Source organism: Bradyrhizobium sp. 1 (assembly GCF_023073315.1).
Lineage (GTDB): Bacteria > Pseudomonadota > Alphaproteobacteria > Rhizobiales > Xanthobacteraceae > Bradyrhizobium.
Window position 1 is genome coordinate 1 of sequence record NZ_JADPJH010000037.1, and the last position, 54,135, is coordinate 54,135.

Here is a 54,135-nt window from a genome sequence, read left to right on the forward strand (position 1 = left end):
GCGCCTTGCAGGTTCGGATGTCTTACGACTGCTCCTGGCCCTTAGCCGACTCTTTAAGGTGGGCTGACCATGTCTGCTCCCAAGTGTGGAGCGGCTATTCATCCGAATGGAATTTATCCGCTCACGGAGCCGGGCACGCAGCTCCCGTCTTCACCCACGCCTCCACCAGCGCGCCGGCCTGCGCTTGCGTGCCCGGCACGGGCGTGCGGCCGAAGCCGGGCTTCCAGGCCCAGCCGACCAGGGTGTCCTTGCCGATGTGGTCGATCAGATCTTCCACCTTGCGCCCGCCATTGCGGGCGGGATCCCTGATCTGCTCGCAGATTTCGCCGACGGTCTTGCCTTCCCAGGCCATCTCGCGCGGGGCCAGATGCCAGTCGGGATGGCCGGGCATGCGACCGGGCTCGAAATTGGCCTTCTGGTGGCAGGTGTTGCAGCGCATCGCCTCCAGGCCATGGCCGTCGGCGCCGCGCGTGACCGGCGGTTGATGCAGGCGGGCATTGTCGCCCTGGTGCGGCCTGTCGCCGGCCGGATGGCAATTGGTGCAGCGGGGATGCGTCAGGACTCTTCCGAGCTCGGTGAAGATCGCCGCCGAGCGCTTCTCGGTGTCGCCGATCGCGGCAAAGCTCTCGGGCGAGGCGAGAGCATGGCTTGCCGTCTCCGACGCCGCATATCCCGCACAAAGACTGCTCGCGAGCGCCGCGATGACGGCAATTGTACGAAACCGCGCGTCGGATCTCATGGTTGGCGTCCTTGCGCGTTTACTTGGTGGCGATGAGATAGCGGTTTGAATCAGCCAGGATCACGTCGCGCACCGCCTCGTGATATTTGATGTAGCCGGTGCAGCGGCAGAGATGGCCGTCGAGCGCATCCGCAATGGTCTGCTCCAGCGCCTCGCGGGCGACCGGCTTGCGCGACAAGCGTTCGAGCAGCACCTGGCCCTCGCCAAGGAAGCCGGCGGTGCAATAGCCGCATTGAAAAGCAAAGTGATTGATGAAGGCCTGTTGCAATGCCGAGAGCTGGCCGTCCTTGGCGTGGCCCTCGACGGTGCGGATCGACTTGCCGTCGAAGTTCACGGCGGGGGCGACGCAGGTCGGGCTGGTCGTGCTGGTGCCGTCGGGCGCGTCGACGATGATGGCGCAGCTCAGGCATTGCGCGGCGCCGCAGCCGAACTTGGTGCCGGTCATCCCGAGCATCTCGCGCAGAAAATCGTTCATCGAGAGGTCGTCGCGGACGTCCATCGGGCCGTGCTTCTGGCCGTTGATGGTGAGGCTGAGGGTCGTCACGCGAGCACTCCCTTCAATAGGCTTGCGGTGACCGGCAGCGCGCGGAAGCGATGGCCGGTGGCGTCATGGATGGCGTTGATGAGCGCCGGCACGATCGGGATCATCACGACCTCGGCCATGCCTTTCGGCGCTTCGTCCGGTACTGTCGGCTTCAGCATCTCGATCTCGAGATCGCGGAGCGGCAGGTCGGAGCCGCGTGCGACCAGATAGCGGCCGAGATTCCATTCGCCGTTGCCGGGACCGCCCTCGAACGGCGGCAGCGTCTCCAGCAGCGCATAGCCGACGCCCATGGCGAAACCGCCCTGGGCCTGGCCCATCACCACCTCGGGCACCAGCGCGGTACCACATTCGAACACGCTGTAGGCCTTGGCGATGCGCAAGGCACCCGTCGCGCGCTCGATCTCGACGCGGACCAGCGTGCCGCACATCGAGGTGTAGGCGGTGCCGATGCGGTTGTTGTCGGTTGGCGGAAACTTGACGCTGACACGGTTGATCCGTTCGAACTTGCCGTTGCCCCTGCGGATCGCCAGCGCGTCGATGTCGGCGCGGTATTGCTCGCCGAACAGCGGAAAGCGTGCCCGCGACCACGCCCAGCGGGAGAAGCTGTGCGCAACCGCACCGGTGACGAAGCCGCGCGCATGAGCTGTCGCGGCCAGCACAGGCAGCGCCAGCGGTTCGAGACCGGGCATGATGAGTTGGCCGCTCTGCCAGGTCGCGCTCGCCCATTGCTTTGCGCGCGGATCGGTCTTCGGGATGTGCCACAGCTCCAGCGCCGCGGGCCACAGGCCGAAGCGGAAAATGACGCGGGCGGCTTCCCCGGCGGAATGGGTGCCGACATGTGCGCCGATCGAGGAGCTTGTCGGCGAGCTGATCGCGGGCACCCAGCGCGGATTTTTCTCCGCGGCATCCTGGGTCTTCTGATCCATGGTGGAGGGATCGCCTGATGTCACCAGCCCGAGTACGTCATAGCTGTCGACGCGGGCGACCGAGACCTCGTCGGCGATGACGCCGAGATGGCTTGCGACCCGGTTGGCCAGCGCCGTCCCGATGCCGTTGCCCATCTCGACATGATCGCAGACGATAGCGATCTTGCCGTCGGGTCCAAGCTCCACGCGTCCGAGCGAGCCGTCCGCGCCGGAACCATAGTCTTTCGTCACGCAGGCGACGCCGGTGCCGACCAGCCGATCCGACGATGTCTGCTTGAATTGCGCCCGCTGCTGCCAGATCGGATGCGTCTCGAGCTTGTCGAGGATTTCGGGCGTGCGCACCGAGACGATGTAGGGATTGCCCGTCATGGTCCGGCCGTTCTGGGGCAGCGCATTGCGCCGCCGGAATTCGATCGGATCGCGCTTGAGCTCGGATGCCGCCTCGTCGATCAAGACCTCCAGCGCCGTCTCGGTCTGCAGGATGCCGTAGCCACGCATCGAGCCCGCGCTCACGCCGCGCGAGTGCACCGCGACGGTCCGCACGTCGACCTTCGGAATGTCGTAGATGCCGATCGCGCCGGTGCCGGCGACGACGGCCACGCTAGCCGAGAAATGGGCAAGCCCGCCGCCGTCGAGCACGTGATCGGCGGCGAACGCCTTGATCTTGCCGGTGGCGCGATCGATGCCGATGCGCGAGCGCATCTTGATCGCGTGGCGCTTGATGCCGCCCTGAAACTGCTGGTAGCGGTCATGCGCCAGCCGCACCGGCTTACCGGGAAAGCAGACCGCCGCGAGCGCAACATAGAGAATGAAAGGCGTGTGATCGCGTCCGCCAAAGCCGCCGCCGACATGGGCGAATTGCGCGTTGATGTGCGCCGGCTTGTAGGGCGCACGGGCCTTGGCCAGCAGATGCGCGATCGACTCCGCCGCCTCGTAGGGCGACTGTACGCCGAGCAGCAGTTCGAGATTGCCGCCCTTATTGCCGCCCTTGCCGTCGTACCAGCCGAGCCCGCATTCCGGCTCCAGGAACATCGGGTCGACCGATTGCGTCTCGAACTCGCGGTCGAGCACCAGCAGCGAGGCGTCGTCCGCGGCGAGCTCGGCGCGGATCTGCTCGCCATATTTCGCCGCCTTGGCGTAATCCGCCGGCATGTCCTTCGCGAGCGGCGACCACACGGGCAGCGCCGCGCTCTGCACCGTCTTGGGCGAGACCCAGCCGGCCTGGATCGGCGAATAGACATCCGGCTTGTCAGGCGAGGGGCCTGCCACGCGGGTGAAGCGGAAAGCCCCGTAATCGGGCACGACGACAGGCCCGGTCTCCTCGCCGAATTGGACGAACGTGCCGTCGCGCAAGGCGAGACGCGCCTGGTCGAAGGCGTCGAACTTTTCGAAGATCAGAAGCGCGACGGGCTGTCCCAGATAGAGTGGCGTCTTGCCGACCGGGCAGAAAAGGTCGCCCGCATAGAATTCCGGCACCTGCGTCCCGATCCGGTCGAGATCGGCGGCAGTCACCACCACCGACGGCTTGAGCGCGCCGCCGAGGCGGGCGAGGTCCATGCCCGTATAGACGTGCGTGGCGTCGTTGGCGCGGACCAGGATGGCGTGCGAGGTGGACTGCGGCCAGCCGGCGACATCGTTGGCCCGGAAATCGGAGGCGTAGAGCTTTGCGCCTGTGACTTTTGCGACGCCGTCGACACGGCCCGCACCTGTTGTCGCCGGGTTGAAGTTGCCGCGTCCGGGCAGCGTCTCGTGCGCCGCGAAGGGCGCGCCCGCCGCGGACGCCAGATGTGACAGGCTGACCGAGATGCCTCCCGCCGACACCCACTTCACGAACTCGCGTCGCGAAGGCCTCATGATCTTATCCTTGTACAAGGTTTCGGCGACATCATGATGCTGGCGGCATCGATGCCTGGAGAGTACGCCAATGCTAGCTCAAATCCGGCGTGATTCGTCATGCGACGATAGAAAGGGGCGGGGCGTTTACAACCAGTGAATGTCCTGTGCCTCCCGGATGGGATCGTCGCTTCGCGTTTGCTTTAGACTCGAATCGAACTGAAGACGGATTGGCAACGGGGGCGAAACTCAAATGCAGCACGATCCGAACGATGTCTCTCCAGTCACGGCGGATATGACAAAGCTCTCGCGGCGCCAATTGCTCGATTACAGTCTCAAGGCCGGCGCGTTGTCGCTGTTCGCAGGTGCGGCGAATGCACAGCACGCCGTGCACGACCATGCGGGCATGTCACACACCGCGGACATGTCGCCGATCATGGGGATGGTCGCTGAAACGCCGGTTCCTGCCATGGACCAGCTGCTGGTCGAGCCCGAGGTGCGGCGGTCCGTCAATGGCGTGCTGAGCACGATCTTGCGCGTCGGCTATGCCTATCGCCAGATCGGCGGCGTCAGGCTCTATGTCAGATCCTATGAAGGCGGCAGCCCCGGGCCGACCTTGCGCATGAAGCCCGGCGAAACCCTGCGCATCAAGCTGATCAACGATTTGCCGCCGAACCGCGACGGATTGCCGGCCGACATCAGCCATCCGCACCAGTTCAACAACACCAATTTCCATTTTCACGGTGCGCATACCAGCCCGAGCGGGATTGCCGACAACGTCATGCGCTCGATGGCGCCGGGCCGCAGCTACAACATCGAAATCGCCCTGCCGGCCAATCACACCAGGGGCACCTACTGGTATCACCCGCACCACCACGGCAGCGCCGATATCCAGATGTCCAGCGGCATGGTCGGCGCCATCGTCATCGAGGGCGATTTCGCCGAAATTCCCGAGATCGCCACAGCCCGCGAGCGCCTCATGATCCTGACCCAGGTGGTCTACGACGCCAGCGGCATGGTCGAGAATTTCGAGACCCTGTTTCCGGAGACGGCAACGCGCTTCCTCGCCATCAACGGGCAGCGGCGCCCGGTGATCGAGATGCGCCCCGGCGAAGTGCAGCGGTGGCGCATCCTCAATGCCGCCTATCAGGACGATATGCTGCTCGATCTGGAAAAGCATGATCTGCAGGCGATCGCCTATGACGGCATCCAGCTCGGCGCGGTGCAACAGATGAAGCAGGTCCTGATCGCGCCGGGGCAGCGTGCCGATATTCTGGTGAAGGCCGGCAGCGCCGGGACCTACGCCTTCAACGCGGCGCCCTATGATCAGGGCCACCCGTCGCCGGTCGGTCCGCTGGCGCGGGTCGTGGTGTCAGGGGCGCCGATGGACATGAAGCTGCCGGGCGCCCTGCCACCGGCGCCGCTCGCGAGCATCAAGGACGGTGAGATCACCAACCGCCGCAAGGTGGTGCTGTCGGCCACCGCGCCGGAAGCCGATGCCGCCGGCCATTGGCAGGAATTCGAGTTCTTCGTCGACGGCAAGAAGTTCGACCCCGGACGGATCGACCAGCGGGTCAAGCTGGGCGCGGTCGAGGAGTGGACCATCGTCAACACCCATGAGCACGACGACCACGTCTTCCACATCCACACCAATCCGTTCCAGGTGGTCTCGGTCAACGGCAAGGCGCTGGCGGTGCCGGAATGGCGGGATTCCGTGATCGTGGAGCGCAAGGGCGGCGTGGTGGTGTTCCGCTCCCGTTTCCTCGATTTCACCGGCGTCTACATGCTCCATTGCCACATGATGAACCATGAGGAGATGGGCATGATGCAGACGGTCGAGGTCTACAAGGCGTAAGCCCAAGCAGAATTGCGGGAATTTAAGGTCCCGCGAGGGCAAAATCCGGGTCCGGCCGGGCTTTCCCTTGCGGCCCATATGGCCTATTACGCCGCAACGCAACATTCCCCAAAAAGACCCCATGATCCGCCTCGACAACGTCAGCAAGCAAGCCGGCCACCAGATCCTGTTCATCGAAGCTTCCGCCGCCCTCAACAAGGGCGAGAAGATCGGTCTTGTCGGCCCGAACGGCGCCGGAAAGACGACGCTGTTCCGGATGATCGCCGGTGAGGAACTGCCCGACGAGGGGCAGGTCTCGACCGATCGCGGCATCACCATCGGCTATTTCAACCAGGACGTCGGCGAGATGTCCGGCCGCAGCGCCGTGGCCGAGGTGATGGACGGGGCAGGACCGGTGAGTGCGGTCGCGGCCGAGTTGCGCGAGCTCGAGGCTGCGATGGCCGACCCTGACAAGGCCGACCAGATGGACGAGATCATCGCCCGCTATGGCGAGGTGCAGCACGCCTTCGAGGAGCTCGACGGCTATGCGCTCGACGGCCGGGCGCGCGAAGCGCTGTCCGGCCTCGGCTTCAGCCAGGAGATGATGGACGGCGACGTCGGCAAGCTTTCCGGCGGCTGGAAGATGCGCGTGGCGCTGGCCCGTATTCTCCTGATGCGTCCTGATGTCATGCTGCTCGACGAGCCGAGCAACCATCTCGATCTCGAAAGCCTGATCTGGCTCGAGAAGTTTTTGCACGATTACGAAGGCACGCTGCTGATGACCTCGCATGACCGCGAGTTCATCAACCGTGTGATCTCGAAAGTGGTCGAGATCGATTCCGGCTCGCTCACCACCTACGCCGGCAATTACGAGTTCTACGAGCAGCAGCGTGCGCTGAACGAGAAGCAGCAGCAGGCGCAGTTCGAACGCCAGCAGGCGATGCTCGCCAAGGAGATCAAGTTCATCGAGCGTTTCAAGGCGCGCGCATCTCATGCTGCTCAAGTGCAGAGCCGGGTGAAGAAGCTCGACAAGATCGAGCGGGTCGAGCCGCCGCGCCGCCGCCAGACGATAGCTTTCGACTTCCTGCCGGCACCGCGCTCGGGCGAAGACGTCGTTGCCCTGAAGAAGGTGTTCAAGGGCTATGGCAGCAAGCGGATCTATGACGGGCTGGATTTCATGATCCGCCGTAAGGAGCGCTGGTGCGTGATGGGCGTCAATGGCGCCGGCAAGTCGACGCTGCTCAAGCTGATTGCGGGGGCGAGCGAGCCGGACGAGGGGACGGTCGCGGTCGGCGGCAGCGTCAAGATGGGCTATTTCGCCCAGCACGCGATGGATCTGCTCGACGGCGAGCAGACGGTGTTCGAGTCGCTCGAATACGCGTTTCCCACCGCGGGGCAGGGCTCCCTGCGCGCGCTCGCCGGCTGCTTCGGCTTCTCCGGCGACGACGTCGAGAAGCGCTGCCGCGTGCTCTCGGGCGGCGAGAAGGCGCGGCTCGTGATGGCAAAAATGCTGTTCGATCCGCCGAACTTCCTGGTGCTGGACGAGCCGACCAACCATCTCGACCTTGCCACCAAGGAAATGCTGATCACGGCGCTGTCGGATTTCGAGGGCACCATGCTGTTCGTCTCGCATGACCGCCATTTTTTGGCGACGTTGTCGAACCGCGTGCTCGAGCTGACGCCGGAGGGCATTCACCAGTTCGGTGGTGGGTACACGGAGTATGTTGCGCGGACAGGGCAGGAGGCTCCGGGGTTGCGGAGCTAGTGCTTCGCCGTGCCTGCGATTGCGGCGATCGTCTCGATCTCGTTGGTCCAGATGCCGCCGGAATAGCGGTGCGGAAGTCGTGCAAACAGCTCCGGCGTGTCGATGCCGGTGGAGAACTCGCCGCCGGTGTAGGGACCGAGCACGAAAACCGCGCTATTGGCGTCGGCCATACGATTGAGAAAACGATCGGGCCAGCCCCATAGCCAGGGTGCGACGTTGATCGGGACCAGCACCATCGCGTTCCGGCAGTCCGCGGGCACCAGGCCGGTCCAGCCATAGCCGATATAGCGCATCAGGCAGCTTCGGATCGCCGCCCGCGAGATCGTGCGAACGTCCGGTGCCAGGCGACGGAGCACTTCGATCGGCTCGTCGCCGCCGTAGATCATGATCATCCGCCGCCGTTCGGCCGGCAATGCGTTCAGCACGGCGGCGAGCTTCTCACCTTCGCTCGCGTCGCGGCTCTTCACGTTGATGAGGAGCTTCTTGTCGGGGAAGGTGACGAACACCTGCGAGAGCGTTGGCATCATCCCGATGCCCTTGCCGCGAAACGGGAATGTCTTGCCGCCGTCGGCCGTGTAGCCATAGCCGATGTCGAGCGTTTTCAGCTTTGCCATGGTCTGCTCGCGCGTGATGCCATGACCATCGGTGCGGCAGTCGAGCGTCCAGTCGTGGAATACGGCGAACTCGCCGTCGGTGGTCGGGTGCACGTCGAGCTCGACCACATCGGCGCCGGCCGCGAAGCCTGCTTGCATCGAGCGAACAGTGTTCTCCAGATAATCGTGTGTCGAGGGCAACATCCGCGCTGCGGTGCAGGTGTCGTTCTTCACGTCGCGCTCGTCAAAGCGCTGCGCTATGCCGCGATGGGCGAGCAGCACCGGCTTGCCGTCACGATGCGGCGCGAGAAGGCTGGTGTTGTTGACGTAGATGCCCGCGGCGACGGCGATCACGGCTGCAGTCGCGACTCTCAGTTTCCTGCCCACCCATTCTTCCTTACTCCACTGTCATCATCGGTGGCGTTTGGGGTTGATTTGCGGCAATCGTCACGCAATAGGATGGCTCCGCGCCTTCCGGCTTGAACGGTCCGATGCCGCCGATTACTCTGCTTCAAAAAAGCGGAGTGGAACGCGCATGAAGCAGCTCAGGATCGGCGACATCACCATCGATGCGGTGATCGAGCGCGAGGGGCCGTGGCGACGGCCGCAAGATTTTTTTCCGGCTTATGACGACAGCGTGTTCAGACACCATCTGCCGACCATGGAGCCGGAGGTGTTCGACGCCGCGCGCGGCATGATGGTGATCACCTATCAGACCTTTGTGGTGCGCACGCCGCGCTACACCATTCTGGTCGACACCTGCACCGGCGAGGACAAGGGGCATCCGCCGCCGTTCGACTTTCCCGGCAAGGAGCGCTGGCGCAACGAGCTGTTCGCGCTCGGCATCGGCTTCGAGCAGATCGACTACGTCTTCTGCACCCATCTGCACATCGACCACACCGGCTGGAATACGACCTTGCGCGACGGCCGCTGGGTCCCGACGTTCCCGAATGCGAAATACGTCTTCCACAAGGGCGAATACGCGGCGTGGGAGGCCGAGAACGCCAAAGGCAACAACCCGCCGGGCACTGTCTTCCGAGACAACTGCCTGCCGATCGTCGAGGCAGGCCAGGCGCTGCTGGTGGACGAGGATTACGCGCTCGATGACACCGTGACGCTGACGCCGACGCCGGGGCATTCGCCCTGCCATTGCTGCGTGAACATCTTTTCGAAAGGGCAACGTGCGGTGGTCGCGGGCGACCTCATGCATCACCAGATCCAGTGCCGCGAGCCGGACTGGTCGTCCAAGCCGGATTGGGATGCCAAGCAGTCGGCGGTGTCGCGGCGAAAGTTCTTCGCTTCCGTCGCCGACACCGACACGCTGATCCTGCCGATCCATTTTCCGGCGCCGACGGTCGGTCTGATCAAGCCGCTCGGCGCCGCGTTCGATTACCGCTTCAAGCGGGAGTAGGGCGACCGCGCTTCTGACGCTCTAGTAAGTGTAGAACATCCGCTGGATCTCCTTGCTGTCGGTCGTCTTGGTCAGCGCCAGCATCAGCAAGATACGCGCCTTTTGAGGGTTGAGCGTATCCGAGACGATGAAGTCGTGTTCGTCGTCCTTGGCTTCGCCATTGCGCGCCACGATGCCGTTGCCGACTCGGCTGCTGCGAACGATCGCGACACCCTTCTTGTGGGCCTCGTCGAGAGCCGGCTCGACCGCGGGCCGGGCGAGGCTGCCGTCACCCGCGCCGGCGTGCACGATCCCCTTCGCCCCTGCGGCGACAAACGCGTCGATCGCGACCCGGTTCATGTTGGCGTAGCCGTAGACGATGTCGACCTGCGGCAGGACATCGAGGCTGGAGACGTCAAACTCGGAGTCCGCCGTGTGCCGGCGCGTCGATTGACGATAGAAATACGGCTTGTTGCCCTGCATGTAGCCGAGAAAGCCGAGCTCCGGTGTACGGAATGTGTCCGCCGTCGAGGTGTTGTTCTTGGTCACATCGCGCGCTGCGTTGATCTGATCGTTGAGAGCAACGAGCACGCCCTTGCCGACCGCCTCGTCACTGCCCGCGAGAATCACCGCATTGAAGAGGTTGATCGGCCCATCCGCGCTGATCGCTGTCGACGGCCGCATTGCGCCCACGACGACGACGGGCTTTTTGCTCTTGACGACCAGGTCCAGGAAATAGCTGGTTTCCTCGATCGTATCAGTCCCGTGCGTGATGACGATTCCATCCACGTCGTCTTGCGCGAGGAGCGTGTTGACGCGCTTTGCAAGCTTGAGCCAGTAGTCGTTGTTCATGTTCTCGCTGGCGATCTGGAAAACTTGCTCGCCCTTGACGTTGGCCACCGTTTTCAGTTCGGGGACGGCGTTCAGGAGGGTTTCTATGCCCACCGTAGCTGCCGTGTAACCGACCACTGTGGTGCTGCTCGCGCCGCTGCCGGCGATCGTGCCGCCGGTTGCCAGAACCATGACGTTGGGCAGACCCGGGCCCCTCGCGTTCGCGACGTCAAGACTGATGAGCAGCGCGAACAGCAAGCTCACTGACGCCATGATCTGATTACGCACTCGAAGTTGCCACATCTTGACGTCCCTTTCCTGGAAACCTTGTCGATGCGCCCCAGTTCGCTCAGCCCTGCATGATCCGTCAGCCGAGGCTACCTGTCTAGGGTGGCGATACGATCGGATGATTTGGTTTGGACGCCGGCATGCGGAAACACAGACGCGAATGGCCGGGACATCTGCGCGAAGACGCGCTTCGCGCTTTTGCCCGGCCATGACGCAGTTTTCGGCGATTGCTCGCTAAAGAAGCAGTGATTTCGTGGCGCCTTACGCGCCGACTTCGCACTTCTTCATGAAGCTGTTCTTGGCGGCGCCGGCGAGCGGCTTGCCGTCGGCGCTGACGGCCTTGGGCGCGCAGGCATCCGCCTTGCACTTCTTCATGAACGAGGTCTTGGCGGCGCCAGCGAGCGCCTTGCCGTCCTTGCCGACCGCCTTGCTCTCGCAGGTGTCGTCCGCCAAGGCCGAGCCGGCTGCAAAAGTGGCAACGATCGCAGCCAGGAAAATCCGTTTCATCGTGGGTGTCTCCCTAAACCAAAAGATGGCGTGCGAATTGGAGACTGGAATCGTGGCGCAATCAAGCAGGATCGGCGCATGCCGGGCGCCTGTGCGGATATTTTCCGGCGCGCGATGAATGCATTTCGACTCGACCCGCCCGGCCTCGGTGGGATTTTTCGCATTCGCGCCCGCCACCGATGCTGCACTGCGCGCTGACCTTGCGCCACGAACCTGTTAGGCTCATTCCATTCCAGCAGGAACGGAGCGTTGCCATGAACGCCGTGACGAGCCCGCAGACCGCCGACCGGCATTCTCACCTGGTTCGCCCCTCGACAATGGAATGGCAGAAGACGCGTTTTCTGGGTTGCGAGGCGAAGACCTTGCTGTTCGATCGCAGCACCGGGCTGATGACCGCCCTGATGCGCTTCGCGCCAGGCGCGGTGCTGCCCGATCACGGGCATGTCGGCATCGAGCAGAGTTACGTGATCGACGGCGCGCTGGTCGACAAGGAGGGGCCGGTCGAGGGCATCATTTGCAAGGCCGGCGAATTCATCTGGCGCGAGGCGGGCAGCCGGCATGCAGCCTGGTGCCCGGACGGCGCACTGATCCTGGCGATGTTCCAGGTGCCCAACAAGTTTTTCGAGGCCGATGGCAGCGTGGTCGACGCCGCCGGTCAGGACTGGGATGAGGCTTGGGGGCACACGGCGGCGCGGCAGTCGCGCGGCGTCTAGCGGGGCCTCAGACGCCCCGCGCCAGTAATGCCTTGAAGTCGGCCCGCGCGCGCTGCGCCTCGGCGCGCGCAACCTCGGAGGCGTCGCCAAGGCCGAAATAGCCGTGGATCAGGCCGGGACCTTCATGGTGCTTGACGCGGACGCCGGCGGCTTCCAGCGCCCGTGCGTAGGCCGCGCCCTCGTCGCGCAAGGGATCGAACCAGGCGGTGGTCACGATCGCGGGCGCAACGCCGGCAAGGGTTGGCGCGCGCAGCGGCGAGACCCGCCAGTCGGCGGCTTGGTCGGGGTCGGCAAGATAATGGCCGCAAAACCATTCCATCGTGGCACGCGTGAGGAAGTAGCCGTCGGCATTCTCGGCGCGTGACGGAAACCGCGCGTTCTCGCGCGCGTCCGCATAGAGGCCGACGACATCGGTGACGGGATAGACCAGCAGTTGCGCGGCAAGGCTGATGCCGGCATCGCGAGAGGCGATTCCGATGGCGGCCGCGAGATTGCCGCCGGCGCTGTCGCCGGCAACGCCGAGGCGTTTTGCATCGCCGCCAAATTCCGCGAGGCGGTTGAAGATGTCGGTAGCGGCAGCAAAGGCATCCGTGTAGGCGCCGGGAAAACGCGTTTCCGGCGGGCGCCTATAGTCGACGGAGACGACGACCGCGCCGGTCTCGATCGCGAGATTGCGCGCCTGCCTGTCATGGGTCTCGAGATCGCCCGCGACCCAGCCGCCGCCATGGAAGAACACCACGGTCGGTGCCGGATTGCTGCCGACGCGATAGACGCGGGCACCGAGCGCGCCGGCGCCGCCTTTGACCTTGATGTCCCGCACGGTGTTGACCGGCGGCGGCGGCACGGCCGCGCGCGAGTCAGCCAGTGCACGCAAGGAATCGCGGGCGCTCTGTGGCGTCATCGCGGTGGGATCGCGCAGCGGCAGCAGCGGAATGATCTGGGCGATGACGGGATCGAGCGGTGCGGGCATGGCTTACGTCCTCGCTGGGTTCTTGGTCTTGCTTGCGGGTTAGCATAGATTTGGCGGACAGCATCGGCAACCGTTTGCGCGTTACAATTGCAATGCCGAGATGAACGGGCAGGGAGGCCAAACAGGTGGAATTCGAAGCGCTGGTCCAGTCGCGCCGCAGCGTGCGCGGTTTCAAGAACGAGCCGGTGCCGCGCGCCGTCGTCGAGGAGATTATCGAGAGCGCAAAGCGCGCGCCGTCGTCGATGAACACGCAGCCCTGGCATGTCCATGTGCTCACAGGCGGGCCGCTGGAAGAGCTGCGCCGCCGCAACATGGAGGAGATGGTCGGCGGCGCCAAGGTTAAGCGCGACATCATCAGCCATGGTGAGTATCAAGGCGTTCACCGTACCCGGCAGGTCGATATCGCCAAGCAATTGTTCAGCGCGATGGGGATCGCGCGCGACGACAAGCCGATGCGGCAGGACTGGGTGCTGCGCGGCTTCCGCCAGTTCGACGCGCCGGTCTCGCTGGTGCTGACCTATGACCGCGTGCTCGATCCCGGCGCGGTCTGCCATTTCGATCTCGGCGCGCTCTGCTACGGCATCGTGCTCGCGGCCTGGGACCGCGGCCTCGGCTCTGTCATTAACGGGCAGGGCATCATGCGTTCCGACATCGTGCGCGAGGTCGCAGACATTCCGCAGGACGAGGTCATCATGACCTGCGTCGCGATGGGCTATCCCGACGACAGCTTTGCCGCGAACGCGGTTCGCTCGGATCGCGAGGGCAATGACGATTTCGTGCGTTATGTCGGCTTTGCCGATTAGCACGATCGCCAGCCTGCGCGGCGAGAGGAGATTATTCTCTCGCCGAAATTTTTGGTGCGGAGTCCTCGAGGCCTCTTGCAATCTCGATCGCGCGGGAGGAACAATATGCGGACTGAAAGGTTTGTTGCTGGCGCGAGGGAATTGACATGCGGCGGCTGGCTAGCCTGGTTCGACGGTTGTTCGGTCCGCGACTGCGGCACACGATCGATGATGATCCAAGTCTTCCCTTCACACCCGATGAGCTCTCCAGGCTGATCCGCAGCGGCAGACGTGAGGACATGAAGCTGCTCGCGGAAGGATTGGCCTGTCGCTCTATTCCGCGTCCCGCCAGATATCGCGCGACGCATTAGGTCGGGTTGAAGAGGCGTTTGCCGCGCTCACCGCGTGAGCGCGACCTGCTTGAATGACCCCACCAGCGCCTTCTCCAGCTTCCCGCTCATTCCGCACAGAATGTTGTAGGCCTCGTTGCGCGGCATCGTCGGCTTGTAGTGCCGGTGCTCGATCAGCGCTGCGAAAATGTCCGAGATGGTGAGGATGCGCACGATATCGCCGATGTTCTCGGCGCAGAGCCCATCCGGATAGCCGCTGCCGTCGAGAAATTCGTGGTGATGGCGCACGGCGTCGAGCATCTCGGGCGAGATCTTCTCGTGATCCTTCAGATAATCGTAGCCCGCGGCCGGATGGGTTTCGATCATGGCGCGCTCGTCCGGATCGAGGCGGCCGGGCTTGTCGAGGATGGCGAGCGGGATCTGGGCCTTGCCGATGTCGTGGAACATCGCCGCCGTATACAGGCGCTCCAGATCGGCTCTGCCGACGCCGAGGCTCAAGCCGAAGTCGATGGCGACGCCGGTGACGAGCAGGCAATGCTGATAGGTTCCCTCGTGGTGGCGCCGCACCGTCGTCAGCCATTCCGACAGGCCATGCTGGGTGATGCGATCGGCGATCTGGCGGCCGGCTTCCTTGGCGCCGTCGACATCGAGCGGCTGGCCGAGGGTGACGGACATGAACATCGACGCGATCGCGGTCGCCGCGGTCTCGACGGCATTGTCCGGCTGCTTCGCGCCGGCTGACGGCGCGGATGCACCGTCGGCCAGATCGGTCAGTGCCGCCAGCAATTTGATCCGGTTGATCGCTCCGGGAAGCACCAGCGTCGCCCCCAGCGCATAGGCCTGCGAAATGCCGACGTGAGAGGTGTGCTCGAGCAGGAAGATGCGCTTCCTGGCCTTCGCGAGCTTGCCGGCGCGCTTCTTGATGGCCACGATGTTATCGACGTCGCGAAGCTCGGCGCGGATGATGATCGCGGACGGCACCTGCGCCAGCCTGGAATCGGCGTCGAGCCGTTCGCCCGCGACGGTGAATTTCTCTTCGAGGATCGAGCGAACGCCCGACAATTTGTCGGACGTGTCCGCCAGCACTTGCACAAGTGGGCGGGCCGCTTCCCTTTCTCTGATACCGCCGTCACGACTGACGGGGTTTTGCATGGTTCGCGCGTTCTGCACGGTATGACCTGGACGTTGACGTTACTGGAGTTCAACGTGGGGTGAATGGTGTGCCTATTTGGCCTGAACGGCGTTTTGCGCCGCCGCCTGCGCCTTTGGCCTCTTCTTGCCGTCCGCGGTGATGAAATGGATGCCGGCCGTGGTGCCGTCGATCCAGACCAGCTCGCAGCGCCGGTAGGCGAGGCCCGTCGAGGACAGCACCAGGAAGAACTCCTTGGCCTGCAGCACGTCGAGCGTGCCTTCGATCTCGAGCTTGGCGCCGGTCTGCGACACGTCGAGCAGGACACAGCTGCGTCGCCATGTGCCGTCCGAGCCCATCAGATTGACAGACTGCCTGTGGTCCATCTTTACGCGAGATGTTTTTCGGCCATCGAACTTCATCGGTTAACCCCCATCTTCGTGCCGCGATTTCCCCGATCGCTTGTGCCGGCACTTGCTGCGATTTCCCCCCAGCGCACGGTCCATTGGCTGGTCGACAGAAGAAGCGTCTCGAAGAGGAGTTGCGCGCGTTGGCGCTGCCCGAAGGAGAGCCGCGCGCCGCTGCGGTTGCTCAGGATCGCAAGCGTGGTCGCCCAGTTCAGGCGCGAGGCGCGGCAGGCCATCACCAGGCCCTCGCAATCGTCATCGGTCACAATATGCTCGACGACCTCGATCGGAGTGCCCGACAGCACCGACAGCGCGGTGAAGAGATTGGCGGTCTCGCCGCGGATCGCGAAACGATTCACCGTGGAATCGTTGAGCTTGCCGACGCGGTTGAGCGCGACGATCTCCGGCCTGGCGCTCGCATAGTCGGCCGCGCACGGCCGCTTCGGCGCTGTATCTTGCGCTGGCGGGGCGGCGGACGCGCTGGGCTTGGTCGGCGCCCTCTCGCCGGACGGGACCGCGAGAAGCTTCCGCACGACCACGTCGGGCGTGCCGGGCCGCAGCGCCAGCGCCTTCATGATCTCGCCGTCCTGCTCCGCCCTGGCGATCAGCGCGGCATAGGCTGCCTCGGAGAATTTGGCGCCGGGGTTGTTGATCAGCGCGAGACAGATCGGTCCGCCGCGCGCGATCAGCGCCTCGGTCACAGCAGGCTCGATCGAGTTGCGAGCCGCGATCGCGTGTTGCTGCCGCCCGCCGCAGGAGACCGCGACTGCGGCGAGATCCGCCGCGGAGACTGCCGGAGATCTCTGCAGGACCGGACACGCCACATCAGGGTCGTCGTGTGAGGCGAGACGTCGCAATGTCGCCGGTGGAGCCACCGTGAGCTCGGCCAGCGTGGTGCTGAGCTGAGCCAATGCGCTGGCCTCGACGCGTTCCGTCAATCGCAGCAGAACGCCGTCGACGACGCCTGCAAGCAGTTCCTGAGGCCGGTCGCGGCTGCCAGTGAGCAACTGCCCAATGCCAGACAGGATGCGTGCGCAGCGGTCCAGCGGACAGGTTGCGGCTGCTTCTTCCAGTTCATCCAGAATATCGGCAGGCGAATTTGCCATCATGGCAGGGGCCTGTACTTAAATAAATTGCGACTATCCAACGACCTCCATTCCGCGCCAGAGGCGTTAATTTGAAATTTAGACCTCGCTCCCCCGGGTATGAATGCACCTCCGACGTCGCTGGAAACGCTATCGAAATTTGGCGAGGCCTGATGCGCCGGCTTGTCCTTTGAACGGGACACTCGCCAACTGATCCACACACTCGGTGTGATTCCTTCGGCGTGAGGGCAACCGAAAGGGGGGAAGCAAGCCGGTATCGTTGCCGGACGCGCGTCTGTTGCGACGCGACGTTTCATATTGCATTGCCATGAACAGTATTGATGATGCGCCCGGGTTGGCGCCCAAAACATTTCGCTTCTCCGATGTCGATGAATTTCGAAATGCCATACGAGGCCTGAACTTCGAATTCACGCCTTTCGTACGGAAGATTTCGGCTGAGCAGACCATCTTGTCGCTGCCTAGCTGCGACGTGAATCTGACGCGCGCGTTTCCGCGCGTCGTCGACGCGCAGCTCGTCGAGAATTGCACGGCGGTCGGCTTCACGATGGACGACCTCAATGTGCCCATTCGCTTCAACGGCTCGCAGCGCGCCCGCCCGGTCGTCGTCATCGGCAGCGGCGGCGCCGCTTACACCACCATCGAGGAGGTGCAGCGACAAATCGCCTCCGTGGTGTTCAGGCCGGAGGTGACGGATCGCGGCTGGCCGCACGCGGTCTCGAGCTTCAAGATTTTTGAAACGACCGCCGCGGGCTTGAACGGGCTGCGCAGCGTGGTTCGGGAGGTGCTGGCTGCCGCGTCGGAACCCGTCGATGCGGCTGGGTTGCCGTCGAAGGCCGCAGCCATGAAGGAGTCTCTGCTCGGCGCCGTCGACGACGCGTTCGAAAGCGTCGTTTCGGCGCGATGGACCCTGCGTCCCAACGATGAGCGGAACTTCAGGATCTTCCAGGACATCCGCGCGCTGTTGTCCGACGACCTCTCGCAGCCGATCTACAGCGGGGAGATGGCGCGCAAGCTGAATTTGTCCGTCCGCACCATGCACGACGTGGTCCGGCGTTATCGCGGCATGAGCCTGCATCGCTATTTGCGCCTGCGCCGGTTGTGGCTGGTGCGCCGACGGTTGCTCGCGGGGGCCGAGAGCGTCAAGGCTGTCGCGCTGGCGTTCGGCTTCTGGCATCTCAGCGACTTCTCCAGAAGTTACCGCGACCAGTTCGGCGAGACGCCGTCGCAAACGCTTGCGTTCGGCCGGAGCCGATAGCAATTGGATAGGCCCGCCGCTGCGTTTCGTGCTAGCTTCCGCCCATGAGCAATCGCATCCTCGTCCTCTACGGTTCCTACCGTTCCGACCGCATGGGCATCCGCCTTGCGAACTTCGTCATCAATGGCCTGCGCAGTCGCGGCGAGGAGGTCGAGTTCATCGACGCCAAGGCGATTGGCCTGCCGATGCTCGACCGCATGTACAAGGAACATCCCAAGGGTGCGGCGCCGGAGGCGCTGGAGAAGCTGGCCGGACAGATCCGCGGCGCCGACGGTTTCGTCTTCGTCACCGGCGAGTACAATTGGGGCATCCAGCCCGGCCTGAAAAACCTCACCGACCATTTCCTCGAAGAATGGTTCTGGCGTCCGGCCGCCATCGCGAGCTATTCCGCCGGCCGCCTGTCCGGCGCGCGTGCCTCGACCGCATGGCACGGCACGCTGTCGGAGATGGGCATGGTGGTGGTGTCGAGCACGATCGGCGTCGGTCCGATCGCGCAGACGCTCTCGGCCGAGGGCGAGCCGATCGGCGAGGGCGGCAAGGCGCTGGAGCGGTCGTTCCCGCGCTTTGCCGATGATCTCACATGGTGGATCGAGGCGGCGAAAGCGCAGCGGGCTCGCAAGGCGCCGCCATATTGAGTTTGCTTACGCCGCCCTGACTTCGCCGAGGAAGCGGTCGAACTGTCCGGCGAGATCGCGCGACTGCGTCGAGAGCTGCTCGGCTGCGCCCAGCACTTCCCTGGCGGCAGTACCGGTGTCGTCGGCGGCGCGCTGCACGCCTGATATGTTGGTGTTGACCTCCTGGGTGCCGCGGGCGGCTTCCTGGACGCTGCGCGAAATCTCCCTTGTCGCCGAGCCCTGTTCCTCGATCGCAGCCGCGATCGCGGTGCCGATCTGGTCGATCTCGGCGATGACGTCGGCAACGTTGCGGATCGCGGTCACGGTCTCGTCGCTGGCAGCCTGGATTGCCGTGATCTGCTCGGAGATTTCGGTGGTGGCCTTGGCGGTCTGGCCGGCCAGCGATTTCACTTCGGACGCGACGACGGCAAAGCCGCGGCCGGCATCGCCGGCGCGGGCGGCTTCGATGGTCGCGTTCAGCGCCAGCAGATTGGTCTGCTCGGCGATGCTCTGGATCAGTGTGACGACGTCGCCGATCTTCTGGGCGCCCTCGGCGAGCGCGCGCGCGGTATCGCCGGTGCGGCGGGCGTTGTCGACGGCGCGGGCCGCGATCTCGGTGGATTGTGCGACCTGACGGCCGATCTCCTGGATCGAGGAGGTCAGCTCTTCCGTGGCGCTGGCGACCGTCTGCACGTTGGTCGAGGTCTGCTGCGAGGCGGCGGCGACGACCGCGGCCTGGCTGTTGGTCTGGGCTGCCGTCGAGGTCATCGACTGTGCGGTGGTTTCCATGGTGGAGGAGGCCTTCGACAGACCGCCGACGAGCTCGGTGACTTTGGCTTCGAAGGTGCGGGTGATGCCGTCGAGCGCCTGGGCGCGGCGCATCTTGCCGTCGTTCTCGGCCTGCTTCTCGGCTGCGAGCCGGTCGGCGCGGATCATGCTGTCCTTGAACACCTGGACGGCCGCGGCCATCGCCCCGATCTCGTCGGAGCGCGTGGCGCCGGGGATCTCTTCGGCAACCTCGCCGTCGGCAAGGCGCGACATCCGGCTCGTCAGGCCGACGATCGGAGCGCAGACGCGGCGGCGGACCATGACGATGAGACCGGCACTGGCGATCAGCACGGCGAGGAGGCCCGCGAGCGCGATCGTGAAGCTGGTGCGTGCGGCGGAGGAGGCACCGGCGAGGATCTGTTCGGCATTGTCGTAGAAGGCGTCGCGGACCTCGATGATGGTGCCGAGGCCGCGCTGCGTGGCGGTGTAATAGGTGTCGACGTCGTGCTCGTACTTGCCGGTGACCGCACCCTCCTTCACCAGCTTGAGCTCGCGGCCGAACTCCTCGATATAGATCGAATTGAACTTCTCCAGCGCCGCGGCGACGTTCGCCGGAGTTGCGGGATTGCCGCGCAGCTCCAGCAGCGACATCACGATCTGATCGTTGCGGCCCTGCGAGCGGCCGATATCGGCCTTCTCGGTGTCGGTCGCCGGTTTCTTGCCGCCGACGAGATTCTTGTGCAGGCTGGAGTTGAAGCCGCCGACGTCGCGCAATGTCATCGCGATGTTGGCGTAGCTGGCCTGCCGGTAGGCGTCGCCATTGAGGATCGCCATGCGGCGGACCTGCTCGTTGAGCAGGGCGGTCACGCCGCCGTTGAGCACGGCGTTGTCGGCGACGATCTTCTTGGCCGCGTCCTTGCGCGCCTCCGCCGGTCCCGCCATCGCCTTGTCGATGGCCTCGCGCAGCGCGGTGAACTTGGCATTGATGCCGTCGATGCTGCTGCCGATGGTGTTGCCGTCGTCGAACGGACCCGGCAGCTCCTTGCGCAGCGCATTCATCTTGTCGCGCGCGCCATCGGTCTGCTTGCGCAGCTTGTCATGCTCGGAAAGCTGCGCCGGATCGTAGGTCGCCGGACCGTAGAGGATGTTGGTGGCAAAGCCGCGCTCGGGGTTGAGATAGCGCGGGATGTCGCTGGCGGCGCGGACGATCGCGAGCCGCCCTTGCGCCTCGGCTATCCTGTCCATGGTCTGGTACTTCGTCACGGCGACGTAGACGGCGAGGCCGCCACCGACGGTCGAGAGCGAGACGATGGCGGTGGTCAGCAGCGTACCGATTTTCATGATCTGTCCGGCAATTGGCGCGGGGAGAATTCTTTGCACGGAAGATAGGCAGGCGATGTTAATCCCGGGTTTACGCTGCTGGCCGCCATGCCCAATCCGCATGCGTCCATTCGTCTAGGCGTAGGTCGCGCTCGCACAGCGCTACGCCGTCCGATCGAGCTTCGACAGCATCTCCAGCGTCGCCGCATCGTGCTCGCCTGCGAAATATCGGGCGAGCGCCTCGCCGAAAATCGGCTCGTCGGACACCGCGCCGAACAGCGTCATCGACGAGCGGAATTTCGCATCATCGGGCGCGCCGAGGATTGCGTTGATGGTGCGCCCCTCGACGGCGAGCACGAGCCGGGTGCATTCGATCAGGCGCGCGCCGAGCACGGGGTGGGCGAGGTAGGCTTCGGCCTCCGCGCGCGCGCCGATGGCGTAGCGCTGGGACATGGCGCTGAAGCCGAGACCGGCGATTTGCGGGAAGACGAACCACATCCAGTGGCTTTGCTTCCGGCCCCGGGCCAGCTCGCCCTGGACGGCGCGAAAAACCGGATTTTGGGCCTGGATGAAGCGGTCTAGGCCAAAAGGATCGGTCATTGGGTACCCCGGGGTGGCTTTCTGGAGCTTTGCCGGCCGCGATTATGCCTAACTTTTGGCTCCCAATGTGGTAGCTGGTATAGAGTCTCCGGGTGGGGGTGGGTCCCCCCGGGGGTCGATTTGGGGATCTGATGGTTTCCGACCGCGCAAACGCCGAGAGGCTGTTGTCGCGCCGCCGTATTGGGCGAGCGGAGACGATATTGCTGTCGTTGGCTGCCTTGGCACTGGCACTGGGGGCCGCCGCCTGGGTCGCTGACATCGGCGATTCGACCCCGCTGGCTTCCGCCGCGTTGCCGCCGTCCAATGCGCCTTCCTTTGAAGATCGCTTCACCTCGCTGTCGGGCAACCCGTCCGCCCGCGACATCGGGCTGCGGACGCTGGAGCGCTCCGCCCTGAATGCCGTGCAGCTCAAGCTGCGCGATGCCAAGGCGATGCTGGCCGAGAAACTCCAGGGCAACGACTGGCGCTCGACCCTGACCGATGACGACCGGCATGTGGTCGACGAGACCAGGCCCTCGCAGCGTGCCGACGCCGTCCCGATGCCGCGCTCGCGTCCGGCCCAGGCGGACTTCTCGGCCCAGATCGCCTCCAGCCAGGCCTTTGCCGATTCCAATCCCAGGGTCGACAACCGCAACTTCTTCGAAAAATTCACCGACAAGATCAAACTGGCTTCGCTGACGCCCGACAGTGGCCTGCTCGGCAGGGCGCCTGATCTCATGGCGCTCGGCTACGATTCGCGCACGGCAGTCTACGACATCTCGGCCAAGGCGCTTTACCTGCCGAGCGGCCTCGCGCTGGAAGCGCATTCGGGCATGGGCGCGCTGATGGACGATCCCCATCATGTCGACCAGCGCATGGTTGGCGCGACCCCGCCTGCGACCTACGATTTGAAGCCGCGCGAAAAGCTGTTCCACGGCATCCGCGCGCTGCGCCTGACGCCCACTGACGGCACCAGCGCGCTCGGCCGCGTCGGCCTGCTCACCCACAATTTCATGCTCGGGCCGCGCGGCGATTCCAACGGCTGCGTTTCGATCAAGGACTATGATCGATTCATGAAGGCCTATGACAATGGCGAGTTCAACCGCCTGGTCGTGGTGCCGAGCCTGAGCGGATCGGCGATTGCCACGCAGCGCGCGAGCACCGACTCCTGATATTCGCTGGATGGCGGGGCTGCCGTTTTCCCTTCATTAAGCCGTCATCGTCCAGAAGCAGCCCATGAGCGATCCCCAGAGTTCCGAGACCCCGCTGCGCACCACGTTCAAGATCAAGCTGAACGGTGACACGCTGGCGATTGCGACCGTCGGGCAGGCCTATCAATTCCTCACCAACTTCAAATCGGTCGAGTGGATGGAATTCCGCTCGCTGCATGATGAGGCCGTCCACGCGCTCGAGGGCGCCGCCGACAATGCGATGCTCGTGGTGCAGGCGACCAACGCCGTGCGCGCGCTGTTCGTGAGCGCGAAGCTGCTCTGAGGCTGCGGTCTTGGCGCTGTGTCAGCGCCGGCAGATGCAGTTGGAGCAGCACGCCATCACCCATGCGGGATTGGGGCGCGAGCGGGGACACTCTTGCGCATGCGGCGCGCGGGTTTAGCCGCGCACCGTGCCTGCTCCGCTTGTTAGCCCAACGCCTCAGTGCCTGTCGTCACCGCGCCCGTCGTCGTCATCGTGGAAGTCATGGTCGCCGCCTCGGCTGAACCCGGGATCGACGCATGCAAAGTTGCCCGCGTCGTTGGTCATGCCGCTGCCTTTGTAGGCCGCGATCTTCGGATAGACGCAGAGCGGCCGCGTGCCGCTGGCCGGGAAGTTCATCGCGACGCGCGGGTCAAAAAGTCCGCCGGCCGGGTAGGGCGAGGTGGCGTTGGTGTTGGCCGCGACGATGCGTTCCGGCGCGATGCCGTTCTCGACCCAGTCGGTGATGGCCTTGAGCTCGTTGCCGGCGAAGCTCGCAGTGGCCGCGCCGCCGCCGCAATGAGCCATGTTCGGAACCATGAACAGCCGCGCAAAATCGGTCGCGCGACCGCTCATGTGCCGGTCCATGTGGCGATACCAGCGGGCGATCGCGGCACCGGAGAAGATGCCGTCATTGACGGAAGAGGAGATGATCAGCTTGCCGCCACGCGCCCTGAACGGCCGCAAATCGGTCGAGACCGCGGCCATGAAGTCCATGCTGCTTTCGGGATAGGCCTGGGTCTTCGTGAAGATTTTTGGCGCGTCGGTGTCGAAATTGAATTTGAACACGAACGCTTCCTGGCCGTTCGGCCCGTTGACGGGCGTGACGACGGGCGGGGTCTGGAAGATCATCGGGATCGCGCCTGCGCCGAGCGTCAGGTTGATGGCGGTGTTGACACCAGGGATCGGTGCGGTGACGACATTCCATAATTGCCAGCCAGCGCCGGGCGCGGCGGGCGGTGTCCAGATGCCGGCGTCCCAGAACCAGTTCGAATAGAGCCGCTGTCCCCTCGAGTTGACCGGCCCGGCATAGATCTTCTTGAGCGCGTCGACTTGCTTGCTGGTGAGGCAGGTGCCGCCATGCGGCGTGCTGCCGTGCGAGCCGGAGCCGCAGGTGTAACTGGCCAAAGCCGGATACACCTTCTTCGCCGTGCAGGCGTGATAATTGTCGATGATGCCGTCGACGAGGCCATCGAGCGCATCGCAGGCGCTCAGGATCGCGGCGGAAGCGACCTGGAGATCCTGTACGGGGAACGTGTCGGGAATGAACGGCTGTCCGTTGACGTCCGTGCTGGTTGCGAGCGTGCCGAGCACCTGCTCGTTCCAGGCTTCCGCGAGGCCCGCCTGCGGCAGGTTGAAGCCGGGATTTTGCGAGATCACGCCGTCGAACAGCCAGGGGAAGCGCTGCGACGCCACCATGGCATCACGGCCGCCGTTCGAGCAGCCCATGATGTAGGAATTGACGGTCTCGAAGCCGTAGAAATAAGAGATGATCTGCTTGGCGGTCGTCGCGGTCTTTTCGATGCCGTTGTAGCCGTAGTCCCGGCGCGCCTGGGCGTCGATGGCGAAATGTGCGGAGCCTCCGGCATTGGCATCGTCGTCCTGATGGCCGCCGACGACATTATTCGCGTTGTCTTCATGGCCGCCGTCATCGGCGGCGACAGCCCAGCCCTGGCCGAGCTCGGCGCCGGCGGCGCCTTGCGGATCGGCATTGAGGCTGCCGTCGGTGCCGCCGCCGCCCATCATCTCGAAGCGGCCATGCCAGGTGTTGGGCAGGTTGAGCGCAAAGCCGATCCCGTAGGTGAAATGATCGGGGTCCTGCGTCGAGACGCGCTTGTTGATGATACCGACCACGTTGCAATAGCCCGACTTCTGCGTCGCGCTCAGGATCTGCGTGTTCGGCAGCGTGAGGCCGGTGAGGGCGGTACAGGAGGCGCGCGGCGCGACACCGCCCGGTGGCAGACCGTGTGCGGCGGCATGGGCGCCGAGAGACGCCCATGTGGCGATGATCGTCGAGGCGAGGAAAAGTTGTTTCATGTCATGCCCTCCCAGTTTCATCATGGATGATTGAACGAAAACGCCCGGCGTGTTGCCGACGGGGCGAGACGTTGAGTGGTCAGAAGTTTTGCAGAAATGCTGTTGGGAGACGGGCGCGCGCCGTCGATGAGCCACGACCCGATTTCGGTTGCGCGCAAAACCATTCCGCCGCGATGCGCCCTGGCATGCGGATCGGTGCCCACCCCAGATGACGGCACGGACGTTCGCTCCCCTTGAACCCGCTCGTGTTACGGCGGACTTTCACGATCCTTAGGCAAGCGATGTTGCCGTGTCAACATGCCGCATTGCGCGATATTGCCATGCAACCTGTCGTAGAAGCTGTAGGCGTGAAACGAAGTTCCGCCCGGCTTCTCGATTCCGCTGCATTGCGTTAGGCTCGCTGTCCGAATCCTCCAGTCGGCCGGATGCGCCTGCACCGGCTCTGCGAAAGATGCACGTCGATGCGGCCAGCCAAGGCACGGGTGAGGAAACGGATCGCGGGACCGCAGCGGGCGGCACGCGCGACAAAGCCGCAGCGCTCGGCGCCGCGCACCGCGTCCGGCGCGACATCGACCCGGGCGAAACCGCTTGCCCTGGGCGACCTCTCGCAACTGCTGGGCTATTCCATCCGCCGCGCGCAGCTCTGGATCTTCAGGGAGTTCAGCCGGCAATTGGCGGCCTTCGAAATCAGCCCCGCCCAATTTTCCGTGCTCTGCGTGATCGACGCCAATCCCGGCGTCAATCAGCTTGCCGTCGCGCAGCTGTTGTCGATCGAACGGGCCGGGCTCGGCAGGCTGGTGGACCATCTGGAAGGCCGTGGCCTGGTGCGTCGCAGCGCGTCGGCGGTCAACCGCCGCTATTACGTGCTCTATCTGACCGAGACTGGCACGACGCTGCTCGGCCGGCTGAGGCCGGCGGCCGCCGCAAGCGACAAGGCGCTCGCGGCCAAGATCGGACCGCGGGCCTACAAGGAATTGCAGCGGGCGCTGTCGACCTTTGTCGGGGACGCCTGAGCGATCCGCGGCGCCCATGCCGCGGCGGTCCTGTTTTGGCAGGTCGCCCCTTCCTTATGATGGCTTGAACTGCGTGGCAGGAACGGGCAAACGGTCCGCGAAGACCGTGGCTTACGCCACCCATTTCAAGCCTGACTTCAAGGGAGAGACTCCATGGAACGCCGTACATTCCTCAAGGGCGGCGCGGTCGCCGGCGCGACGACGCTGGTTGCTGCACCTGCGATCGCGCAGAGCGCGCCCGAGATCAAATGGCGCCTGACCTCGAGCTTCCCGAAGTCGCTCGACACCATCTACGGCACCGCACAGACCTTTGCGAAATACGTGGCCGAAGCCACCGACAACAAATTCCAGATCCAGACCTTTGCGGCCGGCGAGCTCGTGCCGGGCCTGCAGGCGCTCGATGCCGTCAGCACAGCCTCTGTCGAGATGGCGCAGACCCCGCTGTATTTCTACATCGGCAAGGAGCCGGCGCTGGCCTACGCCACCGGGGCGCCGTTCGGTATGAACCATCGCCACCAGGAATCCTGGTGGCATTTCGGCGGCGGCGCCGATCTCACCAACGAAGCGCTGAAGCCGTTCAAGGCGCATGCGATCCTCTGCGGCAATTCCGGCACCCAGATGGGCGGCTGGTTCCGCAAGGAGATCAAGACCGTCGACGATCTCAAGGGCCTCAAATTCCGTATCGCCGGCATGGGTGGCCATGTGCTGGCGCGCCTCGGCGTCGTGCCGCAGCAGATCGCGGGCGGCGACATCTATCCGGCGCTGGAGAAGGGCACGATCGACGCGGTCGAGTTCGTCGGTCCCTATGACGACGAGAAGCTCGGCTTCCAGAAGGTCGCAAAATACTATTACTTCCCGGGCTGGTGGGAAGGCGGCGCCATGCTGCACATGATCGTCAATGACGAGAAATGGGCGAGCCTGCCGAAGCAGTATCAGGCGATCGTCAACCGGGCCGCGTCTGCCGCGGGCGCCTGGATGCTCGAAAAATACGACAGCGTGAACCCGGCGGCGCTGAAGCGGCTGATCGCCAACGGCGCCGAGCTGAAGGCGTTCCCGCAGCCGGTGCTGGAAGCCTGCTATATCGCGACCCAGGAGCACCTGAACGAGCTCGCGGCCAAGAGCGATTTGTTCAAGCGCACCAAGGACAGCCACGACGCCTATATGAAGGAGCTGCTGTTCTACACGCAGATCGCGGAGAATTTTTACGACAATTATCTGCTCGGCAAGATGCGTAACAAGAGCTGAGCGCGTTGCGGCGATGGGCGGTCGATCGCCATTTGCAGTCGGCCATCCATCGCAATCCCCGCGATTTGCCGGGGCGGACGGAGTCGCTCGAAGCAGGCACTTTGCCGATTGCGTGGCGCAATCTCCGGCTGTATCATCAGGGGATATTGAGGCTTGAATGCCGGACTTTGGCTCCTTCCGAGCCGCTCCTTACGTCTATCTTTTGTATCACGTACGCGTTGAACTGCTGACGAGCACATTGCAGCACCTGGCCCGGGATGAGCATCGAACCTGCCACAGAACCACGTCGGCACCGGTGGCGCCTCGCTCTGCTCGCGCTCGTGATTCTTCCTTTCTTTCCGGACCTTGCAATCACCGCGGTCGGCGCGCTCGCCAAGGGCAATGGCTGCGTTCCTGACCAGAAAGAGATCTGCCGCATCGCCGGCGTCAATGTCAGCGACGTTCTTTCGGGGCTCGTCACTGTGACCGTCTTGATTGGCACCGTGTTCGTTCTCGGTCTCGCGGCCGTGTGGCTCGTGGCGTGCTATTGGGTCATCGGCCGCGGCTGGGTCGGGCCTGCGGCTCGTTTTTGCTTTGCGCTGTCAGCCACTGCAATATTCGCGCTGCTGCCTTATCTTGCGCCGGTCATTGCGGTTGCTCCTCTTGCCAATGCCAACTGCCGGCCGAATGAGGGCGGCGGCTCCTGCCTGATCTTCGGTGGCGACGTCAGCACAGCGCATCACACGGTCATCCTGCCGTGGCTGGTTCTGCCTGGCGTCCCGATCGCGCTCGCCACGGCCGCCGTTTATGCGATCGTACTGGCCATCATCAAGTACCGCCGCGCGCGGGAGAGCAGGCAGCCGGTGCAATCGTCCTAGTCGTTGTCGCGCGCCCGTGACTCAAGGTGTGCAAGGTTTCTTGTGCAAGCTCAAGTTATGGATTAGCCTTGGGTCGTTTATTTCAAGCCAATGCATTTTTCGAGTCGATTGGGAGCCATTGATCATGAGCGATGCTCGCACATTCGCTTTTCGCGTTGCGCCGGCGGCGATGATGTTTGCCTTCTGCAGCCTGGTGCAACCAGCCGCCGCGCAATTCAGGGACACCGTCGCCTATACGATCACGAACGCCGCAGGCGAAACCGCGGTGCCGCCGGGGTGTCCTCCGTCGTCTTCTCTAAATCCATTTCGGTTGACACGCGGTTCGCTGCCGGCCCGCGACTATCATTGTTTCACCGCTGAGGCGGGCGTCCGCGGGGTTGCGGCTTACTATGCTCCGTATGCCATCCAAGCGGCCTTGGCGTACCAGCCCATCACCGATGACATGATGCCATCCGGTGCGACGTCGCTGGGCACTGTGATTGGCCGGGAGTTTCCCGATCGAGCGGTTCGCGTTCAAAAATTGCTTGACCGCAGAGGATGGCGTTTCGTGGGGCCCGACCGTTGCATGAGGCATAACCTTGACGAATGTCGTGCACGTTATCAGCCCGACCCGATGGGACTTGCTTATCACGTCTGGAAGCGGACCGACGCTCGAGGCAACTGCCGCGAGGTCAGCATCGCATTTCGTGGCAGTGTTGGGAGCTTGAACGCATGGCTCTCGAATCTCCAACAATTTATTCCGGCGTTTGATCCGGAATACGGTCAGCTCAAGCGGGAGTTTGGTGACGCCCTCGACGACATTCAGGCTAAGGTTCCTTGCAGGCAGATTGTCACAGTCGGTCATTCGCTTGGCGGAGGATTGGGCCAATTTGCTGCTTTGGGGATATCTCCGGCAAAGCGGATCGCCAAAGTCGTCACGTTCAACACCTCGCCTGTCAGCGGCGTAAACCTCGTCGACGACACCAGGCTTCTAGACGGCAATATGAGGGGGCTCACCATCGATCGCGTCAACCAGGAGGGGGAGCTGTTATCGTACAACTTTTTCAAGCAGCGCCGGCAGACAAAGGCATCGGGGTGCAATCCTTTGATCCGAGGTGTGGAGTTCAATGCGGGGACAGGTGGCTCGGGCATTCCATTGATGTCAGCCTACGAGCAGCATCGAATGGTCCCGTTCGCGTCTAGATTGGTTGCGTTGTCCTATACCAACGAGACCGCAGACTCTCTCGTTACGCCCAAATTGCCGCCCGCGGGCAATGTGGCATGCGGTACCAGGTACGAGGAGCAAGATCAGGAGCTCATTGCCTCCGCGCGCCCCGACAACGATCGTCAGGGCGCCCTCGGCCCCTTGATGGGCCAGCAGAGCCAGGACACGGCGGTCTACGCGTATGTTTCCGATCGCGAGAACGCCTTCGCAAGGCTTGAAAGGGCAAAAGCGCATACGAGCATCGCGAGGCAGCATGGGCAGCGGAGCAGGAAGATTCGTCTGGCGCGTTCCTGAGGGCTGCGCGTCGTTGATCTCCACGCAATCGAGCTGGTCGCGCGGAGCTTCCTGGCTCAGGCCGCGCTCAGCCCCAACTTCGCATAGATCCGCCTTGCATACGCACCAAACGCATCCGTGGTCTTCAGCGGAAGGTCGCGCGGGAAGGGCAGGTCGATCGGGAAATAGTCGGCCATCTTCGCCGGTCCCGCCGTCAGCACGGCGCAATGCGAGGACAGGAACACGGCTTCCTGGATCGAGTGCGTGACGAAGATGATGGTCTTGCCGCTCTCGCGCCAGATCCGCAGCATCTCCAGATTCATCTGCTCGCGCGTCAGCGCGTCCAGCGCGCCGAACGGCTCGTCCATCAGGATCAGTTTTGGATCGTGGATGAAGGCGCGCGCGATCGCGGTGCGCTGCTGCATGCCGCCGGAAAGCTCCCGCGGATATTTCTGCTCGTAGCCGGCAAGGCCGACGAGATTGAGCAGGTCGCCCGCCCGCTCGCGCGCGGCCTTCATGGGCAATCCCACGATCTCGGCTGGCAGCAGCACGTTGTCCAGGATGGTACGCCATTTCAGCAGCAGCGGTTGCTGAAACACCATGCCGATGTCGCGGGTCGGATCGAACGGGCTGTTGGCGTTGCCGATTTTGACGGTGCCGCCGTCGGCGCCGTGCAGGCCGGCCAGAATCTTCATCACCGTGGTCTTGCCGCAGCCGGACGGCCCGACCAGCGAGACCAGCTCACCTTCCTGCACGTCCATGGTGACGTCGGACACTGCGAGGAATTCAGCGCCGCCGCTGCGATAGACTTTTCGGACGCCTTGCAGGCTGATGAAGGGGGTTGAGCTCATGCCAGCCATTTGTTGAGGTTGGCCGTGACGAAGGCATCGTCGCTGAGGTCGGCATGCTCGCGCGTGACGCGGTCGATCTCCTCTTTCTGGCCGGGGCTGAGACCCTCATTGGGATCGAGGCACCACAGGCCCTTCATCAGGCCCTGGCGCAGCAGCACCTCATGGCAGCCGGCGATACAGCCGTGAAAATTATTGGCAACGTCGAAGAAGGCGCTGTTGCAATCGGTGACGCGGGCATCGAGCGCGAGCAAATCGGCCGGCACGCTGTCCTTGTGCCGCGCCGCCTTGCAACGCTCGAACTGTTTTATGGCGCTCGCGGTCCACACCGACCAGTGGCCGAGCAGGCCGCCTTTGAAATAGGTGCGCGTGGTGACGCCCTTGTCGCGCAAATCGAACGGCAGCATCAAATCGAGCAGGATGTGATCGTCATTGCCGGTGTAGAGCGCGACACGATCGAGCGCTCCGGCGGCCGCGACACCGCGCAGCACGTCGAGCGTGCGATAGCGGTTGAACGGCGCGATCTTGATCGCGATGACGTTGTCGATCGAGGCAAAGCGCTGCCAGAACCGGCTCGACAGGATGACGCCGCCGACGGCCGGCTGGAGATAGAAGCCGACCAGCGGGATTTCCGCCGCGACCGCCGTGCAATGCGCGATGATCTCGTCCTCGGACGCGCTCTTCATCGCGGCGAGGCTGAGCAGGCCTGCGTGATAGCCGATGTCGCGCGCGGTGCGGGCTTCGGCAACTGCCTGCTTGGTCGGCCCGGCAAGGCCCGCAACCATCGCCAGCGGGCGCTTGGTCCAGCTCGCGGCGGTCTCGGCGGCGAGTTCGAGCACGGGACGATAGAGGCCGACATCTCGGATCGCGAACTGTGTCGTGTGCACGCCGACCGCCAGGCCGCCGGAGCCGGCGTCGATATAATAGCGCGTCAGCGCGCGCTGATGTGTTTTGTCGAGCTGGCGCTCGGCGGTAAGCGCGAGCGGATGCGCCGGCATCACGGTGCCCTCGGCGATCAGCTTGCGGATGTCGGCGTTGATCTGGCTGTGGTGCATGATGTCCTATCCGAATTCGGGGCCGGCGACGGCGAATGGCATTTCTTCGCCAGCAGTGGTGGCGGGGCCGAACCGCATGCGCTGGAAGGGACGTTCGATGGTCCAGCCCGAAGCGGTCAATCCTTCCAGGAACGCGGCCTGCGAAGCGATGGTGTCGATCAGAAGCGGGCCGGTCTCGGATCGCGTGATCGCATGAACCAAGGCCAATGCTGTTGCGGCATGATCGGCAAACAACGGGCCGATGTGGCGGGTGGTCCGGCCGTCGCGAACCAGCGCGATGGCTCCATTCGCGGAGACGATGCGCGAGCCCGAGCGCTGCGCGAAAGCGGTGAGGAGGGCGGTGCGGTCGAACCCGGTGGCCCGCCGGTCCCGCGCGCGCAATGCATCGATGGTCGCGGCTGAAGATGGTGGCGCTTCGGCTCCCGCCGGCTTCACCAGCTTGAGCCGGCGCAATTGCAGCGTTGGCGTGAATCCGAGCGGTCCGTAGACGGCGGCACCGTCGGGCGTCGCGTCGAGCCAGCTCGTCAGGCCGTTCTTGCGCGCGGTCTCCAGGCAGGCGTCGACGAGGCGCGTGGCAAGGCCGCGGCGGCGATGCGTGCCTGAGACCAGCACCATGCTGATCCAGGCGTTGTTGCCGGAATAGGGCAGCAGTGCGGCCGTGGCGACCAGCCGCATGCCGTCGCGAATGCCGAACACGACGCCATCGCGCAGGAAGATTCGCCAATCCTCCTCGGTCTGGTTCCAATGCGCTTCCGTCGACAGCATGAGCCCTGCGATCGCATCATCGACGCCGAGCTTGAGGATAAGCAGGCCGTCAGTAGCGTCCATCGCGCACCTCGTATTTGGTCGGCTTGCCGAGGCTCGGCATGGCGCGCGAGACCCAGTCGGCGGTCCAGGCGATCAGCTGCTCGGTGTCGACGACGGGCAGGCCGAACAGTTCCACCGCTCTGGATGTGTCGGTCAGCCACGCCGTCGGCTGTTCTTCGCCCGTCAGCACCGGCACGCGGCCGAAGCGGGCGCCGAATTTTTGCGCGAGATCGCGCACCGCAAGAATTTCGTGGCCGCTGACATTGATCGGCGAGGTCGGGGCGGTGCAATGCGCCAGGCATCGCAGCGCCTGCGCGGAGGCATCGCCCTGCCAGATGAAATTGACATGACTGATGCTGACGTTGATCGGCTCGCCCGTGAGCACCTTCGTCGCGATGTCGTGCAGCACGCCGTAGCGCATGTCGATCGCATAGTTGAGGCGGAACAGCCGGCCCGGCGTCGAAAACTTGCGCGAAAAATATTCGAACATTCGCTCGCGGCCAACGCAGGACTGGGCGTATTCGCCGGGCGGGTTCGGTGCCATCTCCTCGGTCGAACCTTTGCCGTCGACGGGCACGAAGGGATAGATGCAGCCGGTCGAGAACGCCACGATCCGCGACGACGGGAACGCCTGCGCGACCAGCGCCGGCACATGCGCGTTCATCGCCCAGGTCAGCGACAGATCGCCCTCGGCACCGAATTTGCGGCCGGCCATGAAGATGATGTTGGGCGCCTTCGGCAGCGCCTGAATCGCTTGCTCGTCCATCAGATCGCAATTGACGGTCTCGACGCCGCGCCCTTGCAGCCATTCCTTCACACCGGCCTCGCTGAAGCGGGCCACGCCGATGACGCGGCGATCCGGCACCGCCGCTTTCGCCAGTGCCGCCAGTGTCGGGCCCATCTTGCCGGCAACACCCAAAATCATGATGTCGCCCTCGACCTTTTTGAGGTCGTCGATCAGCGCCTGCGTCGGCCGGCACAGCAGATCGTCGAGCGCCGCGATATCAGGGATGGTCTTCGGCAGCGTCTGGCGGGTGAGCAGCATGGGTCGGTCCCTTGTTAGTTCTGTCTTGTTAGTTCTGTCTTGCGTCGCCGACCACGAACATGCGTTCGAGGACCAGCACGAGGCCGTAAAGGGCAACGCCCAGCAAGGTCAGCAGCACGACCGCCATCACCATCGCGGGCGTGTCGAGCGAGGATTGCACCTGGATCATGAGGTAGCCGAGCCCGCGCTCGGAGGCGATGAACTCGCCGACGATGGCGCCGGCGACCGCGAGGATGGCGCCGACCTTCATGCCGGAAAAGATGTAAGGCAGCGATCCCGGCAACTGGATCTTGCGGAACAACGTCCAGCGCGAGCCGCGCAGCGATTTGACGAGGTCGAGCAGGTCAGGCTCGACTTCGCGCAAGCCCCGCGCCGTGGTGAGCAGGATCGGGAAGAAGCAGATGCTGAAAGCGATCAGAATGTTCGGGACGATGCCGTAGGAGAACCAGACGATGAGGAGCGGCCCGAGCGCGACCTTCGGGATCATGTTCAAGGTCACGAACAGCGGCAGCAGCGCCATGCTCAGCAGCGGCGCCCAGCTGAAGATCACCGCAAGCGCGACGCCGACGAAGGCGCCGAGGGCGAAGCCGCCGAGGATCTCGATGGCGGTGACCAGCGTGTTGGCGCCCCAGGCATAGTTCGCGGTGCCCAGGGTCTGCACCGTCGCGAGCGGAGAGGGCAGGATGAATTTCGGGACGTGGAAGGCGTCCACCAGGACCTGCCACAGGACGAGCACGGCAAGGTGCACGATCAGGATGATCGCAAAGCTGCGCGAAGCGCGTGCGCCGTCTGCCGTCACCGGTTGCTCCCTGTTGGCGGCGGCCACCTTGCCGCCGGTTGCCAGCCTAACCGTCCCCGTGGCAAGTTTCAACCAGTTGGTTGATTAGGGCCGAAGCGACTGCAGCACGAGATCGACGACATGGCGGCGGCGGGCGCGGCGCTGGGCGCGGCTCGACAGGTCCTTGCCGAAGATCGCCGACAGCGTCGGCGTGTTGGAGAAGAAGAAATAGCTCAGCCCCGCGATGGAGATGTAGAGCTGCACGGGGTCGATCCCCTTGCGGAAAATGCCGCTGCGCACGCCTTCATGCAGGATGTGGGAGACGCTCTTGACCAGCGGCGAATGCATGGCCTCCAGCCGGGTCGAGCCGCGGACATGGGGGGCGCCGCCGCGGTTCTCGTCGTTGAGAAGCACGATGAAATCAGGGTTTGCGGCGAGGTGATCGAACGAGGCCTCGATCAGCTTCCGGATCGCCTTGTCCGGCGCAAGGCCCTCGAGATTGAGCCTGCGCTCCTGCTCGCGGATATCCTCATAGACCCATTCGAGCACGGCGAGGTAGAGCGCGTCCTTGTCGCCGAAGTAGTGGTAGACGAGCTGCTTGTTGACGGCCGCGCGCTCGGCGATCTCGTCGACGCGGGCGCCCGCGAAGCCGTGCCGGGCGAATTCCTGGCGGGCCGCGGTGAGCAGCTTCTTGCGGGTGGCGACGGGGTCGCGCCGCTGCGGCACGGTGTCGCCTGATCGTTTTGCAGACATTTCCAACCAAACAGTTGACAAGTCGGGGGCGGGCTTGTTGCATTGGTATCCTCACACGGGGAGAGCGACAAGCCGGGTCGCTGGCAATGAGGAGGGATGCGATGAAGCATTTGCAGGCGGCTGTTGTGGCGCTAGTGCTCGGTTTGCCGGCGGTGCCGGCGAGCGCGGGCGAGGCGGTCAATTTGATCCTGAACTGGACGCCGACGGCCGACCATTCGCCCTATTATTACGCCAAGGCACAGGGCTGGTACGAGAAAGCAGGCATCGATCTCACCATCGAGACCGGCAAGGGCTCCGGCGTCTCCGCCGCCAAGGTCGGCGCCGGCGGCTCGGCCTTCGGCATCGCCGATCTCGCCACCATGCTGGTGGCCAAGAGCAAGGGCGCCGACACCGTTGCGGTGATGAGCGTCTACGCCAACACCGGGCAGACGTTTTACTGGCTGAAAAGCTACGGCGTGAACGGCGTGAAGGACTTTCCGAGCCACAAGATCGGCAATCCGCCGGGCGATGCCTCACGCGTGATGTGGCCGGCTTTTGCGAAGGCCGCAGGTATCGCACCCGACGCGGTCGGCTTCGTCAATATCGGGCCGACCGCGAAGATCGCGGCGCTGAAGAGCCACACCGTCGACATCATCAGCGACTTCTACAACGAGCACGATACCAAGGTGATCGAGTTCGGACCCGATCTCGGTTACGTCAACTGGAAGGACATCGGGCTCAACCCCTATGGCAATTCGCTGATCGTCAACGGCGCCTATCTCCAGAAGAATCCGAAGGTCGTCGAGGATTTTGTCCGCGTTACGCAGAAGGCTTTCGCGGCCTGCGTCGCCGACGTCACGCCGTGCCTGAAGGCGCTGCTCGACCAGGTCTCCGGCCTCGACCAGGCGAACCAGGAACGCCAGTGGGAGCGCATCAAGTTCCTGATGACCGACGAGTTCACGACGACGAAGTCGCTCGGGTGGATCGACGGCGAGCGGATGAAGAAGGACTATGAGCTGGTCCAGACCTATCTCGGCATGGAGAAGCCGTTCGACGTCAGCACCGCGTTCACGACGAAGATGCTGGATCCTGCCATCAAGATGGATGCGGGCAAGGTGAAGAAGTAGCGGGTGCCGTGAGCGGCGCCTGACCGCGGCCGCGCATCGTCAGCTTTTCTTCATGTCGTAGACGTGCTCCGGCCCGGGAAAGGTGCGCGACCGCACGTCGGCGGCGTACCCTTCGATCGCCGCTTCGATGGCCGGACCAAGATTGCCGTAGCGCCTGACGAACTTCGGGGTTCGTGGCGACAGCCCGAGCATGTCCTCGAGCACGAGCACCTGGCCGTCGCAGGCGGCGCTGGCGCCGATGCCGATGGTGGGGATTGCAATCGTCTGCGTAATCTTGCGCGCCAACGGTTCGGCGACGGCTTCGACGACGACCGAGAATGCACCGGCATCGGCGACCGCCTTCGCATCGTCCTCGATCGGCCCCCAATCCACCTCGTTGCGCCCCTGGGCACGAAACGAACCGAGCGTGTTGATGGATTGCGGCGTGAGGCCAATATGACCCATCACAGGGATGCCGCGCCCGGACAGGAACGCAATCGTCTCCGCCATGCGAACGCCGCCTTCGAGCTTCACCGCGCCGCATTGCGTTTCCTTCATGATCCGCACGGCGGAGTTGAACGCCTGCTCCCTGGAGGCTTCATAAGAGCCGAACGGCATGTCGACGACGACCAGTGCCTGCTTCGAGCCACGCATCACTGCGGCGCCCTGAAGGATCATCATGTCGAGCGTGACAGGCACCGTCGTCTCGAAGCCGTGCATGACGTTGCCAAGGGAATCGCCAACCAGAATGACGTCGCAATGCCGATCCACCAGCGCGGCCGTATGCGCGTGATAGGACGTCAGCATGACGATCGGCTCGGCTTGCTTGCGGGCCCGAATGTCCGGCGCAGTCTTGCGCCTGATGGAAGACTGAATTGACATGATCGGCTCCATCCGCAGGGGAGGCGGATCGAAACCAGATGGCACGATCGTGTCAATCGGGCGTGCGATCACAATGGATGGCGCGAGGTGAAGGGAGCAGGGGACGCCGCTCTGCGCTCGCGATGACGATGTTGAGAGCGCGCCTCAAGCTCTTCTCGTGCCCCGGACGCGGCGCAACCCTCTTCGGCTCTGCGGCGCACCGCTACGCGCTGCACCGCGTCCGGGACAGGGGGTGGTGCCAAACCCACCCCAGCCACGTAACCGCACGGAGAAATTAACCCGCCGTTAACCATATCCGCCGCATCGTTAACCATTCAATAACAGGGAACGAGTCGGCCGCTATGGAGGCTGCAGCAAAAGTCCAACGTCAAATGGTGCGCCTGCGCGGGCGCTCCTATGTGGCCTTCGTATTCGTGCCGACGGTTCCCATCCAGGACTGGCTCCAGGAAATCGACACCACCATCGCGCGCTCGCCGGGCTTCTTCGCCGGCCGGCCGGTGGTGATCGACCTGTCCTCGGTCGATCTCAGCCAGTCCGGCATCGGCCATCTGCTCACCAGTCTTCAGGACCGCAACATCCGCGTGCTCGGCATCGAGGGCGTGGAGGAGGGCCGGCTGACTCCGATGATGCCGCCGCTGCTGTCGGGTGGACGGAGCTGCGTCATCGAGCCGACCGCGCCGAAGAAATCTGAAGCGAAGGTCGAGAGCAAGCCGACCTCGCTGCTGCTGGAGACCCCCGTGCGCTCGGGCCAGACCGTGATTTTCCCCGAAGGCGACGTCACCATTCTGGGTTCGGTCGGCTCAGGTGCAGAAGTCGTCGCCGGTGGTTCCATCCACATCTACGGCGCGCTGCGCGGCCGCGCCATGGCGGGCGTGAACGGTCACACCAGCGCGCGGATCTATTGCCAGAAGATCGAGGCCGAACTGCTTGCAATTGATGGGTTTTATCAGACCGCCGACGATATCGACGCTGCCTTGCGCGGAAAGCCGGCCCAGGCCTGGCTGCAAGGCAACACCATGCGAATTACCGCGCTGAACTGACCAGAAGGAGATTTTTGAGATGGCCAAGGTACTGGTCGTGACATCAGGCAAGGGCGGCGTCGGCAAAACCACGACGACCGCCGCGCTGGGCGCTGCGCTGGCGCAACGCGGCGACAAGGTCGCCGTCGTCGATTTCGATGTCGGCTTGCGCAACCTCGACCTCGTCATGGGCGCCGAACGCCGCGTGGTGTTCGACCTCATCAACGTGGTGCAGGGCGTCGCGAAACTCCCGCAGGCGCTGATCAAGGACAAGCGGCTTGAAAACCTCTGGCTGCTGCCGGCTTCGCAAACCCGCGACAAGGACGCGCTGACGGAAGAGGGCGTCGGCAAGGTCATCGACGATCTGCGCAGCCGTTTCGACTGGGTGATCTGCGACAGCCCGGCCGGCATCGAGCGCGGCGCCTCCATGGCGATGCGCTTTGCCGACGAGGCCGTCATCGTCACCAATCCGGAAGTCTCATCGGTGCGCGATTCCGACCGCATCATCGGCATGCTCGATTCCAAGACGGTACGGGCCGAGAAGGGCGAGCGCGTCGAGAAGCACATTCTCATCACCCGCTACGATCCCTCGCGCGCCGCGCGCGGCGAGATGCTGACCATCGAGGACATCCTCGAAATCCTCGCAACGCCACTGCTCGGCATCATCCCGGAGAGCCAGGACGTGCTGCGTGCGTCCAACGTCGGCACGCCGGTGACGCTGTCGAACGCCGAAGGCGCGCCGGCGCGGGCCTATATCGACGCGGCGCGGCGGCTGTGCGGCGAGACCGTCGCCATGCAGGTGCCGACCGAGCGCAAGGGCTTCATGGATCGTCTGCTGCGACGGAGGGCCGCATGAGCATGGGTCTGCTCCGGCTTCTCCGCGGCAACAAGGCCTCTGCACCCGTCGCTCGCGAACGGTTGCAGATCCTGCTTGCCCATGAACGCGGACTGCGCGGCCAGCCCGATCTGCTCGGTGTGCTGCGTGAGGAAATTCTGGCGGTCGTGTCCAGGCACGTGACGCTGGACCCGACGAAAGTCATCGTGCGGCTCGAGCGCGGCGACGAGGTCTCGACCCTCGAGGTCGATATCGAGGTGCCGAACGATTTCGAGCGCAGGAAAGCTGCGGTCGCGTAGGGGACGCGACCGACGACGGCCCATTTTGGGGTGGGTGAGAAGGCGGTCCGCTGGGCATGGCGGGCCGCCTTTTGTCGTTTGGGCCAGCGGAACGGCACCCACGATGAAATCGTTATGCCGGTCCCGCGGAGCGCCGAGCCGGGCGCCGCGGTTTCCTTCAAAACGGGAGAGCGCCCATGATGTCCGAGGTCCAGGTCCATACCGTCGCGCGACAGATGCTGGAACAGCACGGTTTTGCGGCGATCGCGAAGGCCGCCGAACAGGCCAAGGCCTGCGAAGGGCGTGGCGAGGCCGATGAGGCCAAGGAATGGCGTCACATCGCGGACGCCATGAAGATCATGCGCGGGCCTGCCCACAGCTGAGTCGGCGGGGCATTGCGCCTCAGCGCTCCTCGCGATCGGTTCCATGTCCGGGAGCCCGGTGCTGCGTCTGCGGCTGGCCGTGCTCGCTCGTCTCCTTGCAGGGGAGCTGCTCCCACGATCCATCGGGCGCCTGCTGATAGGCGCTGCAGGACGATGACGAGGTCGGTTTGTCCTCGCTCTTCTGCTGTGTGTCGGCATTCCTTGCGAAGGCAGGGGCGGCCAGCGCTGCGCTGACAGCGACGCTGGTGGCGACAACGAGATGAGCAATCCGCATGGGGTTCTCCTGTTCGAAGAGCCGCATGCTGCCGAGAAATGTGACGATTATTTGCCGCGGCAAGGGTTCCGCCGCGGTGTGCTTAACAGCGTGAGATACCGCTAGCCGCCCTTGCTGCGGATCAGGCCGGCGGTCTTCTGTTTCTCGCACCAATTGCTCATGCCGAGCCGGCGCTGGTCGAGATCGGTCATCTGGGTCGCGACCGCGACCTCCGCCATGATGTCATCGGCCTGCTTCTCGCCCATCTTGCCGCCGGTGTGCAGCCAGGCAATCGCCTTGCGCACCTGCTCGGTGGTGCCGTCGGGCAGCTGCATCTGCTGCGCCCTCTGCACCAGATCCTGGTAGGCGACATCGGTGCCCGGGCATTCGACCTTGGCGGCGAAGGCCTGCAAAACCATCGTCACATAAGTCGAGCGCGGATGGTCGTCGGCCGCCCGGGCTGGAGCTGCGATCAGCAACAGGCTTGCCATCGGAAACAGGCTTGCCATCAGAAAACGGGTGCGCATCCTAGGGTATCCTCCTCGATTTTTTTACAAGGCTAGCGTCCGGCGCGCCGCTCCGCAATGGTGCCGGGCCGGAATTGTCGCATCGCCGTGCGGTGCGCTACGGTGACCGCTCCCGGACCCGGAGCGCGACATGAGCCTGTTCAGCACGCCATTCGATCCCGTCAGAGACACAGCGCTTGTCACCGGCGCCGGCAACGGCATCGGCCGCGCCATCGCGCTAGGCCTGGTCGGCGAGGGCGTCCGGACCGTGTTCGCCGATATCAGCGCGGAACGGGTGAGTGCGGCGATCAGCGCGAGCAGCAGGCCCGAATTGGCGGTGCCCTGGGTCGGTGATCTCGCCAAGTTAGACGCTTGCGATGCGCTGCTGGCCGCCGCACATGCCGCGCTTGGCGAGGTCTCGCATTTCGTCCACAGCGCCTCGCCGCCGCGGCACGAGGCCGATCACGCGCTCGCGGTTGATCGCAGGACCTGGCAGGAGATGCACGCCGTCAATCTCGATGCCGGCTTTCATCTGGCGCGCGAGATCGCAAAGCGGCTGATTGCAGCGAAGCGGCCCGGCTCGTTCCTGTTCCTCACCTCGCTGCATGCGGGCACGCCGCGTAACCTTCCGCATTACTCGACGGCGAAGGCGGGGATGGCGATGCTGGTGAAGGAGCTGGCGAAGAGCTTTGGGCGTTACGACATCCGCGTCAACGCGCTGGTGCCGGGTGCGATCGCGGCCGGCGGCTTCGTCGCGGATGCTTCGCTGGCGAAACACATTCCGCTCGGGCGTCTCGGCGCGGCGGACGACCTCGCGCCGATGGCGCTCGCGGTGCTTTCGAACAAGCTCTCAGGCTATGTCACCGGCGCAGCCTTCGTCGTCGACGGTGGATTGTCGCTGACGAACTGGTTCGAGCCGCCGGCTCTCGAAGATTAGCCTAGCGCTGCCAGGCCGGCACGGGATCGAGCGGGGTGCGATAGACCTCGTTGTGATCGCGGTCGGTGACGCGCACCGCGCAGCCCTTTTGCTGCAGTTCCGGCTTCACCTGCGACAGTTCGGTGGCCAGCTGAACGGCGCGGTCGGAGGCAACCTCGATGTCTTCGAGGATGATTCCGCCCTGGTTCTTGAACTCTTCACCAACCACGAGATCGAAGGAGTAGTAAGGCATCCGAATTCCCCGATGTGACGACCCAAATCTTGAAGAGGAGTCTTCAAGAGAAGCCTTCAACGGAAGTCTTCAACACATGCCGGATGGTATCACTGAGTCTATGATTTTCGAATGAACGGACCGCACAATCTCTGTGCCTATGGCGCAGAAATGATGTGCAACATTCCAGCGTGTTAAGATTTTATTAAATATGTCGGCGCGATCATGAGGCATGGAATTGCAGCAGAACCGGACTCCGGGAACCGGCAGCTGCAAGAGAAGGCCGGCGGCATAGATCCCGACGGCCTTTTCTCTTGGTCGAGTCTCCTGGATCGACGCATCGATCTCCGTAGTCGCCCGGACTTTGGCGCATCACATCGAATCGGACAGCTTGCGCGACGCGCGTTGTCGCGGCTCTAGCGCAGCGGCATCGGCGGACGCACGACGGGGCCGTCGTCATCGGCAACGGCCTGTGTCGTCGTAACAGGTGCGACCGGCGGCGGGACTGCAACAGCCTGCGGCGGAGGTGCGAGCGGTGTCGGCGGATACGCCGGCATATAGGTCTGCGTCACCGCAGGCTTCGGCTTACGCACCGGCGGCGCCGGGGGCCGCGGCGGCAGCGCGGACACGCGGGCGCGCGGATCGATCGGCCTCGTCTCGGCCACGGGCTTCGGCGCGGCGGGCTTGGCCATCTCGCGCGCCATCTGCTCCTGTCCGGCCTTCAGCTCGGCGATGCTCGCCTTGAGCGTTTCGATCTGCTGCGCCATCAAGCCGAGATCGCGCGTCATCGACTGCACCGACTGCGCTGGATCGGACGGCGCTGCTGCGGGCACGGCCGCAGCCTGAGCCGCGGGCGCCGTCGCAGTTTGGTCGGTTGAAGCTTCGGCCGCGGGCGGGGCGGCCTGCGCGGCGGCGACCGGAGCCGTCTGCGACGCCGAAGGCAGCAGCGAGGCCAATGCCGGTGTCCATTCGGCGAGCATTTGTGTCGCCGCATCGCCGTGTTGCTCCCAGGCGATGGTGGCGGCCACACTGCCGCCCGCAAACAGGAACGTGACGAACGCGCCGCGCAGCCACTTGCCGGCGACGGATCGTTTCGGCCGGCCGTGACCATCGCTCGCCGTCAGGCGCACCGCCGTGTCGATCGGCGATGCTGCCGCAGCGGGCTTCTCGTAGACCACGTTGATGGTGGGCTCCGAGCGGCGCGGCTCCGGCGTGAACTTCAGATTGATCCTGGGTTCCGGGCGGCCTGCGATCTCCGGCGCCAGCGCGGGCGCAACGCCGATCGGGCGCGAGGCCAGCACCATCTCGGGCGAAATCTGCACGGCGTCGTGCGGATCGTTGTCCTTGGCCGAGTCCTTCACGATCTCATCGACGATTTGCTTGCTGTTCAGCGTTGCGAGCATCGCAGCTCCTTATGGTCGTCCGCATTGGCGCGACCCGATCTGTTGAGGTGGGCTCATCCAAATCTGATGAGGTTTGCCCGATGACGCACGAGTCCAGCCGGGTTTGACCAAAGCAAGGCAAGGGGATGGAGATGATGCGACGCTCTTTCGCCGTTTGTGGTGATGGAACCTGGTTTGGCAAACACGTGCACGTGTTCCAGCTTGCCTTGTTTTCAGCACGATTTGGGCAGCATCTGGTAACGCTGGGGGCGCTGCCATTCACTATCGGGGGGCCGGCGGTGCCAAGATTTCTATTCACTTTGTTCGTCGTTGCCTTGCTGCCGCTGGGCGGCTGCATGCAGGCGACGCTTTCGCCATCGACAGATGCGAGCATGACGGCGCGCGACCGCCAGTTGCTGGCGCATGCGCCTTACGCCCAGGCGAGCGTGCCCGAGCAATATCTCCGTCACGTCGTCGATTATCCGCGCAAGGAGCAGCCGGGCACGATCCTGGTCGATACCGATGCGCGCTACCTCTATTTCGTGTTGCCCGACGGCAAGGCGATCCGCTACGGCGTTGCGGTCGGCGAGGAAGCCATGGCCTTCTCAGGCGTGGCGCGGGTCGGCCGCCTCGCGGAATGGCCGGACTGGGTTCCGACGGCGGAGATCCAAGCGCGGCTCGGACCCTATCCGGCGCGCGTGACCGGCGGCCCGGCCAATCCGCTGGGCGCGCGCGGCATCTATCTCTATGCCGGCAACAAGGACACGCTCTACCGCATCCACGGCACCAACCAGCCCGAATATATCGGGCAGGCGATCTCGTCGGGCTGCATCCGGATGCGCAACGAGGACGTGATCGACCTCTACGACCGCGTGAAGCTCAATTCGACCGTCGTCGTGCTGCCCCCCGGACAGAACGCACAGGTCGAGGCGGGGAAGAGCTGGCGCGGGTGAGGGGCGCTCACTGAGGTGTGAATGCGCGCAGGACTGGCGATCCCTGAAGGGTGAATTGCTTCACAGGAGATCCGCCCGTTTTGCGCTAAGCCTCGATGGCCGGTTGCCATTGGAGGCATCATGCAGAAATTTCTTGATCAATTGAATGAAACTGACCGCCGGGTCGTCCGCAAGTGGCGGCTGGCGACCTTCGGTTTTTATGGATCAATCCTGGCCGGAATGATCGTGTATATGGCGCTGCATTGGAGTCCGGAGGTCAATTATGCCTCGGTCGATGCCACAGCACATCCGAAGGTCGTGAGCGCACCACGGCATTGATTGAGCGCAACGTCCCGGTCGGGTTTTACTCCTCGGGCCGGGCAATTCGCCATTGCAACGTCGTCGCGTTGCCGTTGACGTCGCCCGGTGACTTGTCGGCGGGCGAGGTGTAGAGCGGGCGGTAGCGGTACGCCCACATCTTGCTGCCGTCGTTGCGGCCGATCACGGTGAAATCGCCGACGGCCTTGGCGTCGGTCGTCGCGGTCAGCGGGACCCAGCTCTCGTTACACTTGCCGTTGCAGTTCGAGCTCTTGCCGTTGGTGTCGCGCTCATAATAGTAGAGCGTCATGCCCTTGAGATCGACCAGCTTGGGACCCTGCTTGGTCAGGACCACCTTCGCCGGTGCGGTCGTGGCCTCGGGCTTGGGCGCGGGAGCAGCTTCGCCGCCGCCATGACCGTTCGCGAGCGCGGGAACGCTCGAGAGCGCGATGATCGCAGCGGCAATGTGGAACCTGAACATCCAAAACTCCCGAACCGGCAAAGTTAATCGCGCGTTAAGCGCAGAATGTTGCCGACCGTAGCAGCCGAAGGTTAGTTCCTGGTTTCGCGGCACTGCGAATCGTACTGATAGAAATACGGGGTTAGGCTTCGCGCAAGGGCGCGCGGCTGAGCGCGTTGCCGGCCGCGATGGCTTTGCGCAACAGCCGCATCAGCTCCTCACCCTCCTTGGCGCTGAGGCCGCGCAACATGATGCGCTGCGCCGATTCCACCGTCGGCGTGATCTTGCGCAGCGTGCGCCGGCCCTCGTCGGTGATCTCGAGCTCGCGTGCGCGGCGGTCGCGGCTGGAGGCACGCCGCTCCGCCAGTCCCTTCTGCACGAGGCGATCGATGACGCCGGTAATAGTGGTGCGGTCGTAGGCAATCAGACCTGCCAGCGTCACCTGGTCGAGCCCCGGATTGGCCTTGATGGTCGCAAGGGCTGCGTATTGCACCGGCGTGAGATCGAAGCCGGCTTCGCCGACCTCGGCCAGGAACACCGCAACCGCGATCTGCTGGAACCGGCGCGCCAGATGTCCGGGCATATCGTTGGGGTCGCTCACCGAATTCTCCTTGAGAGGAAGGGAGGGCCGTGATTATTGACAAGTATACTGATAGTCAGCATACTGAGCAATATCAAAGCAAGACGTTAGCGGGAGAGTGCTCATGCAATTCCATCTCAATGGATTTCAGCCGGGCGATCCTGAGATCGCCGATCCCGCAGAGCGCATTCAGGCTTCGGGCGCAGCGGGTGCCGTGCCCGAAGAGGTCGACGTCCTCATCGTCGGCTGCGGGCCCGCAGGGCTCACGCTCGCCGCTCAACTTGCGCAATTCCCTGATATCAAGACCTGCGTCGTCGAGCAGAAGCCGGGCCGCTTGCTGGTTGGGCAGGCCGACGGCGTCGCCTGCCGTACCATGGAGATGTTCCACGCCTACGGCTTCAGCGAGCGCGTGCTGAAGGAGGCCTGCTGGGTCAACGAGACCACGTTCTGGAAACCGGACGAGCGGTGGCCTGAGAAGATCATCCGCAGTGGAAGGGTGCAGGACGTCGAGGACGGTCTGTCGGAATTCCCCCACGTCATCCTCAACCAGGCGCGCATCCATGACGGCTTTCTCGATGTCATGCGTAAAGCGCCGGCGAAGCTCGAGCCCCATTACAGCCGTCGCCTGCTGGACCTCCATGTCGATCCGGCCGCGGGCACTCCCGATCATGCCGTGACCGTGCGTCTCGAGCGCGTCGATGCCGGCAACGAGGGCAAGGTCGAAACCATCAAGGCGCGCTATGTCGTCGGCTGCGACGGCGCGCGCAGCACGGTGCGCAAGTCGATCGGCCGCGAGCTACATGGCGATTCCGCCAACCACGCCTGGGGCGTGATGGACGTGCTGGCGGTGACCGATTTTCCGGACATTCGCTTCAAGAGCCTGATCCAGTCGGCGAAGGACGGCAGCCTGCTGATCATTCCGCGCGAGGGCGGCTACATGGCACGCCTCTATGTCGAGCTGGCAAAGCTCGACGCCGGCGAGCGCGTCGCGAACCGCAACATCACCGCCGAGGACGTGATTGCGAAAGCGCAGCGAATCTTGAAGCCGCATACGCTGGAGGTGAAGGAGATCGCCTGGTGGTCGGTCTACGAGATCGGCCAGCGCCTGACCGACAAGTTCGACGACGTGCCGGAGGCCGACATCAACGCGCGCCTTCCGCGCATCTTCATCGCCGGCGATGCCTGCCATACCCACAGCCCGAAGGCGGGGCAGGGCATGAACGTCTCGATGCAGGATGCCTTCAATCTCGGCTGGAAACTCGCCGCCGTGCTGCGGAAGAAAAGCGCGCCGAGCCTGCTGCATTCCTACTCGGCCGAGCGACAGGCGGTTGCGAAGGAGCTGATCGAGTTCGATCGCGAGTGGGCGGGCATTCTGGCTTCCGCGGCGAAAGCGGGCGGTGCCGATGCGGCCAAGACGCAGGACTATTTTGTCCGGCACGGCCGCTACACCGCGGGCACGGCGACGCATTACCGTCCTTCGGTGCTCACCGGTACGACTGCACATCAGCACCTCGCACAAGGCTTCGTGATCGGGACTCGTTTCCACTCCGCCCCGGTCATTCGGCTTGGGGACGCCAAGCCGGTGCATCTCGGCCACGCGGCGCAGGCCGACGGCCGCTTCCGCGTCTATGCGTTCTCGCCCGCGGAAGATCCTGCGGCCGCGGGCTCAGCCATTCGCGCGTTGTGCAATTTCCTTACTGAGGCGCGAGAGTCACCGGTCAGGCGATATACGCCTGTCGGAGCCGACATCGACAGCGTGATCGACCTGCGCGCGGTGTTCCAGCAGGATCATCGCGAACTCGCTATCGAGGCGATGCCGCCGCTGTTGCTCCCGCGCAAGGGCCGCTACGGCTTGCTCGACTACGAAAAGATGTTCTGTCCGGATCTCAAGAGCGGCCATGATGTTTTCACGATGCGCGGCATCGATCGCAAGGCGGGCTGCATGGTCGTGGTGCGGCCGGACCAGTACGTCGCGAACGTGCTGCCGCTCGACGATCTTGCAGGGCTCGCGTCGTACTTCGACGCCTTCATGCTGCCGGCGAATTGACGTTGAGGGTGTTGCGCTCGCCGCGTCGATGAACAGCGGATGAATATTGAACCGCGTGCGGCTTGCGTCGATCTTTCGACGGATGCGGCGGCCGTGAGCGGAACGCTCGTTCCGCCTGCGCGTTCCCACTCGCAGAGGAGGAACACGCCATGAGACTCAAGAGCGTTTTGGTTGCCACATTGCTGCTTGCCCCGACGGCCGCGCTGGCCGCGCCGGGCATCGTCACCGTCTCGACCGGCCTGCGTGCCGGGCCGGGTTCGGGTTTTCCCCTGGTCGATCGCATCCCCGAGGGCGCCCGCGTCAACATCCACGGTTGCCTGCGCGGCAATGCCTGGTGCGACGTGAGCTTCTCGGATGATCGCGGCTGGGTGTCGTCGCAATATCTCGAATATCTCTACCGCAATCACTACGTCTATCTCCCCGACTATGTCGACGAAATCGACGTGCCCGTCGCGCCTTTCGTGCTGAGCTCGTACTGGTCGAGCTACTATGAGGCGCGGCCCTGGTATCGGCGGCACGCCTACTGGAATAATTACTGGACCTCGCATCAGCGCGTTGCGACGCGGATGACGATCGATCCGCATGCGGCCCGTATCGGCCGCGCGGCGACGCGCGATGCTGCAATCGCGCTGGGACGCAACGGCGCGAACGCCAAGGGCAACGTCAGGGGCAGCGCCGCGATCTCCGGACGTGACGCCGCAACGGCACGGCACGACGCCTCGATCGCCAAGCGCGATGCGGCGGTCGCGGCTGATCGGACGCGCGCCGGGCGGCACGACCGCATCGTGAACGAGCGGGCGAATGTTCAGATCCGCAATCCGCGCGATGCGCAGGCGCGCATGATGCACGACCATGCGGCGAGCCGCGCCGCTGTGCGCGCGCAGCCGATGGCACGTGCGCATGAAGCGCCGCGGATGTCGGCGGCGCCTGCCGCGCGTCCTGCGATGCCGCATGTGGCACAGCCGAACGTCAGCCATGGCGCGCCGATGAATGCGCATGCGCAGATGCCGGCGCCGCGCGCGGCTGCACCTGCGATGGCCCATCCCGGCGGCGGTGCTCCGCACTTCAATGCCGCTCCGCATGGTGGTGCGCCGGCTGGTGGTCCCGGTGGCGGTCGTCCGAAGCATTAGCGTTGCCAACGAAAGCCCGGCTCTCGCGCCGGGCTTTCTGTTTGCGCGGACCCGAGTTCCCTGCGCGTACAATTTAAGACGGTTCTTCGCGGGTAGATTTCATCGATCGTAAGATGTGTATCCAAAGATGTAAGCATCCACTCGGGGCAGCGGGGCACGGGAGGATGAAATGAGACAGAGCCAGGCGGAGACGCGCCGCCAAAATGTCGCGAAACGGTCGATGACTACAGAGGCCAAAAAGCTGTCCGGCCTGATCGCCGGACTGCGCAAATCGCTCGATGGCATTAACAAGCAGCGGGCGAGCACCAAGCTTTCCGGCGCCGAGATGGGTCTTCTCGATGAGCGCCGCAACAATCTGTTGCTGACGATAGCTGCCCTCGATGACCGCCTCTCGGCGGTACAGGGACTGATCGATCTCGGCCGCCCGCACGTCATCCGCGTGCACTGAGCGCGGGCGCTAGCGGCTTCGTCGCGGCGGCGATGGGCCGGGGCCCGGCTGGCGGTTTTGCATGGCATAGTAGGGGTTGGCGTAGCACTGTGCTGATTGTCCTGAAGCGGTCGCCGCGCACTGCGCCATCGTCGTAAAACTGCAATCAATGGCGCTGCCGTCGATGGTGTAGACCTCGATGCAGACGGGATAGCGCGGATCATAGGTCTGTGCTGCTGCCGGCGTTGCGCCGAACAGGCCGGCTGCAAGCAAGCCCACGGCAAGCGGAATCGCATTGATGATGCCTGGCATGATCTAACCTCCGTCGCTCAGCCGGAACCAAAGCACAATGCTGCCGCGGATGGCACCAAATTGCCACGCTCCCGGCGAATTGCCGCCAAAGCCCGCTGCCACGAGGGAAGCGGGTGCAGGGCAACGCAAGGGGATGCGCATTGGCCTATAAAATGATCGCAGAACGCGATAATGAGAAGTGCAGTTTCGCCCGCGAGAGCCGGCTGCTCATCGTGGCGAAGGCAAAGGTGTGGGCGAGTGAGGGATGGCAGGTCGTCATCACCGACCAGGATGGCAAGGCCTATACGCCGCCCGAATTCGATCAGTTGCTGGCGGCCTGACCGCGCAACGGGGCTAGGGGACGAGATTTGACGACGCTCATGCGGTCGGGGCGCGACGTGATCGCGCCCCTGATGACTCTTGCAGCCGCTGCCGCGCTGACGGCGACGGTTGCGTCCGCGCAAAATCTCGATGCCGGCAAGCCGGCCGAAAAGCTCTTTACCGATGGTTGTGCGACCTGCCACCGGAGTCCGCGCGGTCTTGCCAAGGGGCGCTTCAGCCTGATGCTGTCCTGGTTCCTGAAGGACCATTACGCGACCAGTCCCGACACCGCCAAGGCGCTTGCTGCATATCTGCAGTCTGTCGACGAACTGCCTCCACGCGCTACGGCGAAGCCTGGCGCAAAGCCGTCCAAAGCTTCACCGCGTCCGTCCAAGCCGGTGACAAGCCGCTAGTCGCCGTCGGCGACGATCACGCGCGTCCATCAGATCAAGACGGCGCCGTAGGGGCACTTGCAGCCCGGGCGGAGCGCAGCGCAATCCGGGGCGGTGTGTCTGCAGCGGCAAATGTCCGGAATTGCGCTGCGCTCCATCGGGGCTACGGAGTAGTGAGCGGAACCGCTACGCTCGCTTGCGGGTCTGCGCAATCAGTCGGTCGTGCACTGCGCGTAGCTCCGCGCTCATCCGCGTCTGCCCCGTCGTGACAAACGACAGCCAGGCGCCATCGGCGGCGAGGCGGACGACATGCAGCTCGGGCGCGGCATCGGTGCCGCGATGACGTTTCAGGCGCGCCTTCATCCAGTCATTCCAGAGCCGGCGCAGTGACGGGTCGGTGACCACGACCATGCTCAGCGCCGCCCAGGGCGTGGCGAAGCCGAAGGCCTTGCCGGTGAACACCGCATTGACGTAGGCACGCGTAAAACTGCCGCGCGGCTTGGGGTCGGCCTCAATGGCGGCGTCGATCTCGGCATCGACACGGGCAAGCAGGTCGGCGAACAGTCCCTCGATCAGCGATTGCTTGCTCGAAAAATGATGGAACAGCCCGCCCTTGGTGACGCCGGCCGCCGCTGCCACCGCCTGCACCGTGACGCCTGATACGCCGTGATCCATGGCAATGGCCGCCGCACAGTCGAGCAGGGCGCGCCGGACCTGCTCGGGCTGCTTGGCGCGGGTATAGGCGCTGGCCGGCATCAATGCGCCGTTGTCTGCGAGAACAGGTTGATGACCACGACCCCCGACACGATCAGCGCGATGCCGACGAAGGCCGCCGCATCCAGCATCTGGCGGAACAGTACGAAGGAAACGGTCGCGGTCAGGATGATGCCGACGCCGCCCCAGATCGCATAGGCGATGCTCAGCGGAATGACCCGGATCGCCACCGACAGGGCATAGAACGAGGCGACGTAGAACAGCACCATGGCGAGCGTCGGCCACGGTCGCGTGAACTGCGCGGATTGCTGCAGGAAGGCGGACGCCGTGACCTCGAAGATGATGGCGAGGGCAAGAGCCGCGTAGGCATTGAAGGCGGAGGTCATGACAAGCTCGGGCTTGGTACGCGAAAGATACCGCACGGTAGGTATGTTTAGCACGCGGGCTATGGCTTTTGCCTGGAGGAAGTATCACGTGTGAGTGACGAGCCTGCGACAGGGGTGGAACGCAGCACGGGGCCCGCCGCCCGACGAATCGCGCGGCGGCCCGGGATGTCGTTGCGGTTCGTGCGGCGTCAGTTGATCCGCACCGAGAGTTCGACGTCCTCGGCGAAGGGCGTGGACATGTAGCCGCTTCCGGGCGCGCGCACCCGCGCCAGATAGTCGGGGCTGTCGTCGGCGTTGTCGGCGACGATGATCGCGCCTGGCCTGAGACGGCCTTCGACCAGATCAAGGATATCGGGGTAGAGCGCCTTGGCACCGTCGAGCAGCACGAGATCGATCGTCTCAGGCAGGTCGGCGCTGAGCGTGTTCAACGCATCGCCTTCGCGGATTTCGACGAGATCGAGCAGGCCGGCGCCCGAGAGATTCTCCCGCGCCCGCACCGCCTTGGACGGTTCGAACTCGCTGGTGATGAGGCGGCCGCCGCCATTGTCACGCAAGCCTGCGGCAAGGTGCAGGGTCGAGATGCCGAACGATGTGCCGAACTCGACGATCACCCTGGCCTGCGAGCTGCGCGCCAGCATGTAGAGCAGGTGACCCGTCTCGCGCGAGACCGCGAGTGGGTCGTCCTTCAGGAGTCCGTAGAGCTCCGCGTAATCGGTCTTGCTCCGCATCATGCGCGTCACCCGCGTCCGGTCTGCGTCGGACAGGTTGGCGACGGCGGCCTGTGTTGCGCCTCGCGCTGCTTCTGCCTCGAGGAACAGGCGATCCAGCAGCGGAGCAAGTGACGTGATGGCAAGCGAAGTCATAGTCGGGGTGGTCATTGGAAGTCTCCACGTTCGCGAAAAGCCGCGCGCTTGCGCTGTGGTTCAAATACGACTAATTCGTCGCGTTTCCTATTCGCATTATCTGGACACAACCATGGCCGATCGCCGAAGCCGTTCAGTTTCCTCACGAAAACAGCCACAGCAGGCCCGCTCCAACGAGCTGGTGGCGGCCATTCTGGACGCCGCTGTTCAGGTCCTGGCGAAGGAGGGCGCGCAGCGTTTCACCACGGCGCGGGTGGCGGAGCGGGCCGGGGTGAGCGTCGGGTCGCTCTATCAATATTTTCCAAACAAGGCGGCGATCCTGTTCCGCCTCCAGAGCGACGAGTGGCGGCGCACGAGCGAGCTTTTGCGCGGCATTCTCGCGGACCGGGCGAGGCCGCCACTGGTGCGGCTGCGCGCATTGGTCCATGCCTTCATTCGTTCGGAATGCGAAGAGGCCGCGATCCGCGGCGCGCTCAGTGACGCCGCACCGCTCTATCGCGACGCGCCCGAGGCACGGGACGCGCGAGCAGCAGGCGAGGGCATCGTCGCGGCGTTCATGCGGGAGGCCTTGCCAAAAGCCCCGGATGCGACGCGCATGCTCGCCGGCGAGCTGATCAAGACGACGCTGAGCGAGGTTGGCAAAAGGTTCTCGGAGACGCAGCGCAGCGAAGCGGACATCGCACGTCATGCCGACGGGATGGCCGATATGTTCTGCGCCTATCTCGGCGAGCTTGCACGGCGCCGAGATCATTCCTGACATCCGCGTTTGCGGGCCAATATCGTTTCTGACTTGGCCGGATCATGAGTTAGCCTCGGCTCGTCGTCCATCCAGCCATCGAGCGCCGCGCCATGCATGTCCTCCGTCCCCAGTTCCGCATCGAGGAGCAGCGCGCGCTGGAATTCGCAAGTCGGCGCGGTTTCGGCATGATCGTGGCGGCGGATGAGTGCGGCCCCCGTGCCTCGCATGTGCCGTTCGTGCTGGACCAGCGCGACGGGCGCACGATCGTGCAGATCCATTTCACCGCCAAAAATCCGCTCGTGGCGCTCGCGGACGGCGCGCGGCGCTTCCTGCTGATCATTGCCGGGGACGATGCCTACATCTCCAACGACTGGTACGCTTCGCGCGACAATGTCTCGACCTGGCTCTACGAAGCGGTGCACCTGTCGGGCGTCGCGCATCTGCGCGAACTCGATGAGAATCGCGGCCATGGCGATGCGCTGCTTGCGGTCTCCGAGGCGCGCTTGCCGAAGCCACCCTGGGACCTCGCGCAAATGGAGCCGGACAAGCGCGAGAGCATGTTGGCCGCGATCCGTGTCATCGATCTCGTGGTGGACAGCGTCGAGGGGCAGGCCAAGCTCAACCAGCACAAGAGCGATGCGGATCATGTCGCTATCGTGGGCCGGCTGGCACGGTCGGAGGAAAGCGGACACCGGCGGCTGGCGCAGAAGATGCAGGCGCTGCGGCCGGGCCTTGGGTATGAGACCTTGTGATCCGGGCTACGCTTGCGTCGTTCAACGTTTGACCTTACGGACCTCTGCATGCTCGTCATCTCCATTCAAAGCCAGGTGGTCCACGGCCATGTCGGCAACAGCGCGGCCGCCTATGCCATGCAGGCGGAGGGCGTGAACGTCGCGGCGGTGCCGACGACGCTGCTGTCGAACCATCCGCGCTAGCCGACCTTGCGCGGACGCGTGCTGGAGACCGATCTCGTCGCCGATCTCCTCAAGGGCGTCGAGGAGCGCGATATCGTCGACGAGGCCGCCGTGCTCGTCACCGGCTATCTCGGCTCGCCCGGCAATGCGGCCGTCATCGCCGACTTCGTCGAGCGCGCCTTGATCCGCAATTCGAAGCTGATCTATCTCTGTGACCCCGTGATCGGCGACGACGGCCGCGTCTATGTCGCCGACGGCATTTTGGACGTGGTGCGGCACCGGCTGCTGCCGGCCGCCAACCTGACCACGCCGAACCAGTTCGAGCTCGAACTGCTCTCCGGCATCACGATCGCGGACGCCCAGGGCCTGCGCGCGGCATGCACGGCCCTCGCGGGGACCGGCCGCACCGACGTCGTCGCCACCGGCTGCACGCTTACGGACACGCCGGAGGGGCAGGTGGAGACGATCCTCTGCGCGGATGGTCAGCTGTCCCGCTTTGCGACGCCGCGCCTGCCGATCCGCCCCTCAGGGACCGGCGATCTCCTCACCGGCCTGATCGCGGCGCATCTGGCCAAGGGCAAGGCGATGGAGGCGGCGGTGCGGCTCGCAGTCGAAACCATTTTTGCGGTGCTGGTGCGCACGCAGGAAGCAGGGACGGCCGAGATGCGCCTCGTGCCGTTGCCGGGCCGGAAGCAGTAACCGCTCAGGTCGCGCGCTTGCCGGCCGATTGCGCCGACTTTTGCGGCTTGGCCGGGCTCTTCTGCTCACGCACGGCCTGCGTCTTCGGCGGCTTGGCGCTCGCCACGGCCCGTGACTTCTTCGGCTTGACGCTGGCGACTTCCCTGCGGTCCGCCGTGCCACGCTTCGAGATGTATTCGGCGCCGTCGATCGGGCCGACATGCGGCGGATCGCGGCCGAGATAGGGCCGGCCGATGCCGAGCGCCTTGCCGTTGGCGTCGACCCATTTCCACAACACCTCGGTCGAGACCCAGCGTTGCGCGCGGTTGTTGCCCGCGGTCGAGACGATGTCGGCCGCCATGCCGTGGCCGTAGCCGCCGCGCGTGCTGCCGCCGTGATAGGAGCGGTCGGACGCCGCCTTCAGCCCGCTCGCGATCGACTGGCGATAATCGTCGCGGAACGCGCTGGTGATGCCCGGCGAGAGGCCGGCGGCCTCAGCTGCGAGCAGCGTGCGAAACAGTTTCTGCTTGAAGCTGCGATCCAT

Annotated in this window: 59 protein-coding genes and 1 pseudogene (1 of these 60 only partly in view); 29 read left to right on the forward strand and 31 right to left on the reverse strand. The window is 64.5% G+C overall.

The window, feature by feature from the left end:
• Positions 1-121 precede the first annotated feature (121 nt).
• The 3 genes from IVB29_RS34330 to IVB29_RS34340 are packed head-to-tail and all read right to left on the reverse strand — an operon-like array spanning position 122 to position 4,063.
• Entirely contained in the window at positions 122-739 is a 618-nt protein-coding gene (locus IVB29_RS34330; RefSeq protein WP_247507857.1) for an Isoquinoline 1-oxidoreductase subunit, read from the reverse strand.
• A gap of 19 nt (positions 740-758) precedes the next feature.
• Positions 759-1,283 carry a (2Fe-2S)-binding protein gene (locus IVB29_RS34335; RefSeq protein ID WP_247507858.1) on the reverse strand — a complete coding sequence of 175 codons (525 nt, stop codon included), beginning with the start codon at positions 1,281-1,283 and terminating at the stop codon, positions 759-761.
• Positions 1,280-4,063, reverse strand: coding sequence for a molybdopterin cofactor-binding domain-containing protein (locus tag IVB29_RS34340; RefSeq protein ID WP_247507859.1), 2,784 nt, complete (start codon positions 4,061-4,063; stop codon positions 1,280-1,282). Before IVB29_RS34340 ends, IVB29_RS34335 begins: the two co-directional genes overlap by 4 nt.
• 232 nt (positions 4,064-4,295) lie before the next feature.
• Between IVB29_RS34340 and IVB29_RS34345 the strand changes: the two genes are divergently transcribed.
• Complete coding sequence (locus IVB29_RS34345; RefSeq protein WP_247507860.1) at positions 4,296-5,897, forward strand: multicopper oxidase family protein; 1,602 nt, start codon at positions 4,296-4,298, stop codon at positions 5,895-5,897.
• 121 nt (positions 5,898-6,018) lie between these two features.
• Positions 6,019-7,641 (forward strand): ABC-F family ATP-binding cassette domain-containing protein, encoded by a 1,623-nt coding sequence (locus IVB29_RS34350; protein ID WP_247507861.1) that lies wholly within the window; start codon positions 6,019-6,021, stop codon positions 7,639-7,641.
• On the opposite strand, the gene IVB29_RS34355 is transcribed toward IVB29_RS34350, so the two are convergent.
• Positions 7,638-8,621, reverse strand: coding sequence for a glycerophosphodiester phosphodiesterase family protein (locus IVB29_RS34355; RefSeq protein ID WP_247507862.1), 984 nt, complete (start codon positions 8,619-8,621; stop codon positions 7,638-7,640). The two genes, IVB29_RS34350 and IVB29_RS34355, sit on opposite strands and share 4 nt — an antisense overlap.
• 148 nt (positions 8,622-8,769) lie before the next feature.
• On the opposite strand from IVB29_RS34355, the gene IVB29_RS34360 reads away from it, so the two are divergent.
• Positions 8,770-9,645: an MBL fold metallo-hydrolase gene (locus IVB29_RS34360; RefSeq protein WP_247507863.1), complete on the forward strand. Its 876-nt coding sequence runs from the start codon at positions 8,770-8,772 to the stop codon at positions 9,643-9,645.
• A gap of 21 nt (positions 9,646-9,666) precedes the next feature.
• Here the strand turns inward: IVB29_RS34360 and IVB29_RS34365 are convergent, their stop codons facing one another.
• Both IVB29_RS34365 and IVB29_RS34370 read right to left on the reverse strand, forming a co-directional pair.
• Positions 9,667-10,719: a type II asparaginase gene (locus tag IVB29_RS34365; RefSeq protein WP_346731326.1), complete on the reverse strand. Its 1,053-nt coding sequence runs from the start codon at positions 10,717-10,719 to the stop codon at positions 9,667-9,669.
• 285 nt (positions 10,720-11,004) lie between these two features.
• A complete protein-coding gene (locus IVB29_RS34370) occupies positions 11,005-11,250 on the reverse strand; it encodes a hypothetical protein (protein ID WP_247507864.1) in 246 nt (81 codons plus the stop codon).
• Positions 11,251-11,504: 254 nt separating this feature from the next.
• Between IVB29_RS34370 and IVB29_RS34375 the strand changes: the two genes are divergently transcribed.
• Positions 11,505-11,963 carry a cupin domain-containing protein gene (locus IVB29_RS34375; protein ID WP_247507865.1) on the forward strand — a complete coding sequence of 153 codons (459 nt, stop codon included), beginning with the start codon at positions 11,505-11,507 and terminating at the stop codon, positions 11,961-11,963.
• Positions 11,964-11,970: 7 nt separating this feature from the next.
• Here the strand turns inward: IVB29_RS34375 and IVB29_RS34380 are convergent, their stop codons facing one another.
• Entirely contained in the window at positions 11,971-12,933 is a 963-nt protein-coding gene (locus tag IVB29_RS34380) for an alpha/beta hydrolase (RefSeq protein ID WP_247507866.1), read from the reverse strand.
• 125 nt (positions 12,934-13,058) lie between these two features.
• On the opposite strand from IVB29_RS34380, the gene IVB29_RS34385 reads away from it, so the two are divergent.
• Complete coding sequence (locus tag IVB29_RS34385) at positions 13,059-13,736, forward strand: nitroreductase (protein ID WP_247507867.1); 678 nt, start codon at positions 13,059-13,061, stop codon at positions 13,734-13,736.
• Positions 13,737-14,113: 377 nt separating this feature from the next.
• Here the strand turns inward: IVB29_RS34385 and IVB29_RS34390 are convergent, their stop codons facing one another.
• From IVB29_RS34390 to IVB29_RS34400, 3 genes are read right to left on the reverse strand one after another with little or no spacing between them, the layout of a single operon-like run.
• A complete protein-coding gene (locus IVB29_RS34390) occupies positions 14,114-15,235 on the reverse strand; it encodes an HD domain-containing phosphohydrolase (protein WP_247507868.1) in 1,122 nt (373 codons plus the stop codon).
• 54 nt (positions 15,236-15,289) lie between these two features.
• Positions 15,290-15,616 carry a PilZ domain-containing protein gene (locus tag IVB29_RS34395; RefSeq protein WP_247507869.1) on the reverse strand — a complete coding sequence of 109 codons (327 nt, stop codon included), beginning with the start codon at positions 15,614-15,616 and terminating at the stop codon, positions 15,290-15,292.
• On the reverse strand, positions 15,613-16,710 hold the full coding sequence (locus IVB29_RS34400; RefSeq protein WP_247507870.1) for a DUF2336 domain-containing protein: 1,098 nt from the start codon (positions 16,708-16,710) through the stop codon (positions 15,613-15,615). The genes IVB29_RS34395 and IVB29_RS34400 overlap by 4 nt, the downstream gene beginning before the upstream one ends.
• A gap of 304 nt (positions 16,711-17,014) precedes the next feature.
• Between IVB29_RS34400 and IVB29_RS34405 the strand changes: the two genes are divergently transcribed.
• Positions 17,015-17,962 (forward strand): AraC family transcriptional regulator, encoded by a 948-nt coding sequence (locus IVB29_RS34405; protein WP_247507871.1) that lies wholly within the window; start codon positions 17,015-17,017, stop codon positions 17,960-17,962.
• A 44-nt stretch (positions 17,963-18,006) separates the two neighbouring features.
• Positions 18,007-18,597: an NAD(P)H-dependent oxidoreductase gene (locus IVB29_RS34410; RefSeq protein WP_247507872.1), complete on the forward strand. Its 591-nt coding sequence runs from the start codon at positions 18,007-18,009 to the stop codon at positions 18,595-18,597.
• A 6-nt stretch (positions 18,598-18,603) separates the two neighbouring features.
• Here IVB29_RS34410 and IVB29_RS34415 read toward each other — a convergent pair whose 3' ends face one another.
• Positions 18,604-20,685: a methyl-accepting chemotaxis protein gene (locus IVB29_RS34415; protein ID WP_247507873.1), complete on the reverse strand. Its 2,082-nt coding sequence runs from the start codon at positions 20,683-20,685 to the stop codon at positions 18,604-18,606.
• A gap of 141 nt (positions 20,686-20,826) precedes the next feature.
• Positions 20,827-21,264, reverse strand: a complete 438-nt coding sequence (locus tag IVB29_RS34420; protein ID WP_247507874.1) for a DUF1810 domain-containing protein — start codon at positions 21,262-21,264, stop codon at positions 20,827-20,829.
• 200 nt (positions 21,265-21,464) lie between these two features.
• On the opposite strand from IVB29_RS34420, the gene IVB29_RS34425 reads away from it, so the two are divergent.
• On the forward strand, positions 21,465-22,415 hold the full coding sequence (locus IVB29_RS34425) for a DUF2778 domain-containing protein (protein ID WP_247507875.1): 951 nt from the start codon (positions 21,465-21,467) through the stop codon (positions 22,413-22,415).
• 64 nt (positions 22,416-22,479) lie between these two features.
• Positions 22,480-22,737, forward strand: a complete 258-nt coding sequence (locus tag IVB29_RS34430) for a hypothetical protein (protein ID WP_247507876.1) — start codon at positions 22,480-22,482, stop codon at positions 22,735-22,737.
• Between the two features lie 156 nt (positions 22,738-22,893).
• Here the strand turns inward: IVB29_RS34430 and IVB29_RS34435 are convergent, their stop codons facing one another.
• Complete coding sequence (locus tag IVB29_RS34435; RefSeq protein ID WP_247507877.1) at positions 22,894-24,750, reverse strand: tannase/feruloyl esterase family alpha/beta hydrolase; 1,857 nt, start codon at positions 24,748-24,750, stop codon at positions 22,894-22,896.
• Between the two features lie 461 nt (positions 24,751-25,211).
• Between IVB29_RS34435 and IVB29_RS34440 the strand changes: the two genes are divergently transcribed.
• The 4 genes from IVB29_RS34440 (at position 25,212) to IVB29_RS34455 (ending at position 29,363) form a co-directional block, all read left to right on the forward strand.
• A complete protein-coding gene (locus IVB29_RS34440; RefSeq protein ID WP_247507878.1) occupies positions 25,212-25,763 on the forward strand; it encodes a MarR family transcriptional regulator in 552 nt (183 codons plus the stop codon).
• 153 nt (positions 25,764-25,916) lie between these two features.
• The gene (locus tag IVB29_RS34445) at positions 25,917-27,008 is read left to right on the forward strand and encodes a substrate-binding domain-containing protein (protein ID WP_247507879.1); all 1,092 of its coding nucleotides are present in this window, start codon (positions 25,917-25,919) and stop codon (positions 27,006-27,008) included.
• Positions 27,009-27,328: 320 nt separating this feature from the next.
• On the forward strand, positions 27,329-27,865 hold the full coding sequence (locus tag IVB29_RS34450; protein ID WP_247507880.1) for a hypothetical protein: 537 nt from the start codon (positions 27,329-27,331) through the stop codon (positions 27,863-27,865).
• 124 nt (positions 27,866-27,989) lie between these two features.
• Positions 27,990-29,363, forward strand: a complete 1,374-nt coding sequence (locus tag IVB29_RS34455) for a hypothetical protein (RefSeq protein ID WP_247507881.1) — start codon at positions 27,990-27,992, stop codon at positions 29,361-29,363.
• Positions 29,364-29,419: 56 nt separating this feature from the next.
• Here IVB29_RS34455 and IVB29_RS34460 read toward each other — a convergent pair whose 3' ends face one another.
• The 6 genes from IVB29_RS34460 to IVB29_RS34485 all read right to left on the reverse strand — a co-directional run bounded on the left by IVB29_RS34460 (position 29,420) and on the right by IVB29_RS34485 (position 34,628).
• Entirely contained in the window at positions 29,420-30,202 is a 783-nt protein-coding gene (locus IVB29_RS34460; RefSeq protein WP_247507882.1) for an ABC transporter ATP-binding protein, read from the reverse strand.
• Positions 30,190-31,245 (reverse strand): dihydrodipicolinate synthase family protein, encoded by a 1,056-nt coding sequence (locus IVB29_RS34465; protein ID WP_247507883.1) that lies wholly within the window; start codon positions 31,243-31,245, stop codon positions 30,190-30,192. The genes IVB29_RS34460 and IVB29_RS34465 overlap by 13 nt, the downstream gene beginning before the upstream one ends.
• Positions 31,246-31,251: 6 nt before the next feature.
• Positions 31,252-32,073 carry a GNAT family N-acetyltransferase gene (locus tag IVB29_RS34470; protein WP_247507884.1) on the reverse strand — a complete coding sequence of 274 codons (822 nt, stop codon included), beginning with the start codon at positions 32,071-32,073 and terminating at the stop codon, positions 31,252-31,254.
• Positions 32,060-33,097: an NAD(P)-dependent oxidoreductase gene (locus IVB29_RS34475; protein WP_247507885.1), complete on the reverse strand. Its 1,038-nt coding sequence runs from the start codon at positions 33,095-33,097 to the stop codon at positions 32,060-32,062. The genes IVB29_RS34470 and IVB29_RS34475 overlap by 14 nt, the downstream gene beginning before the upstream one ends.
• A 28-nt stretch (positions 33,098-33,125) precedes the next feature.
• Positions 33,126-33,896 (reverse strand): ABC transporter permease, encoded by a 771-nt coding sequence (locus IVB29_RS34480; RefSeq protein WP_247507886.1) that lies wholly within the window; start codon positions 33,894-33,896, stop codon positions 33,126-33,128.
• A gap of 84 nt (positions 33,897-33,980) precedes the next feature.
• Positions 33,981-34,628: a TetR/AcrR family transcriptional regulator gene (locus tag IVB29_RS34485; protein ID WP_247507887.1), complete on the reverse strand. Its 648-nt coding sequence runs from the start codon at positions 34,626-34,628 to the stop codon at positions 33,981-33,983.
• 101 nt (positions 34,629-34,729) lie between these two features.
• Between IVB29_RS34485 and IVB29_RS34490 the strand changes: the two genes are divergently transcribed.
• Positions 34,730-35,734: an ABC transporter substrate-binding protein gene (locus IVB29_RS34490; RefSeq protein ID WP_247507888.1), complete on the forward strand. Its 1,005-nt coding sequence runs from the start codon at positions 34,730-34,732 to the stop codon at positions 35,732-35,734.
• A gap of 39 nt (positions 35,735-35,773) precedes the next feature.
• On the opposite strand, the gene panB is transcribed toward IVB29_RS34490, so the two are convergent.
• A complete protein-coding gene (panB, locus tag IVB29_RS34495; RefSeq protein ID WP_247507889.1) occupies positions 35,774-36,595 on the reverse strand; it encodes a 3-methyl-2-oxobutanoate hydroxymethyltransferase in 822 nt (273 codons plus the stop codon).
• Positions 36,596-36,936: 341 nt separating this feature from the next.
• Between panB and minC the strand changes: the two genes are divergently transcribed.
• The 4 genes from minC to IVB29_RS34515 all read left to right on the forward strand — a co-directional run bounded on the left by minC (position 36,937) and on the right by IVB29_RS34515 (position 39,110).
• Positions 36,937-37,635 (forward strand): septum site-determining protein MinC, encoded by a 699-nt coding sequence (gene minC / locus IVB29_RS34500; RefSeq protein WP_247507890.1) that lies wholly within the window; start codon positions 36,937-36,939, stop codon positions 37,633-37,635.
• 19 nt (positions 37,636-37,654) lie between these two features.
• On the forward strand, positions 37,655-38,470 hold the full coding sequence (minD, locus tag IVB29_RS34505) for a septum site-determining protein MinD (protein WP_247507891.1): 816 nt from the start codon (positions 37,655-37,657) through the stop codon (positions 38,468-38,470).
• Positions 38,467-38,748: a cell division topological specificity factor MinE gene (minE, locus tag IVB29_RS34510; RefSeq protein ID WP_247507892.1), complete on the forward strand. Its 282-nt coding sequence runs from the start codon at positions 38,467-38,469 to the stop codon at positions 38,746-38,748. Before minD ends, minE begins: the two co-directional genes overlap by 4 nt.
• Positions 38,749-38,924: 176 nt before the next feature.
• Positions 38,925-39,110 (forward strand): hypothetical protein, encoded by a 186-nt coding sequence (locus tag IVB29_RS34515; RefSeq protein WP_247507893.1) that lies wholly within the window; start codon positions 38,925-38,927, stop codon positions 39,108-39,110.
• A 19-nt stretch (positions 39,111-39,129) separates the two neighbouring features.
• Here the strand turns inward: IVB29_RS34515 and IVB29_RS34520 are convergent, their stop codons facing one another.
• Positions 39,130-39,384, reverse strand: coding sequence for a hypothetical protein (locus tag IVB29_RS34520; protein WP_247507894.1), 255 nt, complete (start codon positions 39,382-39,384; stop codon positions 39,130-39,132).
• A 101-nt stretch (positions 39,385-39,485) separates the two neighbouring features.
• A complete protein-coding gene (locus IVB29_RS34525; RefSeq protein WP_247507895.1) occupies positions 39,486-39,890 on the reverse strand; it encodes a hypothetical protein in 405 nt (134 codons plus the stop codon).
• A gap of 130 nt (positions 39,891-40,020) precedes the next feature.
• On the opposite strand from IVB29_RS34525, the gene IVB29_RS34530 reads away from it, so the two are divergent.
• The gene (locus tag IVB29_RS34530; RefSeq protein ID WP_247507896.1) at positions 40,021-40,806 is read left to right on the forward strand and encodes an SDR family oxidoreductase; all 786 of its coding nucleotides are present in this window, start codon (positions 40,021-40,023) and stop codon (positions 40,804-40,806) included.
• Between the two features lies 1 nt (position 40,807).
• Here the strand turns inward: IVB29_RS34530 and IVB29_RS34535 are convergent, their stop codons facing one another.
• Positions 40,808-41,038: a hypothetical protein gene (locus IVB29_RS34535; RefSeq protein WP_129273143.1), complete on the reverse strand. Its 231-nt coding sequence runs from the start codon at positions 41,036-41,038 to the stop codon at positions 40,808-40,810.
• A gap of 395 nt (positions 41,039-41,433) precedes the next feature.
• A complete protein-coding gene (locus IVB29_RS34540; RefSeq protein WP_247507897.1) occupies positions 41,434-42,420 on the reverse strand; it encodes a hypothetical protein in 987 nt (328 codons plus the stop codon).
• Positions 42,421-42,755: 335 nt separating this feature from the next.
• Between IVB29_RS34540 and IVB29_RS34545 the strand changes: the two genes are divergently transcribed.
• Positions 42,756-43,352 carry a L,D-transpeptidase gene (locus tag IVB29_RS34545; RefSeq protein WP_247508143.1) on the forward strand — a complete coding sequence of 199 codons (597 nt, stop codon included), beginning with the start codon at positions 42,756-42,758 and terminating at the stop codon, positions 43,350-43,352.
• 120 nt (positions 43,353-43,472) lie between these two features.
• Positions 43,473-43,670, forward strand: a complete 198-nt coding sequence (locus tag IVB29_RS34550) for a hypothetical protein (RefSeq protein ID WP_247507898.1) — start codon at positions 43,473-43,475, stop codon at positions 43,668-43,670.
• 25 nt (positions 43,671-43,695) lie between these two features.
• Here the strand turns inward: IVB29_RS34550 and IVB29_RS34555 are convergent, their stop codons facing one another.
• Both IVB29_RS34555 and IVB29_RS34560 read right to left on the reverse strand, forming a co-directional pair.
• Positions 43,696-44,130, reverse strand: coding sequence for a hypothetical protein (locus IVB29_RS34555; protein ID WP_247507899.1), 435 nt, complete (start codon positions 44,128-44,130; stop codon positions 43,696-43,698).
• Positions 44,131-44,251: 121 nt separating this feature from the next.
• Positions 44,252-44,710: a MarR family winged helix-turn-helix transcriptional regulator gene (locus IVB29_RS34560; protein WP_247507900.1), complete on the reverse strand. Its 459-nt coding sequence runs from the start codon at positions 44,708-44,710 to the stop codon at positions 44,252-44,254.
• A gap of 103 nt (positions 44,711-44,813) precedes the next feature.
• Here IVB29_RS34560 and IVB29_RS34565 point away from each other — a divergent pair, with 103 nt between their 5' ends.
• The 3 genes from IVB29_RS34565 (at position 44,814) to IVB29_RS34575 (ending at position 48,314) form a co-directional block, all read left to right on the forward strand.
• Positions 44,814-46,736 (forward strand): FAD-binding monooxygenase, encoded by a 1,923-nt coding sequence (locus IVB29_RS34565; RefSeq protein WP_247507901.1) that lies wholly within the window; start codon positions 44,814-44,816, stop codon positions 46,734-46,736.
• Between the two features lie 149 nt (positions 46,737-46,885).
• Positions 46,886-47,866, forward strand: a complete 981-nt coding sequence (locus IVB29_RS34570; RefSeq protein ID WP_247507903.1) for an SH3 domain-containing protein — start codon at positions 46,886-46,888, stop codon at positions 47,864-47,866.
• Between the two features lie 220 nt (positions 47,867-48,086).
• Positions 48,087-48,314, forward strand: coding sequence for a hypothetical protein (locus IVB29_RS34575; protein WP_247507904.1), 228 nt, complete (start codon positions 48,087-48,089; stop codon positions 48,312-48,314).
• 9 nt (positions 48,315-48,323) lie between these two features.
• On the opposite strand, the gene IVB29_RS34580 is transcribed toward IVB29_RS34575, so the two are convergent.
• Positions 48,324-48,605: a DUF3551 domain-containing protein gene (locus IVB29_RS34580; RefSeq protein WP_247507905.1), complete on the reverse strand. Its 282-nt coding sequence runs from the start codon at positions 48,603-48,605 to the stop codon at positions 48,324-48,326.
• Positions 48,606-48,718: 113 nt separating this feature from the next.
• Between IVB29_RS34580 and IVB29_RS34585 the strand changes: the two genes are divergently transcribed.
• Both IVB29_RS34585 and IVB29_RS34590 read left to right on the forward strand, forming a co-directional pair.
• Positions 48,719-48,925: a hypothetical protein gene (locus tag IVB29_RS34585; RefSeq protein WP_346731323.1), complete on the forward strand. Its 207-nt coding sequence runs from the start codon at positions 48,719-48,721 to the stop codon at positions 48,923-48,925.
• Between the two features lie 72 nt (positions 48,926-48,997).
• Positions 48,998-49,318 carry a hypothetical protein gene (locus IVB29_RS34590; RefSeq protein ID WP_247508144.1) on the forward strand — a complete coding sequence of 107 codons (321 nt, stop codon included), beginning with the start codon at positions 48,998-49,000 and terminating at the stop codon, positions 49,316-49,318.
• A gap of 165 nt (positions 49,319-49,483) precedes the next feature.
• On the opposite strand, the gene IVB29_RS34595 is transcribed toward IVB29_RS34590, so the two are convergent.
• The 3 genes from IVB29_RS34595 to IVB29_RS34605 all read right to left on the reverse strand — a co-directional run bounded on the left by IVB29_RS34595 (position 49,484) and on the right by IVB29_RS34605 (position 51,260).
• Positions 49,484-50,053 (reverse strand): TetR family transcriptional regulator, encoded by a 570-nt coding sequence (locus IVB29_RS34595; RefSeq protein ID WP_247507907.1) that lies wholly within the window; start codon positions 50,051-50,053, stop codon positions 49,484-49,486.
• Positions 50,053-50,397: a multidrug efflux SMR transporter gene (locus IVB29_RS34600; protein WP_247507908.1), complete on the reverse strand. Its 345-nt coding sequence runs from the start codon at positions 50,395-50,397 to the stop codon at positions 50,053-50,055. The genes IVB29_RS34595 and IVB29_RS34600 overlap by 1 nt, the downstream gene beginning before the upstream one ends.
• 188 nt (positions 50,398-50,585) lie before the next feature.
• Positions 50,586-51,260, reverse strand: a complete 675-nt coding sequence (locus IVB29_RS34605) for a class I SAM-dependent methyltransferase (RefSeq protein ID WP_247508145.1) — start codon at positions 51,258-51,260, stop codon at positions 50,586-50,588.
• Positions 51,261-51,372: 112 nt separating this feature from the next.
• Here IVB29_RS34605 and IVB29_RS34610 point away from each other — a divergent pair, with 112 nt between their 5' ends.
• From IVB29_RS34610 to pdxY, 3 genes and pseudogenes are all read left to right on the forward strand, one after another.
• Positions 51,373-52,017 carry a TetR family transcriptional regulator gene (locus tag IVB29_RS34610; protein WP_247507909.1) on the forward strand — a complete coding sequence of 215 codons (645 nt, stop codon included), beginning with the start codon at positions 51,373-51,375 and terminating at the stop codon, positions 52,015-52,017.
• Between the two features lie 92 nt (positions 52,018-52,109).
• Positions 52,110-52,751, forward strand: coding sequence for an FMN-binding negative transcriptional regulator (locus tag IVB29_RS34615; RefSeq protein ID WP_247507910.1), 642 nt, complete (start codon positions 52,110-52,112; stop codon positions 52,749-52,751).
• A 48-nt stretch (positions 52,752-52,799) separates the two neighbouring features.
• Positions 52,800-53,612, forward strand: a pseudogene (gene pdxY, locus IVB29_RS34620) (pyridoxal kinase).
• A 4-nt stretch (positions 53,613-53,616) separates the two neighbouring features.
• Here pdxY and IVB29_RS34625 read toward each other — a convergent pair.
• Positions 53,617-54,135: the 3' portion of a hypothetical protein gene (locus tag IVB29_RS34625; RefSeq protein WP_247507911.1), read on the reverse strand. 774 nt of this gene lie beyond the right edge of the window; the window shows 519 of its 1,293 coding nt (coding positions 775-1,293); the start codon falls outside the window, past its right edge — the gene reads right to left on this strand; it ends in the stop codon at positions 53,617-53,619.

Bases quoted from the DNA above. Each gene is read 5' to 3' on its own strand.
- IVB29_RS34395 (WP_247507869.1), bottom strand. From the start codon at position 15,616: ATGAAGTTCGATGGCCGAAAAACATCTCGCGTAAAGATGGACCACAGG.
- IVB29_RS34515 (WP_247507893.1), top strand. From the start codon at position 38,925: ATGATGTCCGAGGTCCAGGTCCATACCGTCGCGCGACAGATGCTGGAA.
- IVB29_RS34555 (WP_247507899.1), bottom strand. From the start codon at position 44,130: ATGTTCAGGTTCCACATTGCCGCTGCGATCATCGCGCTCTCGAGCGTT.
- IVB29_RS34605 (WP_247508145.1), bottom strand. From the start codon at position 51,260: ATGACTTCGCTTGCCATCACGTCACTTGCTCCGCTGCTGGATCGCCTG.
- IVB29_RS34600 (WP_247507908.1), bottom strand. From the start codon at position 50,397: ATGACCTCCGCCTTCAATGCCTACGCGGCTCTTGCCCTCGCCATCATC.
- IVB29_RS34460 (WP_247507882.1), bottom strand. From the start codon at position 30,202: ATGGCTGGCATGAGCTCAACCCCCTTCATCAGCCTGCAAGGCGTCCGA.
- IVB29_RS34610 (WP_247507909.1), top strand. From the start codon at position 51,373: ATGGCCGATCGCCGAAGCCGTTCAGTTTCCTCACGAAAACAGCCACAG.
- IVB29_RS34575 (WP_247507904.1), top strand. From the start codon at position 48,087: ATGACTACAGAGGCCAAAAAGCTGTCCGGCCTGATCGCCGGACTGCGC.
- IVB29_RS34350 (WP_247507861.1), top strand. From the start codon at position 6,019: ATGATCCGCCTCGACAACGTCAGCAAGCAAGCCGGCCACCAGATCCTG.
- IVB29_RS34535 (WP_129273143.1), bottom strand. From the start codon at position 41,038: ATGCCTTACTACTCCTTCGATCTCGTGGTTGGTGAAGAGTTCAAGAAC.
- IVB29_RS34440 (WP_247507878.1), top strand. From the start codon at position 25,212: ATGCGGCCAGCCAAGGCACGGGTGAGGAAACGGATCGCGGGACCGCAG.
- IVB29_RS34380 (WP_247507866.1), bottom strand. From the start codon at position 12,933: ATGCCCGCACCGCTCGATCCCGTCATCGCCCAGATCATTCCGCTGCTG.
- IVB29_RS34340 (WP_247507859.1), bottom strand. From the start codon at position 4,063: ATGAGGCCTTCGCGACGCGAGTTCGTGAAGTGGGTGTCGGCGGGAGGC.
- IVB29_RS34370 (WP_247507864.1), bottom strand. From the start codon at position 11,250: ATGAAACGGATTTTCCTGGCTGCGATCGTTGCCACTTTTGCAGCCGGC.
- panB (WP_247507889.1), bottom strand. From the start codon at position 36,595: ATGTCAATTCAGTCTTCCATCAGGCGCAAGACTGCGCCGGACATTCGG.
- IVB29_RS34345 (WP_247507860.1), top strand. From the start codon at position 4,296: ATGCAGCACGATCCGAACGATGTCTCTCCAGTCACGGCGGATATGACA.
- IVB29_RS34465 (WP_247507883.1), bottom strand. From the start codon at position 31,245: ATGCACCACAGCCAGATCAACGCCGACATCCGCAAGCTGATCGCCGAG.
- IVB29_RS34360 (WP_247507863.1), top strand. From the start codon at position 8,770: ATGAAGCAGCTCAGGATCGGCGACATCACCATCGATGCGGTGATCGAG.
- IVB29_RS34615 (WP_247507910.1), top strand. From the start codon at position 52,110: ATGCATGTCCTCCGTCCCCAGTTCCGCATCGAGGAGCAGCGCGCGCTG.
- IVB29_RS34520 (WP_247507894.1), bottom strand. From the start codon at position 39,384: ATGCGGATTGCTCATCTCGTTGTCGCCACCAGCGTCGCTGTCAGCGCA.
- IVB29_RS34375 (WP_247507865.1), top strand. From the start codon at position 11,505: ATGAACGCCGTGACGAGCCCGCAGACCGCCGACCGGCATTCTCACCTG.
- IVB29_RS34580 (WP_247507905.1), bottom strand. From the start codon at position 48,605: ATGCCAGGCATCATCAATGCGATTCCGCTTGCCGTGGGCTTGCTTGCA.
- IVB29_RS34570 (WP_247507903.1), top strand. From the start codon at position 46,886: ATGAGACTCAAGAGCGTTTTGGTTGCCACATTGCTGCTTGCCCCGACG.
- IVB29_RS34420 (WP_247507874.1), bottom strand. From the start codon at position 21,264: ATGACCGATCCTTTTGGCCTAGACCGCTTCATCCAGGCCCAAAATCCG.
- IVB29_RS34455 (WP_247507881.1), top strand. From the start codon at position 27,990: ATGAGCGATGCTCGCACATTCGCTTTTCGCGTTGCGCCGGCGGCGATG.
- minD (WP_247507891.1), top strand. From the start codon at position 37,655: ATGGCCAAGGTACTGGTCGTGACATCAGGCAAGGGCGGCGTCGGCAAA.
- IVB29_RS34475 (WP_247507885.1), bottom strand. From the start codon at position 33,097: ATGCTGCTCACCCGCCAGACGCTGCCGAAGACCATCCCTGATATCGCG.
- IVB29_RS34415 (WP_247507873.1), bottom strand. From the start codon at position 20,685: ATGAAAATCGGTACGCTGCTGACCACCGCCATCGTCTCGCTCTCGACC.
- IVB29_RS34485 (WP_247507887.1), bottom strand. From the start codon at position 34,628: ATGTCTGCAAAACGATCAGGCGACACCGTGCCGCAGCGGCGCGACCCC.
- IVB29_RS34545 (WP_247508143.1), top strand. From the start codon at position 42,756: ATGCAGGCGACGCTTTCGCCATCGACAGATGCGAGCATGACGGCGCGC.
- IVB29_RS34595 (WP_247507907.1), bottom strand. From the start codon at position 50,053: ATGCCGGCCAGCGCCTATACCCGCGCCAAGCAGCCCGAGCAGGTCCGG.
- IVB29_RS34405 (WP_247507871.1), top strand. From the start codon at position 17,015: ATGAACAGTATTGATGATGCGCCCGGGTTGGCGCCCAAAACATTTCGC.
- IVB29_RS34565 (WP_247507901.1), top strand. From the start codon at position 44,814: ATGCAATTCCATCTCAATGGATTTCAGCCGGGCGATCCTGAGATCGCC.
- minC (WP_247507890.1), top strand. From the start codon at position 36,937: ATGGAGGCTGCAGCAAAAGTCCAACGTCAAATGGTGCGCCTGCGCGGG.
- IVB29_RS34410 (WP_247507872.1), top strand. From the start codon at position 18,007: ATGAGCAATCGCATCCTCGTCCTCTACGGTTCCTACCGTTCCGACCGC.
- IVB29_RS34590 (WP_247508144.1), top strand. From the start codon at position 48,998: ATGACTCTTGCAGCCGCTGCCGCGCTGACGGCGACGGTTGCGTCCGCG.
- IVB29_RS34540 (WP_247507897.1), bottom strand. From the start codon at position 42,420: ATGCTCGCAACGCTGAACAGCAAGCAAATCGTCGATGAGATCGTGAAG.
- IVB29_RS34430 (WP_247507876.1), top strand. From the start codon at position 22,480: ATGAGCGATCCCCAGAGTTCCGAGACCCCGCTGCGCACCACGTTCAAG.
- IVB29_RS34470 (WP_247507884.1), bottom strand. From the start codon at position 32,073: ATGGACGCTACTGACGGCCTGCTTATCCTCAAGCTCGGCGTCGATGAT.
- IVB29_RS34330 (WP_247507857.1), bottom strand. From the start codon at position 739: ATGAGATCCGACGCGCGGTTTCGTACAATTGCCGTCATCGCGGCGCTC.
- IVB29_RS34445 (WP_247507879.1), top strand. From the start codon at position 25,917: ATGGAACGCCGTACATTCCTCAAGGGCGGCGCGGTCGCCGGCGCGACG.
- IVB29_RS34490 (WP_247507888.1), top strand. From the start codon at position 34,730: ATGAAGCATTTGCAGGCGGCTGTTGTGGCGCTAGTGCTCGGTTTGCCG.
- IVB29_RS34400 (WP_247507870.1), bottom strand. From the start codon at position 16,710: ATGATGGCAAATTCGCCTGCCGATATTCTGGATGAACTGGAAGAAGCA.
- IVB29_RS34435 (WP_247507877.1), bottom strand. From the start codon at position 24,750: ATGAAACAACTTTTCCTCGCCTCGACGATCATCGCCACATGGGCGTCT.
- minE (WP_247507892.1), top strand. From the start codon at position 38,467: ATGAGCATGGGTCTGCTCCGGCTTCTCCGCGGCAACAAGGCCTCTGCA.
- IVB29_RS34530 (WP_247507896.1), top strand. From the start codon at position 40,021: ATGAGCCTGTTCAGCACGCCATTCGATCCCGTCAGAGACACAGCGCTT.
- IVB29_RS34550 (WP_247507898.1), top strand. From the start codon at position 43,473: ATGCAGAAATTTCTTGATCAATTGAATGAAACTGACCGCCGGGTCGTC.
- IVB29_RS34525 (WP_247507895.1), bottom strand. From the start codon at position 39,890: ATGCGCACCCGTTTTCTGATGGCAAGCCTGTTTCCGATGGCAAGCCTG.